Below are 55,594 nucleotides of genomic sequence, written 5' to 3'. Positions count from 1 at the left end.
CCTTCACCACCAAAGCCGCCACGGCCCTGGCCGCCACCGGCACCTGCGCCCGGGCCCTTCGGCTTGCCGTACGGACGGCCCTGGCCGCCTGCGCCCGGACCACGGGCACCCGGGCCACGTGCGCCCGGACCGGCATTGCGATGGCCGCTCGGGCCGGTGCTGACACCGTCCGGCACGTACCAGGTACGGAACGCGGCCGGATTGCCTTCCGGCAGCGAACGATCATTCTTCGGCGCGCGCTGCTTGAACGGCTTCTGCGACTGCTTGGCCGCCGCTTCACCGCTGACCGTCAGGCCGCCCTTGAAGCCGCCACCCTTGCCGCCGCGACCACGGCCGCGGTCTTCGCGGACGTTGTCGAAACGACGCAGCTCGCGGCCTTCGTCGGCGGTGTTGTGGCCGTTGACGTAGGCGTTGCCACGGCCACCTTCGCGCACGCGCACGGTGGTCTTGGCGGCGCGGCGCTGGCCGATCACCGGCTGCAGCGTCAGTGCCGACGGTGCGCCTTCTTCCAGCTTCAGCTGGGCGCGCAGGGCTTCAACCTGCGTGGTGCCCAGTTCCACCGAATGGCCACGGGCCAGTTCGCGCGGCAGGCTCACCTTGCCATAGCGGGTGCGCTTCAGGCGGCTGACCTGGCAGCCCTGCGACTCCCACAGCCGGCGCACTTCGCGGTTGCGGCCTTCCTTTACCACGACGCGGAACCAGTCGTGCGAATCGGTGCCGCCGATGCGTTCGATCTCATCGAACTTGGCCGGGCCGTCTTCCAGCGCGACGCCACGGGTGAGGCGGTCGACGATGGCGTCAGAGACCTTTTCCTCGCCTTCCGGCGCACGCACGCGCACCACGTACTCGCGCTCGACCTCGAACGACGGGTGCATCATGGCGTTGGCCAGCTCACCGTCGGTGGTGGCCAGCAGCAGGCCGGTGGTGTTGATGTCCAGGCGGCCGATGGCGATCCAGCGCGCGCCCTTCAGCGGCGGCAGCGACTCGAACACGGTCGGGCGGCCTTCCGGATCATCGCGGGTGGTCACTTCGCCTTCCGGCTTGTTGTAGACCAGCACGCGCGACGGCTCGGCCAGGGCGGTGGCGACGAAGCCGCGGCCATCCAGTTCGATCTTGTCGCCGCTCTTGACCGACATGCCGGTCTGCGCGACTTCACCGTTGACCTTGACCAGGCCTTCGGCGATGCGCTGTTCCAGCGCGCGGCGCGAGCCGAGGCCGGCCTGGGCGAGCACCTTGTGCAGGCGTTCTTCCAGCTTGAACTGTTCGGAGGTGGCTTCGCGCTTCAGCGAGAGCTTGTTACGGGGGGTGTCACTCATCAGTTTTGCTCCGGCCGACGGTTTCGAGGTCGGCCTCTGGTTCGGAATCGGCTTGGTCAACAGCCACGGTCGTCATCGCGACGGCGTTGTCTTCGCGTTCGTTCACTGGCACCGCGCGCTCGCCCGGCGCGGAATCGGGGTGCCCATCATCGAGGGGCGAAGGTGCTTGCTCATCGGTGGCCGACGCAGGGGCTGCATCGGCGGAATCGGGGGTGTCACTGCCGGCCAGGCCGGCGTCATCGTTCGCGGCAGCGCCATCGGCGCCGGCCGAGATGTCCGGACCCTCGGCACCGGCGACGGCCGGCGCATCGCGGTCCAGGGCAAGCTGCGGTTCCAGCTCGCCCAGGTCCTTCAGCTCCGACAGCGGCGGCAGTTCGTCCAGCCGCTTCAGCCCGAAGTAGTCCAGGAAGCCCTTGGTGGTGCCGAACAGCGCCGGTTTGCCGGGCACGTCGCGGTGGCCGACCACGCGGATCCACTCGCGTTCTTCCAGCGCCTGGATGATGTTGCTGCTGACCGCCACGCCGCGCACCTGTTCGATCTCGCCGCGGGTGATCGGTTGCCGGTAGGCGATCAGCGCCAGGGTTTCCAGGGTGGCACGGGTGTAGCGGGTCTTGCGTTCGGTCCACAGCCGGCTGATCCAGCCATGCACTTCGCCGGTGACCTGGTAGCGGAAGCCGGAGGCGACCTCGACCAGTTCCACGCCGCGGCCTTCGCAGGCCTCGCGCAGGCGTTCCAGCGCACGTTCGATGCTGCCCGGCGGTGCCGGTTCCTCTTCCGGGAACAGGTCCTTCAGCTGGGCCAGGGTGAGCGGCTGGCTGGAAGCCAGCAGGGCACCCTCGACAATGCGGTTGATCAGCGATTGATCCATCGGCAGTCAGCGCTCACTCGTCTGCATTGGCGTCGTCGTCGTTGTCGTCGAACTCGCTGCTGAACTGCAGCGGGGCATTGGTGTTGCCGGCCGCCAGCGACTTCACGTAGATCGGCGCCAGCGGTTCTTCCTGGACGATGTCCAGCAGCTGTTCCTTGGCCAGCTCCAGCACCGCCAGGAACGTGACCAGCACGCCCAGCTTGCCTTCTTCGGCGGTGAACAGCCCTTCAAAACGATAGAACTTGCCATCTTCCAGGCGTCCCAGCACTTCGCCCATGCGTTGCCGCACGCTCAGTGCCTCACGCTTGATGGCGTGGCCGCTGAACAGCTCGGCGCGCTTGAGCACGTCGTGCAGGGCCAGCAGCATTTCCTTCAGGTCCACCGGCGGCGGCAGCTTCACCGTGGCACGTTCGGGCATGAAGGCATGTGCCACGGTGGTATCGCGGTCCTGGCGGGGCAGGGCGTCGATGTTCTCGGCGGCCTGCTTGAAGCGTTCGTACTCCTGCAGCCGGCGCACCAGTTCGGCGCGCGGGTCGGCTTCATCGCCTTCCTCGCTGACCGGGCGCGGCAGCAGCATCCGCGACTTCACCTCGGCCAGGATCGCGGCCATCACCAGGTATTCGGCCGCCAGCTCGAAGCGCAGCTCGCGCATCACGGTGATGTACTCCACGTACTGCCGGGTGATCTCGGCAACGGGAATGTCCAGTACATCCAGGTTCTGGCGGCGGATCAGGTACAGCAGCAGGTCCAGCGGGCCTTCAAAGGCGTCCAGGATGACTTCCAGCGCGTCCGGCGGGATGTACAGGTCCTGCGGAATCTGCAGGACCGGTTGCCCATGCACCACGGCCAGCGGCATTTCCTGCTGCTGGGGGGCGGGCGGCCGGGTTGGCGGGTTCGCGTCGAGCGCGAGTTCGGAAGTCATCTAATGGAGATCAGGATTGCAACGGACCAGTCGCGGCACCGGGTTCGCCGGGCCAACGCCACGGAGCCCCAAGGCGCCAGACACGCCGGGATCGGCGCGATTCCACACATATCAAACAGCGGGACGCGCCGCGGTAAACGGCAGCGACAGAACTACGGGGAGGTCGTCTACGTGGCCCGGCCGGGTGGTCCGGTTTGAAGCAGCGGGACGGTCGTCGGGGGCTGCGTTGGCCGCAAAAACCGACGGGCCGCTGCATCCAGCCACGTGCAATGGAGTCTAGGGTAAGCCTTTGCCGCGCCAGTGTCCAGCCGGACCGGGGCGGGGGCTGCATTGGCTAGAATCTGCGGACCCGACAACGCAAGCGAGGAAATGCCGGTGTGGTATGTGATCGAAGGGTATGACGGCCAGGATGTGCTGGCGCAGCGGCTGCAGGCGCGGCCGGAACACCTGGCGCGGCTGCACGCGCTGCGCGACGAGGGACGCCTGCTGCTGGCCGGCCCGTGCCCGGCGGTGGACAGTGAAGACCCGGGCCCGGCCGGTTTCAGCGGCTCGGTGGTGATCGCGCAGTTCGAGTCGTTGCCGCAGGCCCAGGCCTGGGCCGATGCCGACCCGTACGTGGCTGCCGGCGTCTACACCCGCGTGCAGGTACGCCCGTTCCGCAAGGTCCTGCCGTGAACGCGGAACGGATCGAGCGGATCCGTGATGCGCTGCAGCAGGCGCTGGCACCCAGCGTGCTCGAGATCGAGGATGACAGCCATCGCCATGCCGGCCATGCCGGCGCGCGCGACGGGCGCGGCCATTTCAACGTCCATGTGGTGAGTGAACGCTTCGCCGGACTGGCTCCATTGGCCCGGCATCGCGCGGTCTATGCCGCGCTGGGGTCGATGATGGACACCGATATCCACGCGCTGTCCATCCGCGCACATACCCCGTCAGAACAGGGCTGAGCCCTTGTCCCGCACTGTCCTGGCGGGTCCGCAAGGGCCTGGCCACGGACAGGTTTTCATGTCCATTTCGGGACATTCGCCTAACGGACTGTTTACAAGCCCAGATGGAAACGCTTACATTCCGCGCCAATGCTGGTAGGTCCAAGCCGTGGAGGGCGGCTTCGTGAACAAGGCAGCTATCACAATCAAAGACGTCGCACGCGAAGCCCGGGTCTCCGTGGCCACGGTTTCCCGCGCGCTCAACGGGCATGAAAATGTCGCCGAACCGGTCCGCCAGCTTGTGCTGGAGGTGGCCGCACGGCTGCGTTACACCCCGCATGCCGCCGCCCGCAGCCTGAGCAGCCGCCGCACCAATACGGTGGGCGTGGTGCTGCCTGACCTGTACGGCGAATTCTTCTCCGAACTGATGCGCGGCATCGACGGCGTGGCCCGCAACCGCCGCCAGCACCTGCTGGTGTCCAGCTACCACGGCGACCAGGAACAGCAGGGCGCCGCCCTGCGTGCCATGCGGGGCCGCGTCGACGGCCTGCTGGTGCTCTCGCCCTATGCCGAGAGCCCGGGCTTCCTGACCGACAACCTGCCGCAGTCGCTGCCGACGGTGTTGATCAACACCTATCTGCCCGGGCAGGACCATCCGGTGCTGAGCATCGACGACCACGCCGGTGCGATGGCGATGACCCGCCACCTGCTGGACGCCGGCCACCGCCGCATTGCCTTCATTTCTGGCCCGGACCTCAACTTCGACGCGCGCGAGCGCCTGCGCGGCTTCCGTGACGCGCTGGTGGCGTTTGGCAGTGGCGCCGAAGGCATCGAGCTGCCCGGTGATTTCGACGAAGCTTCCGGCCATCGCGCCGGTCAGGAGTTGCTGGCAGCCGGAACGCTGCCCGATGCCGTGTTCGCCGCCAACGACATGATGGCCCTGGGCTGCCTGTACGCGTTCACGCAGGCTGGTGTCCGTGTGCCGGCCGATGTTGCCCTGGCAGGTTTCGATGACATTCCACTGGCGCGTTTCGTCCACCCGTCGCTGACCACCATGCAGGTCAGCATCGCCGAGCTCGGCGACCGGGCCATGACGCGCCTGATGCAGTTGATGGACGGCACCTCCACGGATGGGACAGGGGACAAGCAGACCCTGGTTCCCCGCTTGATAGTTCGCGATTCCACCACTCCGCCATCCGGCCATTGAAGCCAGAGGCGTTCCTTCTTTTTTTTTGACTGATCGCAGGGACCGCGCAAGCGGTTACCGCCACCCGGAGATTGAGTTGATGATGCATACCACCTTCCGCATGCCGGCGCGCCGGCTGCTGAGCACCGCACTGGTCAGCTGCCTGATGCTGGCCGCCGCCCCCAACGTCATGGCGCAGTCGGCCAACGCCAGCCTGCGCGGCCAGGTTGCCGGCGCCCAGGCAGGTACCGAAGTGACCGCCACCAACGTGGCCACCGGTACCGTCCGCCGTGGCACCATCCGCGCCGACGGCAGCTACTCGCTGATGGGCCTGGACCCGGGTACCTATGACGTGGTCGCCAACGGCCAGACCCAGAAGGTCACCGTCACCGTGGCCTCGACTGCGACGCTGAACTTTGCCGGTGCCGCCAGCAGCACCCCCGGTTCGACCGCGGCCACCAACCTGGACACCGTCAACGTCGTCGCGCCGACCCTGCTGCAGGAAGTGCGCACCTCCGAAGTCGGCAAGACCGTCAGCCTGCAGCAAATCCAGACCACCCCGCAGGTCTCGCGCAACTTCCTGGAGTTCGCCGACGCGGTGCCGGGCCTGATCTTCACCCGCGATGCCAAGGGCAACACCTCGCTGCGCGGCGGCGCCACCAATGCCGACGGCACCAACGTGTACATCGACGGCGTAGGCCAGAAGAGCTACGTCAAGGGCGGCGGCGTGGCCGGCCAGTCCGGCAGCGCCGGCAACCCGTTCCCGCAGCTGGCCATCGGCGAATACAAGGTCATCAGCGGCAACTACAAGGCCGAGTACGGCCAGGTGTCGAGCGCCGCGGTGACGGCTGCGACCAAGTCCGGCACCAATGAGTTCAAGGGCGAGGCGTTCTACCGCTACACCGATGAAGACATGCGTGCCAAGACCCCGGCAGAGCGTCAGGGTGGCAAGGAAAAGATGGTCTCGGCCGAGAAGGAATACGGCTTCGCCCTGGGCGGCCCGATCATCCAGGACAAGGCGCACTTCTTCGTGACCTACGAAGCCAAGCGCTTCGACCTGCCGGTCACCATCGCGCCGGATGGCGCGGTCACCGGCGCTGCCGGCCTGCTGCCGCCCGCCGGTGCCGCCGGCCTCGGCCCGGCCAGCCAGCCGTTCCAGCAGGATCTGATCTTCGGCAAGATCGACTTCGAGCCGACCGACAACGACCGCATCGAGCTGACCTTCCAGGACCGCGACGAAACCCAGTCGCAGTTCAGCGGCCAGACCTCGCCGGAAGCCGGCCGTGAAGTGGTCAACACCGACCGTCGTTATGCCCTGCGCTGGAACCACAGCGGTGAGCGCTACTACAACGAGTTGATGGTCACCCACGAAGATTCGTTCAACAATCCGACCCCGCTGACGCTGGCCAACGGCATCACCTACACCGCACCGGACGGCCCGGAAGACCGCACCATCGTGAAGATCGGTGGCGCCTCGGCACTGGATTCGCAGGTGAAGGGCCAGAAGGGCTGGTCGATCGAAGACAACCTGACCCTGGATGGCATCCAGTGGGCGGGCGACCACACCATCAAGATGGGCGTGAAGTACAAGCAGATCGACCTGTACGCGTCCGATGCGGCGCAGATCAACCCGACCTTCACCTACTCGCTGGGTGATCCGGACTTCCCCGATTCCATTCCGTACAAGGCGCAGTTCGTCAAGCCGGTGACCGGCGTGACCGGTGTGTCCGGCGAAGTGCGTTCGAAGTCCAAGCAGTACGGCGTGTTCATCCAGGACGACTGGCAGGTCAACGACCACCTGCAGCTGAACATCGGCCTGCGCTGGGACTACGAAAAGACCCCGTCCTACCTGGACTTCGTGACCCCGCAGCAGGTGGTCGACGCCATCTATTCGCAGGATCCGCGCGCTCCCGCCGGCCAGACCTATGCCGATTCGCTGGCACTGGGCGGCCTGGACATCAGCGACTACATCAGCAACGGTCACAACCGCAAGGCATTCAAGGATGCCTGGCAGCCGCGCCTGGGCTTCTCGTATGACATCAATGCCGACGAGCAGCACGTGATCCACGGTGGTGCCGGCCGTTCCTACGACCGTGACCTGTTCGACAACCTGCAGCTGGAAACCACCAAGCTGGCGCTGCCGCAGCCGACCATCTACTTCCGCAACCCGGCCACCGGCGCCTGCATCAACGGCCAGGCCGCCTGCTATGACTGGAACCCGAACCTGCTCAACGGCATCGGCAACCTGCAGGCACTGGTCGGCGCGACCAGCAATGCCGGCCTGGAAGTGGACCTGCTGAACAACAAGCTGAAGGCGCCGTACTCGGATCAGTTCAGCCTGGGCATGAGCAACCAGATCGGCGACTGGCTGACCGACGCCACCATCGCTCGAACCCTGAGCTACGACGGCTTCGCCTTCACCCTGGGCAACCGCTACCCGACCGGCCAGTTCTTCGATGATCCGCGCCTGTGTGGTGGCACCTCCCCGGGCCTGAGCCAGGCCTGGAGCTGCAACGTGCCGGGCTTCGGCAGCCTGATCATCGGCCAGCAGGGCATCAAGACCCGTGCCACCCAGGTCCTGCTGTCGGCACAGAAGCCGTTCACCAAGGAAAGCGGTTGGGGCACCTCGATCGCCTATACCTGGACCACCGCGCGCCACAACCGTGACATCAACGAGAAGTACGCCTTTGATCGCGGTCTGATCGGTGATTACCCGACCATCCGTTCCAACGGCGCGCCGCGCCACCGCCTGGTGGTGACCGGTTCGTACGCGGGCTTCTGGGGCATCACCTTCGGCGGCAAGATCACCCTGGCCACCCCGACCGCCGTCAACGACTGGTACCCGGTGATGCAGGCCAGCGGCTACACGCTGCCGACTCCGCAGGCGGCCGTGCCCAACGCAACCGGCAAGTTCCTGGTGGGCGGCAAGATCTTCGGCTACCGTTCGGTCGACCTGCAGGCGACAAAGACGTTCAAGATGCCGGGCAACACTGAGCTGTACGCCCGCCTGGACATCATCAACGTGTTCAACTTCGACAACTTCTCCACCTACAACTACGTCAAGACCAACGGCAAGCTGCAGGCCAGCTACAACGAGACCGGCGACATCATCGGTACTCCGCGCCAGGTCAAGGCCGAAGTGGGCTTCCGCTTCTAAGCCCGGGCGGTGATGCATGACCCGATGCCGCCGGCTCGCTGGCGGCATCGGTGAAAACGGCAATGGCCGGCCCCGTGCCGGTCCATTGCCCACGCCGCTGCCGGCCAGGGGGCAGCGGCGTGGGCAATGATCGCGGTGTCAGGCCACGTTTTTCGTGGTTTTTTAAGCACACACCTTGTAAACGATTTCAGATCATTGGACGGTATGCTTTCCCATCGATCAGACCACCGGAGGAACCGCGCCATGCAGGCACGCCATCTGTTGTCCGCCGCAGCGCTGAGCCTGGCCGTGGCCGCCTGCCAGCCGGCCCAGCAGGAACCTGCCAAACCGCGCCCGCCGGTGATCCTGATCGAGGCCGATGCACCGCCTCGGCCCATGAAGCCTGAGCTGCCGCCGCTGTTCGATGACATCGAGCGCCGCACCTTCCAGTTCTTCTGGGATACCACCAACGAGGTCAACGGGCTGACCCCGGACCGCTACCCGTCGCGGCCGTTCGCCAGCATCGCCTCGGTCGGCTTCGCGCTGACCGCCTATCCGATCGGCATCGAGAACGGCTGGGTCAGCCGCAACCAGGCGATCGACCGCACGCTGACCACGCTGAAGTTCTTCCGCGACGTGCCGATGGGCCCGCAGCGCACCGGCAAGGCCGGTTACAAGGGCTTCTACTACCACTTCCTGGACATGCAGGAAGGCCGTCGCTACGACAGCTGGGTCGAGCTGTCATCGGTGGATACCGCGCTGCTGATGATGGGCGTGCTGTTCGCGCAGTCGTACTACGACGGTGATGATCCGCGCGAGAAGGAAATCCGCCAGATCGCCGATACGTTGTACAAGAAGGTCGACTGGCCGTGGCTGCAGCAGCGTGCACCGCTGATCTCGATGGGCTGGTTCCCGGAGAGCGGTTTCATCGACCACGACTGGATGGGCTACAACGAGGCGATGATGGTGTACATCCTCGCCCTGGGCTCGCCGACGCACCCGGTCAGCCCGGACGCGTGGACGGTGTGGACGCGTACCTACGACAACGACTGGGGCGTCTACCAGGGCCAGGAATACCTGTCCTTCGGCCCGCTGTTCGGCCACCAGTACAGCCACGTCTGGATCGACTTCCGCGACATCCAGGACGCCTACATGCGCGAGCGCGGCAGCACCTATTTCCTCAACAGCCGGTCGGCCGCGCTGGCCCAGCGCGAATATGCCATCGCCAACCCGATGCAGTGGAAGGAGTATGGCGAGAACGTGTGGGGCCTGACCGCCAGCGATGGTCCGCAGAACACCACGCAGGAGTACCGCGGCGAGCAGCGCCAGTTCCGCCACTACTCCTCGCGCGGCGCCGGCCTGCGCGAGAACTTCGATGACGGCACCATCGCCCCGACCGCTGCGATCGCATCGGTGGTGTTCGCCCCCGAGCAGGTGATCCCGGCCACGCTGGAGATGCACAAGCGCTTTGGCGACTACATCTATTCCAGCTACGGCTTCCTGGATTCGTTCAACCCCAGCTTCAACTACGACATCCCGATCAAGACCGGTCGCCTGGTTCCCGATCGCGGCTGGGTCGCCAGCGACTACATCGCCATCGACCAGGGCCCGATCCTGACCATGATCGCCAACTACCGCGATGACTTCGTCTGGGAAGTGATGAAGAAGAACCCGTACATCCGCAAGGGCCTGGAGCGGGCCGGGTTCAGTGGCGGCTGGCTGGCGCCGGAAGGGTCGTTCCAGCCGCTGGAACTGCAGAAAGACGAAAAGGCCGCGGCAGCACGCGCGGTGGGTATCGCCGAATCACGCGCGGCTGCCGCGCAGGAACAGAAGAACAATGCCAACCGCACCACAGGCCAGGGCAAGTAGCCCGATGCCGAACTGGATCGACCGCCTGCGCCGCTGGGCGCTGCCTGCCCTGGCCGCGTTGGCCGTGGCCGGCTGCGCCCGTACCGAACCGGGCACCACCACCGTGCGCTTCTGGGCGATGGGCCGCGAAGCCGAGGTGGTCAGCGAGCTGATCCACGAATTCGAGGCCGAAAACCCCGGCATCAAGGTGGATGTGCAGAACATCCCGTGGACCGCCGCGCATGAGAAGCTGCTGACCGCGTTCGCCGCCGACGGCCTGCCGGACGTGTGCCAGCTTGGCAACACCTGGGTGCCGGAGTTCGCCGAACTCGACGCGCTGACCCCGCTGCAGCCGTTCGTGCAGCGCTCCACCGTGGTCGACCCGAAGGACTACTTCCAGGGCATCTGGGATACCAACGTGATCCACGGCGGGCTGGTCGGCGTGCCGTGGTACGTCGATACGCGCCTGATCTACTACCGCAAGGACCTGCTGGCCAAGGCCGGCTACGACCACCCGCCGCGTACGTGGCAGGAATGGGAAGAGCAGATGGCGGCGATCAAGCGCATGCAGGGCCCGAGCCGCTACGCGGTGCTGATGCCGATCAACGAGTTCGAGCAGCAGCTGTCGCTGGCCTTGCAGCAGCCCGACCCGCTGCTGCGTGACGACGACACCCGGGGCAATTTCTCCAGCCCGGGGTTCCGCCGCACGCTGGGCTTCTACGCCAACATGTTCGAGCAGGGCTGGGCGCCGAAGATGTCCGAGACGCAGATCTCCAATGTCTGGGACGAATTCTTCCGCGGCTTCAACGTGTTCTACATCTCCGGCCCCTGGAACATCCGCGAGTTCAAGAAGCTGCAGCCGAAGGAACTGGAAGGGCAGTGGGGCACCGCCGCGCTGCCGGGGCCGGAGGGTCCGGGCGCGGGCATCGCCGGTGGTACCAGCCTGGTGATCTTCCGCAAGTCGCAGCAGAAGGAGGCGTCCTGGAAGCTGATCGAATTCCTGTCGCGGCCGGAAATCCAGGCACGCTTCCATTCGATCATTGGCGACCTGCCGCCGCGCCGCAGTGCGTGGAACACGCCGTCGCTGGCCAATGACCCGCTGGCGGCCGCGTTCCGCGATCAGCTGGAGCGGGTTAGGCCGACGCCGAAGGTGCTCGAATGGGAGCGCATCGTGCAGGAAATGCGCATCGTCACCGAGAAGGTGGTGCGCGGTGGCCTGCCGCAGGACAAGGCCGTGGAAGAGCTGGACCAGCGCGTGGACAAGGTGCTGGCCAAGCGCCGCTGGATGCATGAACAACAACGCCTGCAGGAGCGCGCGCCGTCGCCGCAATCGAGCAGCGCCGTGGCCGCCGGGAGCGCGCAATGAAACGTACTTCGCTGGCCGGCTGGATCTTCGCCGGCCCCTCGCTGATCGTGCTGGGCGTGTTCTTCGGCCTGCCGGTCGCCTCGGCGCTTGCACTGAGCGTGACCGACTTCGACCTCTATGCACTGGCCGATAGCAGCAACCTGCGCTTCGTCGGCCTGGGCAACTACATCGACCTGCTGCAGACGCCGATGTTCTGGAAGTCGCTGTGGAACACCACCTACTTCGTGCTGATCGGCGTGCCGTTGTCGATCGGCGTGTCGCTGGGCGCGGCGATGCTGCTCAATGCACCGGCCGCGCGCTTCAAGGCCCTGTTCCGCACGGCCCTGTTCGCGCCGGTGGTGACCACGCTGGTGGCGGTGGCGGTGATCTGGCGCTACCTGTTCCATACCAGCTATGGCCTGGTGAACTACGGCCTGGGCCATCTGGGCATCAGCCCGATCGACTGGCTGGGTGATCCCAACTGGGCGATGCCGACCATCATGCTGTTCGCGGTGTGGAAGAACTTCGGCTACAACATGGTGATCTTCCTGGCCGGCCTGCAGGCGATCCCGCATGACCTGTACGAAGCGGCGCGCATCGATGGTGCCTCGCGCTGGAAGCAGTTCCTGCACATCACCCTGCCGATGCTCGGCCCGGTGCTGCTGGTGGTCGGGGTGATTACCGTGTCCGGCTACTTCCAGCTGTTCGCCGAACCCTACGTGATGACCCGCGGCGACCCACTGCAGAGCACCGTCAGCGTGCTGTATTTCATGTTCGAGGAAGGCTTCAAGTGGTGGAACCTGGGACGCGCCTCCGCCGTGGCGTTCCTGCTGTTCCTGATCATCCTGGCGGTGACCACCGTGATGCTGCGTTTCGGCCGCAAGAGGCAGTTGGTATGAGTCGTGAAATCGGCCAGTCGCGCTGGTACCCGTGGATGATCAATGGTGCGTTGCTGGTGCTGGCCCTGGTCAGCCTGGCACCGCTGCTGTGGATGGTCTCGGTCTCGTTCATGCCGCAGGGCGAGGCCAGCCATTTCCCGCCGCCGCTGCTGCCTTCGAGCATCACCACGCACAACTACCATGAACTGTTCGCGCGCACCGGCATGGGCGGCAACTTTGCCAACAGCCTGCTGGTGTCGCTGGGCATCACGATCGGCTCGCTGCTGCTCAACACCATGGCCGGTTACGCTTTCGCCAAGCTCAACTTCGTCGGCCGCGAGCGCCTGTTCCAGGTACTGATGGCGGCGCTGGTGATTCCAGCGCAGGTGGCGATGCTGCCACTGTTCCTGCTGATGAAGCAGCTGGGGCTGGTCAACAGCTTCGGCGGCGTGATCGTGCCGGCGCTGGCCAGCGTGTTCGGCATCTTCCTGGTACGCCAGTACGCACGTTCGATCCCGGACGAACTGCTGGAAGCGGCGCGCATCGACGGGGCAGGGGAGCTGCGCATCTTCTTCCAGATCGTGCTGCCGATGCTCAAGCCGGTGCTGGTGACCCTGGCGATCTTCACCTTCATGGGCGCATGGAACGATTTCATGTGGCCGCTGATCGTGTTGACCGACCAGGAGCACTACACTTTGCCGGTGGCGCTGGCCACCCTCTCGCGCGAACACATCATGGACGTGGAAATGATGATGGCTGGCGCGGTGGTCACCGTGGTTCCGGTGCTGGCGCTGTTCCTGGTGCTGCAGCGGTACTACATCCAAGGTCTGTTGCTGGGGAGCGTCAAGGGATGAAGCGAGCGATCGCCGTTGGACTGGGACTGTTGTGGACCTCCCTGGCGATCGCCGCACCACCGGCACTGCCGGCGCCGAAGGTGCTGGACGACTTCGACGATATCGGCGCCTGGAAACTGGTGCTGTCCGACCAGGTCAGTGGTTCGCTGCGGCCGGTCAGCGGCGCCGGCGGCGGCCGCGCGCTGTGCCTGGACTATGATTTCCACAAGGTCTCCGGCTACGTTGGCATCCGCCGCGCGCTGAACATCGACTACCCGGTCAACTACCGTTTCGGCTTCCAGCTGCGTGGTGATTCGCCGGCCAACGACCTGCAGTTCAAGCTGATCGATGCCAGCGGCGACAACGTCTGGTGGGTCAACCGCCCGGGCTACAGCTTCCCCAAGGCGTGGACACCGGTCGAATACCGGCGTCGCCAGATCGACAAGGCGTGGGGGCCGTCGCCCGAGAAGGAGATGGCCCGCAGCGCCGCGGTCGAGTTCACGATCTACAGCAAGGTCGGTGGCCGCGGCACGGTGTGCTTCGACAAGCTGACCCTGCAGGGCCTGCCACCGCAGGATGATTCGGCACTGGTGCCATCGGTCATCGCCGATACCGCCACCGCGCTGCAGGACCGCATGATCGATGGCAAGGGCGATACGTTCTGGATCAGCGGCGGGGTCAAGCAGCAGACCATCAGCCTGGACCTGCACAAGAGCCGCGAGATCGGCGGTGCGGTGATCGACTGGCTGCCGAACCTGGAAGCCAATCGTTACACCGTGCGGACGTCCGAAGATGGCCGGGACTGGCGCACTGTGCGCGAGGTGACCGGCGGTGCGGGTGGCCGCGACTGGCTGGCGCTGCCGGACACCGACGCACGCTACGTGCGTTTCGATCTGCTCGATGGCCCGAACTGGCGCTATGGCATCCGTGACATCACGCTCAAGCCGCTGGCGTTCGCCGCCACGCCGAACGCCTTCCTGTCCTCGGTGGCGGCCGACCTGCCGCGCGGTTCGCTGCCGCGTGCGTATGTGGGCGAACAGCCGTACTGGACCCTGCTCGGCCTCGATGGCGGCCAGGAACAGGCGCTGATCAGCGAGGACGGTGCGCTGGAGCCGGCCAAGGGCAGCTTCAGCATCGAGCCGTTCATCCGCCTCGACGGCAAGCTGCTGGACTGGTCGAAGGTGGCCACTACCCAGTCGCTGCAGGACCACTATCTTCCGATCGCCAACGTCGACTGGGTGCACGAGAAGGCCGGCCTGGCGGTGACCAGCTTCGTGCAGGGCACGCCGGAGCGCGCGCAGTTGATCGGCCGCTATCGGCTGAGCAATCCGGACAAGGTGGTGCACGAGTACACCCTGGCGCTGGCGATCCGCCCCTGGCAGGTCAACCCGCCGACCCAGTTCCTCAACACCGTCGGCGGCTTCAGCCGCATCGATGCGCTGGACGTGGGCGAACAGCTGGTACGCATCAACGGCGAGCCGCGCATCTATCCACTGCAGGTGCCCGATGCCCGTTTCGCCAGCACGTTCGATGGCAAGCTCGATGCGATGCATCTTGCGTCCGGAAAGTATCCGGCCACTACGGCAGTGAAGGACAGTACCGGCATGGCGTCCGGTGCGCTGCTGTATACGATCAAGCTGGAACCCGGGCAGAGCCGCGAAGTGGCAGTGGTGCTGCCGCAGACCGGGAGCTGGGCGCCGCAGGCGCTGGACGTGGCCAAGGCGCAGGCGCAGGTGGCCGAACAGTGGCGGCACGCGCTGGGCGTGGTCTCGCTGCAGGTGCCGGCGGCAGGCCAGGCCCTGGTCGACACCCTGCGCACCGCCGTGGCGCACATGCTGATCTCGCGGGTCGGCCCGCGCCTGCAGCCGGGCACGCGCTCGTACGCGCGCAGCTGGATCCGCGACGGCGCGATGATTTCCGAAGGCCTGCTGCGCATGGGGCGCAGCGATGCCGTGCGTGACTACATCAACTGGTATGCGCCTTACCAGTTCGAGAACGGCAAGGTGCCGTGCTGTGTCGATGCGCGCGGCAGCGACCCGGTGCCGGAGAATGACAGCCACGGTGAGCTGATCTACAGCATCGCCGAATATGGGCGCTATACCGGCGACAGCACCTTCGCCGAGCTGATGTGGCCGCACGTGCAGGGCGCCTACAGCTACATGGAGCAGCTGCGTGCCAGCGAGCGTACCGAAGAGAACCGTGCGCGCAATCCGGCGTTCTACGGGATGATGCCGGCCTCGATCAGCCACGAAGGCTATTCGGCCAAGCCGATGCATTCGTACTGGGATAATTTCTGGGCGTTGCGCGGCTACAAGGACGCGGCATCGCTGGCGGCCCAGCTGGGCAAGGTCGAAGCGATGCAGATCGCCGAGTCGCGTGACCAGTTCCGTGATGACCTGCAGGCGTCACTGCTGTCGGCGATGCAGCAGCACAACATCGACTACCTGCCGGGCTCGGCCGAGCTGGGCGATTTCGACGCGACCTCGACCACCATCGCGCTGGCGCCGGGCGGCGAGCAGGGCCGGCTGCCGCAGCAGGCGTTGGAGGCGACCTTCGAGCGCTACTGGAAGGAATTCGTGGCCCGCCGCGATGGCAAGCGCGAGTGGAAGGACTACACGCCGTACGAATGGCGCAACGTGGCCGCCTTCGTTCGCCTGGGCTGGCGCGATCGCGCCTGGCAGGCGACCGAGTTCTTCTTCAAGGACCGTGCGCCGCAGGCCTGGAACCAGTGGGCCGAAGTGGTCTCGCGCACGCCGCGCAAGCCGTTCTTCGTCGGTGACCTGCCGCATGCCTGGGTCGCCTCGGACTTCGTGCGCTCGGCCCTGGACATGTTCGCCTACAGTCGTGACATGGACGATGCGCTGGTGTTGGCCGCCGGCATCCCGACGGCCTGGCTGCAGGGCGAGGGCATCGCCGTGCAGGGCCTTCGCACGCCGCAGGGCCAGCTCAATTACCGCCTGCAGCGCAGCGACAAGCAGCTGGTGCTGGAGGTGCAGCCGGGCCTGGTGCCACCGGTCGGTGGCGTGGTGTTGCCGTGGCCGTACGCCGGTGATCCGGGCGAGGCGACCATCAACGGCGAAGCGGCCGAATGGATCAACAAGGAACTGCACGTGCACCAGCTGCCGGCACGGGTCGAGATCGATGTACCGGGCGCGGTGCGCCGCGCCGAGCGCAAGGGGCAGTAACGATGAAGCAACAAGGGGAGGGAGCGCGTGCGACGGTGCGCGCCCTGGGGCTGGCCATTGTGTTGGCATTGCCCGGGCTGACGCTGGCGGCGGTGCCGCAGGTCGCATCGCCAGTGGTGGACATCGCCAGCGCGCCAGGCATGAGCATGGTCACCTTCAACCTCCATCATGACCGCGAAGACTGGCCAAGCCGCCGCCGTACCATCCTGGCCGAACTCAAGCGCCTGCAGCCCGATGCCATCGCGCTGCAGGAGGTGATCCAGCGCCGCAACGTGCGCAACCAGGCGCAGTGGCTGGCCAGCCAGCTCGGCTACAAGTACGTATTCGTGTCCACCGATCCGGTGGGCGCGCCGAAGCGTTACGGCAATGCGTTGCTGACCCGGCGGCCGATCCTCGCCCAGGGGGACCATCTGCTGCTGCCATTGGACGACTACCGCACGGTGGCCCACCTGCGCATCGACGTCGACGGCACGCCGGTGAACGTCTACGCCACGCATCTCAACGAGCGCAACGACGAGAGTGGTCAGCGCATCCGCCGTACCCAGGTCGAGGACCTGCTGCACTTCATCACCGCTACCTCGGCCGGCGCGCCGGTGGTGATCGCGGGCGACTTCAATGCGCTGGTGGACGCAGGTGACCTGAGCGAGCTGCGCAGCCATTACGGCGACAGCTATGGCAGCGTGCACGTCAACACCGACCTGGCCGGGGTCAGCACCTTGAACCGGCACTATTACCAGGCACCTTCGCGTATCGACCACATCTTCTTCCAGCAGGACCGGATGGTCGCGCGCGAAGCGAAGCTCCTGTTCGACCAGCCCGATGACAACGGTCGCTGGGCCTCGGACCACTACGGCGTGTGGACCCGGTTGCAGTTCGCGCCGACGCGCTGATGTCCTGGTAGGTGCCAACCTTGGTTGGCACGGACGTGTCCGCGTTCGCTCGAACAACGTCGCCAACCAAGGTTGGCCTCTACCAGAGCGCTGCACGCGCCCGGCGCACAAACAGAAACGGCGGGGATCATCGATCCCCGCCGTTCTTTTTCACGCGACCAGATCGCGATCAGTTCGCCGGCGGCGTGCGCTTGGCGGCTTCTTCGTCTTCTTCGTCGGCCTTGGCTTCGGCCGCCTGGGCGGCGGCATCAGCGTGACCATCGGCGACCGGATCGATCGACGGCGTCACCACCGCATCGGCGACCGGGGCCGCAGCTTCCACCGGTGCGGCTTCAACCGCCACCGGAGCGACTGGCTGTTCGGCGACCGGTGCGGTCTCGACCACCGGCTTGGCTTCAACCGCGGGAACGGCCTCCACCACCGGGGCAGCCTCAACGGCTAGCGGCTTGGCTTCGACCACCGGGGCCGCTGCAACAACCTCCGGCTTCGATTCCACGACCGGAGCAGCCTCGACCACGACCGGCTTCACTTCGACCACCGGAGTGGCTTCAACGGCCGGGGCAGCCTCAACCACGACCGGCTTGGCTTCGACCGCCGGTGCTGCAGCCACCAGCGGCTGGGCCGGGGTCGCCGCGTCGATGGCATCGAGCATGCTGGTCTGCACCGGCGAAGATGCCGGTTCGGCCTTGGCCACGGTATTGATCGGGGCCTGTACCTCGGCCACCACCGGTGCAGCGGCATCGACCACGGTGCTGCTCACCACCGCGACCGGCGCGGCGACAACAGCGGCGGCGGCACGGACCGGCTTTCCGGATTCGGCAGCGGTCGGTTCGACTTCGTCATCGAAATCGAATTCCGGTTGCGAACGGGCCGGCTGCGCAGCGGCGACCGGAGTGGTCCCGGCGACGCTGTCGTTGCTCTGCTCGGCGACATCAGCGGCATCGGTGTCATCACTGTCGTCCGCGTCGTCCTGATCATCGCCCAGGCCATCGCTGCCGGCTGCGTTCTCGGCGCCACCACGACGGCGGCGACGGCCACCACGACGGCCACGGCGGCGGCGGGTCGCGCCTTCACCGGCCTGCTCGCCGTTGGCGTCGACAGCAGCCTCTTCACCGGTCACGGCAATCGCCTCGGCCTCGTTGCCGGCGTTGGCAGTGGTGTCGGCCGGTGCAGTGGCTTCCGCCGGAGCGGAGGCGGCCGGCGCAACCGGCGCCACCGGCGCAGTGGCTTCCTGAGCGGTCACCCCATTGGCGGCGACCGCCGTGGCGGCCACGGCGGCAGCCGCGGTCACGGCTTCGGCCGGTGCCTCGGCGGTGCTGCGCTGCGGCTTCTCGGCCGGCTTGTCACCGTCCTGCGGCTGGCGCGGCTGCTTGGGCTGCTTCAGCTTCGGCTGCTGCTGGTTCTGGTTCTGGCCCTGCTGCTCGTTGCGCGGCTTGTTCTGCTGCTGCGGCTGCTGGCCGTCCTTCTGCTGAGGCTCCTTCTGCCTGCCCTGCTGCGGCTGCTGCTGGGCATTGCCGTTGTTGCCGTTGCGGCCGTCCTTGCGCTGCTCACCGCGCTCCTTGCGGTTGCCGCCATCCTTCTGCTGCTGAGCGTTGCCGTTGCCACGGTTGTCGTCGCGGCGATCCTTGCGGTCCTTGTTGCGATCCTTGTTGCGGTCCTTGCGGCCGCCGTCCTGCTGCTGGCGGGCAACAGGAGCCGCCGGTGCCGGCGCCGGCGCCGGTTCGCCACCGAACACGCGCTTGAGCCAACCGATCACGCCGCCGCTCGGGGCCGCTGCAACCGGCGCTGCCACGACCGGGGCCGGTGTCGCTGCGGCCGGCTCCACTTCCTCGCGCACCGGGGCGGGGGAGGTGTGCTTGACCTGGGTCACCGCCGGCGGCGGGATGTTCAGCTGGCCCTTGGTCAGGGCATGCACCGGCAGCTTGCGCGGGGTGCCGCGCTGGTAACTGGGCTTGTTGCTCTCTTCACCCAGCTCGTTCTCGCGCAGGCGGGTGACGGTGTAGTGCGGGGTGTGCAGCTGCTCGTCGGCGACGATCACGATCGGCGCCTCGTGGCGCTGCTCGATCTCGCGCAGGGCACTGCGCTTTTCGTTCAGCAGGTAATTGGCGATCTCCACCGGCGCCTGGACCAGCACCTGCCCGGTGTTTTCCTTCATCGCATGCTCTTCGGCAACGCGGATGATCGACAGCGACAGCGACTCGACGCTGCGCATGCGGCCGTGGCCGTCGCAACGCGGGCAGACGATCTGGCTGGATTCACCCAGGCTCGGGCGCAGGCGCTGGCGGCTCATTTCCAGCAGGCCGAAGCGCGAGATGCGGCCAACCTGGACGCGCGCACGGTCGTACTTCAGCGCGTTGGCCAGGCGGTTCTCGACCTCGCGCTGGTGCTTGTTGGAGGCCATGTCGATGAAGTCGATCACCACCAGGCCGCCCAGGTCGCGCAGGCGCAGCTGGCGGGCCACTTCCTCGGCCGCTTCCAGGTTGGTCTGGAACGCGGTGTCCTCGATGTCGCTGCCCTTGGTGGCGCGCGAGGAATTGACGTCGACCGCGGTCAGCGCTTCGGTCTGGTCGACCACGATCGAGCCGCCCGACGGCAGGCGCACGTTGCGCTCGTAGGCGCCCTCGATCTGCGACTCGATCTGGAAGCGGTTGAACAGCGGGATGTCGTCCTTGTAATGCTTGAGCTTGCGCAGGGTCTGCGGCATCACCTGCTGCATGAACTCGCGGGCGTGCTCGTACATCTCCTCGGTGTCCACCAGGATCTCGCCGATGTCGGCGCGCAGGTAGTCACGCAGGGCGCGCACGATCAGGCGCGATTCCTGGTAGATCAGGAACGGAGCCGGCTTGCTCAGTGCGGCTTCGGCGATGGCGCGCCAGACATTGAGCAGGTAGTCCAGGTCCCACTGCAGCTCTTCCGCATCGCGGCCGACGCCGGCGGTACGGATGATCACGCCCATGTCGTCGGGAATGTTCAGCTTGTCCAGGGCGTCCTTCAGCGCGGCCCGGTCTTCGCCCTCGATGCGACGGGAAACGCCGCCGGCGCTGGGCGAGTTCGGCATCAGCACCATGTAGCGGCCGGCCAGCGAGATGAACGTGGTCAGGGCGGCGCCCTTGTTGCCACGCTCTTCCTTGTCGACCTGGACGACGATCTCCTGGCCTTCCTTCAGCAGCTCGCGGATGCCGGCCTTGTTGTGGTCGACACCGGCCTGGAAGTAGTCGCGGGAGATTTCCTTCAGCGGCAGGAAGCCATGGCGGCCACCGCCGTACTCGACGAAGGCGGCTTCCAGCGAGGGCTCGATGCGGAAGATCCGGCCCTTGTAGATGTTGGACTTCTTCTGTTCCTTCGACGGCTGTTCGATGTCGATGTCATACAACGACTGGCCATCCACGATGGCAACACGCAGCTCTTCAGCCTGCGTGGCGTTGATCAGCATTCGCTTCATTGTTGCGTTCCTCGCAAGCGGCTACCGCGCGGAACGCCATGGGGTTTCGCCTCTGGACACGGTTCGCCGCCCATTCGCGCAAGCGCGGGGAGGGCGGCTTGGGTTTCCAGCGCTACGACACCACGGCAGGCCGCGGGAGCGCTTCACTCTTATGGGTTTTGGGGTGTTACAGGCCGCAGGCAGCTGTCAGCCAGGCTGGAGCGCCACGCGGGACATGTTCAGCACGGTTGCGTGTCAGGCATCCGGCGATGGCCGGGAAGGCCGGTGAGCCGCTAACATGGCCGCCCCGCGGGCGGTGGTCGCGCACTGTGCCGGATTCGTCGGAAGCTGGGCTTCTGGCCCTGAGTAACTTCCAACGAAATCAATCCCTTATCTCGCCCCCCGAGTGTAACAGAATAAACAGCCTGATGACCGCCCAAGACCCCACCAAACCCGCTGGCGACAAGCCTTCCGTGCGCATGATCACCGTTCCCGCCGACCGCGCCGGCCAGCGCCTGGACAACTTCCTGCTCGGCCAGCTGAAGGGCGCCCCGCGCAGCCTGGTCTACAAGCTGGTGCGCAGTGGCCAGGTTCGGGTGAACGGTGGCCGCGCCAAGGCCGAACGCAAGCTCGAGGCCGGTGACGAGGTGCGCGTGCCGCCGGTCCGTCTCACTGAGGAAGGAGACAAGGCCGGTCCGCCGGAGGCGTTCATGCGCCGCCTGGAGCAGGCCATCGTCTTCGAGGACGCCCGCCTGCTGGCCCTGAACAAGCCGACCGGCGTGGCCAGCCACGGCGGCAGCGGCATCAGCTTCGGCGCCATCGAGACCCTGCGCGCGCTGCGCCCGGGGCAGACCCTGGAGCTGGTCCACCGGTTGGATCGCGACACCTCGGGCCTGCTGATCGTGGCCAAGAAGCGCTCGGCGCTGAGCGAACTGCAGGCCTTGCTGCGTGAAGACCACGGCGCCGGCATCCGCAAGCGCTACCTGACGCTGCTGGCCGGGCGCATGCCCGACGGCGTGATGACGGTCGACGCACCGCTGCACGTGGGCCTGCGCCAGGGCGGCGAGCGCCATGTGCAGGTCAATGCGATCGGCAAGGAATCGATCAGCCACTTCCGGGTGCTGGAACGCCGCGGTGGCCATTCGTACTGCGAAGTCCGCATCGAGACCGGCCGTACCCACCAGATCCGCGTGCACGCCCAGCATCTGGGGCATCCAGTGGCCGGTGACGACAAATACGGCGATCCAGCGGTCAACAAGCGGCTTCGTGAGCAGATCGGGCTGAAGCGCCTGTTCCTGCATGCGGCCTCGCTGGAGTTCGCGCTGGATGACGGCAAGAGCCCATACGTATTGAACGCGCCGCTGGCGGATGAGCTGGTCGAGGCGCTGGACCGGCTGAAGTAGGGATCTCCTGTAGCGTCGAGCCACGCTCGACTGCGCCTCGGTCGGGCCACGCGGAAAGCCAGTCGAGCATGGCTGGACTCTACAGGGCGAGCCGGGAACCCCTCACCACTTGAACAGCACCAGGCTGATCGCCAGCGTGCCCATGCCGGCCACCAGTCCATAAACCGTCTCGTGGCCCTTGGCATAGCGCTTGGCCGCCGGCAGCAGCTCATCCAGCGCCAGGAACACCATCACGCCGGCGATCAGGCCGAACACCCACCCGAACGTGGCGTGCGACAGCGATCCTGACAGCAGCCAGTAGCCAAGCGCCGCGCCCACGGGCTCGGCCAGGCCGGACAGCAGGCTGGCACTGAACGCGTAGAACTTGTTCTGGGTGGCGAAGTACACCGGCACCGCGATCGCGATGCCCTCTGGAATGTTGTGGATGGCGATGGCGAAGGCCAGTGGCATGCCCACCGATGGGCTTTCCAGCGTGGCAAAGAAGGTCGCCAGCCCTTCCGGGAAATTGTGTGCGGTGATCGCAACCGAGGTCAGCAGCGCGACCCGCTTCAGGTACTCGCGGCTGTTCTCGCGGAACGCAGGGTCCTGTTTGTCCAGGCTGTCATGCGGATTGGGAATGAAGTGGTCGATCAGTACGATCACGATCACGCCCAGCAGGAAGGCCAGGGTGCCGTAGGTGAAGCCGGTGCGCTCGCCATACGCCAGTGCAAACGACGCAATGGACTTGTTGAGGATCTCCGACAGCGACACATAGACCATCGCGCCACCGGCAAAGGCCAGGCCGAACGCCAGCAGGCGCGGGCTGGGGCGGCGCGAGAACAGCACCAGCAGGCTGCCGATCGCGGTGGCCAGGCCTGCGGCAAGCGTGACCGCCAGTGCGATCCAGATGTTTTCAGGGGGAATCTGCAGCATCAACCCACGCGATCCTGGTCAACAGACAGCCGCCCCGGGCAGGGCCGGGGCGGCGAGGGCGAGGCGGGCGTCGGCAGGCCCCGTCGGGGTGCGCGCGATCAGCCGCCGCGGCGCAGGCGTTCTTCGATGGCGAAGCACTGGTCCGGCTTCGGCTGTGGCGGGTTGAAGCTGACAGGAACCTGGATGGTGGCCGGCACCGGTTGGCCGTTACGGGTGGCGGCCTTGAACTGCCAGCCCTGCACAGCGGTCTTGGCCAGTTCGTCCAGCTGCGGGTTGCCGGCCCCGGTCAACAGCGCAACCTCGCTCGGCTTGCCGTCGGTGCCGATGGTCACCTTGAAGGTGCTGGTGCCACCCACGCCCATGCAGGCCAGTTCCAGCGGGTACTGCGGCGGCGGCGTCTTCACCGCGGCCACTTCGGTCGGCGGCGGCGGTGGCGGTGACGGCGGTTCGGACGCGCCACAGCCGGCCAGGCCGGTCGCAGCGATCAGGGACAGGCTCAGCAAACGTACGTTCATGGCAGTTGCTCCGTCAGGGCCGAAGTCTTGGCCGCGCAGATGAAGTCGTTCTCGCTCAGCCCGCCCACATCGTGGGTGGAGAAGCGCACGACCGCGCGGTCGTAGTGCACGCCCAGGTCCGGGTGGTGGTCCTCGCGGTGGGCGATCCAGGCCAGTGCGTTCACGAAGGCCATGGTGGCGTAGTAATCCTTGAAGCGGAAGGTACGCGACAGGGCCTGGTCACCCTCGCTCAGCTCCCAGCCGGGAACCTGCGGCAGCAGTTCGGCCAGGCGGGCCTCGCCGAGCTTGTGGTCGCTGCCTTTGCGCGGCACGCAACGGGCCTGGGCCAGTGGAATCAGGTCGGCCATGGGAATCTCCACCTCGTGTTGACTGAACAATGCGCCGGACGGTGTATAAACCGAATGAGCGGCTGACGCTTACTTGGCTAGAATAGCCTGATGATCCAGATCTCCGACACTGCCCAGACCCATTTCCGCAAGTTGATCGAACGCGAGGGCGTGCCCGGCATGGGCGTGCGCCTGAGCGCGGTCGACCCCGGTACGCCGCGCGCCGACGCCCGGCTGGAATTCGCCGAACCGACCGACCTGCTCGGTGACGAGTGGGCGGTGGACTGCGATGGTTTCACCCTCTATGTCGACGCCGGCAGCGTTGGCTGGCTCGATGGCGCCGAGATCGACATCGTCGCCGGCACCGCCGGTGCCCAGCAGCTGACCATCAAGGCGCCGCGCATCAAGGGCGAAGCGCCGGGTGATGCGGCCTCGCTGGTCGAACGCGTGCACTGGGTGGTGGAGAACGAAGTCAATCCGCAGCTGGCCTCGCATGGCGGCAAGGTGGCCGTGCAGGAAGTCTCGTCCGACGGCGTGGTGCTGCTGCGCTTCGGTGGTGGCTGCCAGGGCTGCGGCATGGCCGATGTGACGCTCAAGCAGGGCATCGAAAAGACCCTGATGGGCCGCGTGCCGGGCGTGACCGCCGTGCGTGACGCGACCGATCATGACAGCGGCCACGCGCCTTACATTCCGCGCGGCAACGTCGCCTGATCGCTGACGCGTGCCTCTGACCCGGGCCGAGCAACTCATTGATCTGCTGCTGGCGCGCCAGCAGCCCCGCGCCGTCCTCGAGAAGTCCACGCGCCTGCCCTATGGCTGGGCGCTGTGGCTGCGCTCGCTGGGGCCACTGCCGCGGCCGTTCCATGCCCGCGAGGTGATCGCAGTTTTCCTGCCGCGCCCGCTGCCGGGCCCGCCAGGCCAGTCGCCGCGGCTGTCGCCGTGGCAGGCGCTGCGCCGATTGTTCTGGCAAGACTGGGACGCCGCGCCGCGCGACCAGCGCTGGATGCGCTGGACCTCGGCACTGGTCAGTGCACTGCTGCACCTGCTGTTCTTCGTGCTGTTGCTGTGGGTGGCGGTGATCCGTACCAGCGCGCCGGACGAAGAGGGCACCGAGGGCGAGCGCGTGCAGGTGGAGTTCGTCGGCCGCGCGTCGCAGGAAGGCGGTGGCGATCAGCCGGGCGCCGAAGCGGCTGCGGCTGCGGCGGCAGGTCGGGTTGCGCCGGGCCAGGAGGCGGGCGCTGCCTCGGCCCCTGCGCCGCGTCCGGTGGCTGCCGAAACCACCGCCTCATCCCCGGCATCCGCGCCGACCGCCAGCGTTCCACCACCGCCGGCCGACGCCGAGCCGGCGCCGGTAGCCGCGCCGCCGCCTTCGCCCGTCCAGGCCACCGAAGTGGCGCAGGCCAGCACGGATTTCGTGGTGCCGCCGGTCAGTGTGCCGCGCACCGAAGTCAGCGTCGTGCCGCGTGACAGCACACCCGCCGTGCGCGAGCGCAGCGTGCAGCCGGTGCAGGCGCCGCCGACACCAAGCCCGGTGCGTACCCCGGAACTGGCCGTGCGCACGCCGCAGGTGCGTGACATCCAGGTGCGCGAACGCGAAGTCAGTACGGTCGACGCGCCGGTCGCTCCCCAGCCGCTGCGCAGCGCGGAAGTGCAGGTGCGCGTGCCGCAGCAGGACGTGCAGGTGCGCGAACGTGAAGTGCAGGCCGTGGCCGATCCGCAGGTGCGGATGGCGGCGGTGGCCGGGCGTGAGCCCGCCGTACGCGCGCCCACTGGCCGCGACGTGCAGGTGCGGGAACGTGAAGTGGCCTCGGCACCGGTGGCAGCGCCGGCATCCTCCAGTGGCAGTGCCACGGCGACGCCCGCGACTGCGGCCCAGGGCAGCGCGACGCAGGCGAGCAGCAGCGCGCGTCCGTCAGCATCCAGCAGCACACCCGCAAACGCGGGAGCGCGCCCGGCGCCTGATCCAGGCAACTGGGCGACGCCTGCCAAGGGCGATGACTGGGGGTCTTCCAGCCGCAACCGCGACGGCAGCAGCAACGGTACCCGCCAGGCCAGTACCGCCGGCAAGGGCAGCGGCCTGTTCAATGCCGATGGCAGCGTGCGCGTGCCTGGCCAGGAGGGCGATGGCCATGCCGCGCGCGGTGCGCCCGGCGGTGCCAACGACGGCTGGAGCAAGGAGCGCATTGCGCAGTCCGGCACTTGGCTGAAGCGCCCGCCGTACGACTACACGCCGACCTCGTTCGACAAATACTGGGTGCCGCAGGAATCGCTGCTGGCCGAATGGGTGCGCAAGGGCGTCAAGGCGATGGAGATTCCATTGCCGGGCACCAACACAAGGATCTCCTGCGTCATTTCGATCCTGCAGGCCGGTGGCGGCTGTGGCCTGACCAACCCCAACATGCAGGACCAGCCGGCCGTGGCACGACCGCCGCCGGACATCCCGTTCAAGAAGGAACTGCAGGAAGACAACGGGAGCCGCTAAAGCTTCGGCCGCGCCCGATGCGCTGGCCGGCCCGCGCTTTGGTAGATGCCGACCTTGGTTGGCACAGAAGCGCCGACCAAGATCGGCCTCTGCCAAGGCGTCAGTGCATGCCGGCCAAGGCAGTGACCTTACGCGCTCTGCGACAGGAACACCCAGAACGGTACGTCGCGGCCGACCCAGTCACGGCTGGTCTCGTCCATCACGTCCAGCAGGGTGTCGAAGTCCTTCTGCGGACCGGCGCGCAGCGCGTCCACGTCGGCCAGGAACAGCGCGTAGCCATTGGCCGGCAGCCATTGCAGGTCGCGCAGGTTGTCCGACAGCGCATCCCAGTTGCCGCCGAAACCGGCCGGGAAATCCAGCTGTGCGGCCAAACGGGCGAGCAGGGTGCGCTTGTCCGCGACGCCCTCCAGATCGATGCGGATCACTTTCAGGCCGGCATCGCGCATCGCCGCGGCCAGTGCGCCGATGTCGTCGCTGTCGATGGCGTAGACGCCGGCGTTGTTGATGTCATGCAGGCCAAGGCCGAAATCATCGTGGCTCATCACTGCGCTCCCTGGGCCGGTACGGTGAAGCTGCGGAATGACGCGTAATGGTCGTCGGTGTAGTACCACGCTTCCGGCGGATCGCCGCCGGTGACGATGCGACGCGTGCCACGCGTACGCGCGCCAGGGGTGTCGACGGTGTATTCGCGGTAGTAGCCGCGCGCGCGCTGCGGCAGCTGCTGCTCGCGGTTGCTGAAGGTACTGCCGTCCTGGCGGTGCGGGAATGGACCGCCACGCTGGATCAGGGCGATGGTCGCGCGCGCTTCGGCGGGCAGGAACGCGGGAAGTCCGCTGTCCTTGCCGGGCGAGGCGGTGGCCGGCGCGCGCGCGACAGGCGTGCCCTGCAGGTCGGGCGCGAACTGCGGCGCTGGCGGCCTTTGCAGGAAATGGTTGGCGACCAGGCCGAGCAGCAGCAGGGCGATGGCGGTGATCAGCAGCCGGGGGTTGCGCATGGGCAGGGGCGGGCGAGGGTAGTACACGCACTGTAGCGCCTGTGCGCTGCACGGTGCATGAGGAGCGCGCTGCGTCACTGCTGCGTAACAATTGCCGTCGTGCTCACTGGCAGGACGCAATTTCCTTTACATCCCCCTTGGTAATCTGGCGGTCTGTCCCCATCATTCACCGCGCACCGCCCGACATCGTCGGGTGCCCTCGCAATCAGGAGATGCATCATGGCCTACACCCTGCCCAAGCTGTCCTACGCCTACGACGCGCTGGAACCGCATATCGATGCGGCGACGATGGAAATCCATCACACCAAGCATCACCAGACCTACATCAACAACGTCAACGCGGCGCTGGAAGGCACCGAGTACGCTGACCTGCCGGTCGAAGAGCTGGTGAAGAAGCTCAAGTCGCTGCCGGAGAACCTGCAGGGCCCGGTGCGCAACAACGGTGGTGGCCATGCCAACCACTCGCTGTTCTGGACCGTGATGGCCCCCAATGCCGGCGGCAACCCGGTGGGCGACGTGGCCAAGGCCATCGACAAGGACCTGGGCGGTTTCGACAAGTTCAAGGATGCCTTCACCAAGGCCGCGCTGACCCGTTTCGGCAGTGGCTGGGCGTGGCTGAGCGTGACCCCGGACAAGAAGGTCGTGGTCGAGAGCACCGGCAACCAGGACAGCCCGCTGATGGAAGGCAACACCCCCATCCTCGGCCTGGACGTGTGGGAACACGCGTACTACCTGAAGTACCAGAACCGCCGCCCGGAATACATCGGCGCGTTCTTCAACGTCATCGACTGGAACGAAGTCGAGCGCCGTTACCAGGAAGCGATCGCCTGATCGCGTGACAGGATGACATGAGAAGGCCGGGGGAGACCCCGGCCTTTTCTGTTGCAGCAGTCGTTCGATAGTGCCGGCCGCTGGCCGGCAACCGTGCAGTACCGGGGGAGCCGGCCAGCGGCCCGCACTACTTATTCCGCGGTGGCCGTATCGCCCTGCAGGCGCAGGGTCGCCATCACACCCAGACGCAGGCCGGGCAGGTCGCCGTCGGCCGGCAGCAGGATCGGCTGCTGGCGGATGCCGCCAAAGTGCTTGACCTGGAACAGCACATCCAGGCCGTGGCCGCTGCTGCCGCCCCCACTGGCCGCCGGCGCCTCGGCACGGCCGCCGGGATTGCGCCGGGCCGGCTGGAACCCCGGCGTGCTGCGCACCAGTTCCACCGTGCTGGCCGAGAAATCGCCGGCAATCAGGCTCGGCATGCCTTCGGCGGTGGCGCCGATCCAGGTCATCAGGTCGCTGGTCTGGTGCTGGCGGGCGCTGGCCTCGTCCGGGTCCGGGCGCAGCCGCGCCACATAGATGTTGACCAGCGCCTCGCCCAGCCTCAGCCGCATCATGCCGGCCGCGCTGAAGGTGCCGGGAGGATGCAGCAGGGTCACGCCGTCCTCGCTGACCGGCAGCCGGGTCAGCATGGCGTTGCCATGCCGCAGCGGCTGGCTGGGCGGATCGGCGGTAACGAAGTCGCAGCTGTAGCGCAGCCGGCTGGCCAGCCAGCAGGCCGGGTTGCGGCCCTGCTGCTGCAGCACCTGCTGCACCGAGATCACGTCCGGCTGCAGCTCGGTCAGCAGCTGTGCGACCTGCTCGCGGCGCTGCTTCCATTGCGCGTCATCGCGGCTGGGCAGCTCCAGCGCGGCGACCGTCAGCTGCCTGGGGTCGCTCTCGCTGGCAACGGCGGCCGGCGCCTGTGGTCGTGCCTGCGCCTGCAACGCCAGCGACAGCGCAAGGCAGCTGAGCAGGAGGCGGGCGTGGGCGAGGGGGCGCATAACGATAAGTTTACGCTTTTGTCGTGCAGGTGCCGTGACTTCCGGCAGGGCCTGCACTGCCTGCCATGGATTGGCACCGTTGTCATGCAGCCCTGCAGCGTGCTTCGCAAGCCCCGGTTCCGGTAACCTTGCGCCTTTCGCTTTGCAGGAATGCCTTACAGGATGAGCCACGACGCAGTCGCCCCAATCGCCGGCCAGGGAAAGATGCCGCGCCAGATTCCGTACATCATCGGCAATGAGGCCTGCGAGCGGTTCAGTTTCTACGGGATGCGCAACATCCTGGTGCAGTTCCTGATCACCTCGCTGCTGCTGCAGGAAATCACTGCCGAAGGCCGTGCCGGTGAAGCCAAGGACATCATGCACAGCTTCATGATCGGCGTGTATTTCTTCCCGCTGCTCGGTGGCTGGCTGGCCGACAGGTTCTTCGGCAAGTACCACACCATCCTCTGGTTCAGCCTGGTCTACTGCGCCGGCCACCTGTGCCTGGCGCTGTTCGAGAACAGCCGCGAGGGCTTCTTCCTCGGCCTGGGCCTGATCGCGCTCGGTGCCGGCGGCATCAAGCCGCTGGTGGCCTCGTTCATGGGCGACCAGTTCGACCAGAGCAACAAGCACCTGGCCAAGATCGTCTTCGACGCCTTCTACTGGATCATCAACTTCGGCTCGCTGTTCGCCTCGCTGCTGATCCCGCTGGTGCTGAAGAACTGGGGCCCGCAGTGGGCGTTCGGCATCCCGGGCATCCTGATGTTCATCGCTACCTTCGTGTTCTGGCTGGGCCGCAGGCGCTACGTGCTGGTGCCGCTGCCGCCGAAGGACCCGCATTCGTTCGCCAACGTGGTGCGTACCGCGCTGACCACGCGCGTGGCTGGCCAGGGCCGTCCGGGCCTGGTGATCGCCGTGCTTGGCCTGGCGCTGGCGGTGGCCTCGTTCGGCCTGGTCGGTTCGCTGGGCATCGTGATCTGCCTGTGCCTGGCGCTGGTGGCCATCCTTGCCGGCATCGGTGGCGGCACCTGGCTGCAGCTGGACCGCGCCCGTGGCCAGCATCCGGCCGAAGCCGTGGAAGGCGTGCGCTCGGTACTGCGCGTGCTGGTGATCTTCGCGCTGACCACGCCGTTCTTCTCGCTGTTCGACCAGAAGGCCTCGACCTGGGTCCTGCAGGGCCAGCAGATGCAGATGCCAAGCTGGTTCACCGCTTCGCAGATGCAGGCGCTGAACCCGCTGCTGGTGATGATCCTGATTCCGTTCAACAACCTGGTGCTGTATCCGGCCCTGCGCCGCTTCGGCTTCGAACCGACCGCGCTGCGCCGCATGACCGCCGGCATCGCCTTCAGTGGCCTGGCCTGGATCGTGGTGGGTGGCATCCAGGTGGTGATGGACGGCGGCAACGCCATGTCGATCTTCTGGCAGATGCTGCCGTACGCGCTGCTGACCTTCGGTGAGGTGCTGGTCTCGGCCACCGGCCTGGAGTTCGCCTACAGCCAGGCACCGCAGGCGATGAAGGGCGTGGTGATGAGCTTCTGGAACCTGACCACCACCATCGGCAACCTGTGGGTGCTGCTGTCCAACGCAGCGGTGCGCAACGATACGGTCACCCACCAGATCGCGGGCACGGGCCTGAGCGAGGCGGCGTTCCTGATGTTCTTCTTCGCCGGCTTCGCCTTCGTCGCGGCGTTGGCCTTCGGTTGGTACGCGAAACGCTATCGTATGGTCGACAACTACCGTACCGCCTGAGCCTGACATGACCCCCGTCAATCTGCTGTTGATCGCCATCACTGCCATCCTGTCGTGGATGGCGTTCAACAACCGCAAGCTGGCCGACCGCCTGATCCTGTGGCCGCCGGCCATCGACCGTCACCGCCAGTACGACCGGCTGGTGACCTATGGCTTCATCCACGCCGACTGGTCGCACCTGATCTTCAACATGATCACCCTGTTCTTCTTCGGGGGATTCATCGAGAGCGTGATGGTGCAGCTGACCGGCAGCTACCTGACCTACCCGGCGTTCTACATCGGCGCGCTGCTGGTCTCGATCCTGCCCAGCTACCTGAAGAACCAGAAGAACCCGAACTACCTCAGCCTCGGGGCGTCCGGGGCGGTATCGGCGGTGCTGTTCGCCTTCATCCTGATCAAGCCGTGGTCGATCATCCTGGTGTTCTTCATCCCGGCACCGGCGATCATCTATGCCGCGTTCTACGTCGGCTACAGCATCTGGATGGACAGGCGCGGTGGCGACCGCATCAACCACAGCGCGCACCTGGCAGGTGCGGCGTTTGGCGTGATCTTCATGCTGGCCATGCAGCCGAGCATCTTCACCCACTTCCTGCGCGAACTCTCCAACCCGACCTTCCGCCTCGGCGGCGGTTGATGCGGGTAGCGGGGCGGATCGGGTCCGATCCGCCCCGGCCGGGTCAGGCTGCGGTCTGCTGACCGTAGGTATCCAGCAGGCGGGCGAACACTTCCTCGCCGATGCGCTGGAAATCCTGATCCTCGGTCTGCCCTTCCACCGCCAGTTGCAGCAGGCCCTCCAGCAGGGCGCGGTCGGTATCGGAATGGGAATTGCTGGCGTGCATGGGAGCCTCCACGGTGGTGCGCATGGTCAACGGTCGCAAGGGTCGTGCCAGCCTGGCCGTACCCCTCCATAGGCGATAGCGGCCGGCCCGCCTCCAGCTTGAGGGCGAAAACTGACGTGAATGGACTGGACTTGCCCCTGTTCAGGCTTCACGCGATCATGGCGCCCGGCTGCGCACCATCCACGCAGTCGCCGCAGGAGACAGTTCCATGGCTTCGGTCACGCCCCCCGGTCTGGCCTATGAGGTCGAGCACGACCTGGCCAACCACCGCTTCACCGCACGTGTGCGCGGACAGCTGGCGGTGCTCGATTACCAGATCAAGCGCAGGCGCATGGTCATCACCCATACCGAGGTGCCCGAGCCGATCGCCGGCCGTGGCATCGCCGGTGAGCTGACCCGCGTGGCACTGCGTTTCGCCCGCGAGCAGAAATACAAGGTGGTGCCGGCATGTTCCTACGCCGAAGCCTTCCTGCAGCGCCACGAGGAGTACCACGACCTGCTCGTTGGCTGAACGCCAGCGGGTCACGCTTCAGCCATGGCAGGCGATGATGTACAAACATGAACAGGGGATCCCGATGAAGATTGGAAACAACCGGCCACTGCGCGGCAGCGTGCTGGCCGGCGTGGTGGGCGTGCTGTTGCTGGCCGGTTGCCAGCGTGAAAGCGAGCCGGCACCGGCGACCGACGCGGCGCCCGCCGCCGAAGCCACTGCCGCAGGCGAAACGCCGGCCACGGAAGCGCCGCTGGACCTGCGCGACGTGATCGAGAACAACGAGCGCGAAGTGGTAGGCATCAGCTACCCGGCCGGTATCGACCGTTATCCGGGCCTGGCCCGCGCGCTGCAGAGCTATGCGACGAGTGCGCGCAGCGACCTGCAGCAGGCGCTGGACGGGCTGGGCAACGACAAGCCGACCATGCCCTACGAGCTGTCGCTGAGCTTCGAGAAGCTGCTTGAAACCCCGCAGCTGGTGGTGGTCAGTGCCGACGGCAGCCGCTACACGGGTGGCGCCCACGGCGAGCCGCTGGTGGCGCGCTTCGTGTGGCTGCCGCAGCAGCAGCAGATGCTCAGTGCCGACAAGCTGGTGGCCGATGCCAAGGGCTGGAAGGCGATCAGTGATTTCGTCGCCGACCAGCTGCGCGAACGCGTGGCCACCCGCCTCAGTGGCGAGGACATGGACCCGGCCCAGCTGCAGGAATCGCTGCGCAACGCATCGCGCATGATCGCCGACGGAACCGGCCCGCAGGCCGACAATTTCAGCCAGTTCCAGCCACTGACCGACGACAAGGGGCAGATCACCGCGCTGCGCTTTGTTTTCCCGCCGTACCAGGTGGGTCCATACTCGGACGGCACCCAGACCGCCGATGTACCGGCGGCGGTGCTGTTGCCTCACGTGGCCAAGGACTACGTGGAGCTGTTCGCACGCGGTTGACCGCAGTCGAGGAGGTGGCGTGGATACAGGGTTGCAGGAGCGGGTCGCCGGCCTGCTCCACGAAGCCGGGGTCCGCATCGGCGGCACCCAGCCACAGGACATCCAGGTGCATGACCCGCGTTTTTTCGCGCGGGTCATGGGCCACGGCTCGCTCGGCCTGGGCGAGAGCTACATGGAGGGGTGGTGGGATGCCAATGTCCTGGATGAATTCCTCGTCCACCTGATGCAGGCGCACCTGGATGAACGGGTGCACGGCTGGCGCGAAGTGGCAGACGCGCTGAAGGCGCGCCTGTTCAACCTGCAGGCGGGGCAGGGCAGTTACGAAGTCGGTCGCCGCCATTACGACCTCGGCAATGATCTCTACCAGGCCATGCTCGGCCAGCGCCTGGTCTACAGCTGTGGCTATTGGCGCAACGCCGACGACCTCGACGCCGCACAGGAGGCCAAGCTCGACCTGGTCTGCCGCAAGCTGGGCCTGCGCCCGGGCCAGCGCGTGCTGGACATTGGCTGCGGTTGGGGCGAAGCCCTGAAGTTCGCCGCCGAGCGCTACGGTGTCAGCGGCGTCGGCGTGACCATATCGCAGGAGCAGGCCGAGTTCGCGCGGCAGTTGTGCGCTGGCCTGCCGATCGAGATCCGCCTGCAGGATTACCGTGAACTGGACGAACCGTTCGATGCGATCTTCTCGATCGGCATGTTCGAGCACGTCGGTGACAAGAACTACGCCAGTTTCTTCGAAGTGGCCAAGCGCTGCCTGTCGCCGCGCGGGTTGCTGCTGTTGCATACCATCGGCACCAACGTCTCACGGCATCGCACCGATCCATGGATTGCACGCTACATCTTCCCCAACTCGATGCTGCCGTCGGCGGTGCAGATCACCAAGGCGTTCGAAGGCCGTTTCGTGCTGGAGGACTGGCACAACTTCGGCACCGACTACGACCTGACCCTGCAGGCATGGCGGCGCAACGTGGAAGCAGCGTGGCCGCGGCTGGATGCGCACTACGACGAGCACTTCCGGCGCATGTGGCGCTTCTACCTGGCCGGGTCGATGGCCACCTTCCGCTGCCGGCACGCGCAGCTGTGGCAGCTGGTGCTGTCGCCGGAAGGCGTGCCGGGTGGGTACGTGGCGCCGCGTTGATGGCGTGGCTGGGGTCGGAGCCCTTTCCGTCGGAAAGGGATCCGACCCCGGGGTCAGATCCCTTTTCGCAGAAGAGGGCTCTGACCCCGACCACAACAAAAAACCGCCCGGTCTCCCGGGCGGTTTTCGTTTCAGGCGACTGCGCTGGCGATCAGTTGCCGGCGCCGGTCAGGCCACGCTTTTCCAGCAGCGGTTCGATCTGCGGCTCGTGGCCGGCGAAATCGCGGAACAGCTGCATCGCGTCGACGCTGCCGCCCTTGGACAGCAGGGTGGCGCGGAAGTGGTCGCCGTTCTTGCGGCTCAGGCCGCCGTTGTCCTTGAACCACTTCTGGGTGTTGGCGTCGAGCACTTCCGACCAGATGTAGGCGTAGTAGCCGGCCGAGTAGCCGCCCATGATGTGGCTGAAGTACGGGGTCTTGTAGCGCGGCGGAACCGGCGCGTAGTAGATGCCGTCCTTCTCCAGCGCGGCGCGCTCGAACGCCATCACGTCCTTGGCCGCCGGCACCTGGTCCGGGCCGATCTGGTGCCAGTTCTGGTCCAGCATCGCCGCCCCCAGGTATTCGGTGGTGGCAAAGCCCTGGTTGAACTTCGATGCGGCAATCACCTTGTCCAGCAGGGCCTGCGGCATCGCCGAACCATTCTGGTAGTGCTTGGCGTAGTTCTTCAGGATGACCGGGTTGTCGGCCCACATCTCGTTGACCTGCGAGGGGAACTCGACGAAGTCGCGCGGCACCGAGGTGCCCGAGAAGTAGGGGTACTTCACGTTGGAGAACATGCCGTGCAGGGCGTGGCCGAACTCGTGGAAGGTGGTGTTCACCTCATCCCAGGTCAGCAGGGTCGGCTGGCCGGCCGGCGGCTTCGGGATGTTCAGGTGGTTGGCGACCACCGGCTTGAAGCCGGTCAGCTTGGACTGCGAGACGTAGGAGTTCATCCACGCACCGCCACGCTTGGAGGCGCGTGCATACGGATCGAAGATGAAGATCGCCAGCTGGCTGCCATCGGCGTCGAACACGTCGTAGACGGTGACGTCATCGTGGTAGACCGGCAGGTCGGTGCGCTGCTTGAAGGTCAGGCCGAATTCCTGGCCGGCGGCGTAGAAGACGCCGTTCTCCAGCACGTTCTTCAGTTCGAAGTATGGCTTCAGCTGCGACTCGTCGAAGTTGTACTTGGCCTGGCGCACCTTCTCGCTGTAGAAGGCCCAGTCCCACGGTTCCAGCTGGAAGGTCGGCTTGCGCGCGGCCTTCTGCTCCTTGTCGATCATCGCCTGCAGGTCGGCGGCTTCGCGCTTGGCATTGGCCACCGCGGCCGGAGCCAGCTTGCCGAGCATCGCGTTGACCGCTTCGGGGGTCTTGGCGGTCTGGTTGGTCAGGTTGTAGGCGGCGAAGTTCGGGAAGCCCATCAGCTTGGCCTTGTCGGCACGCAACTGCATGATGCGCGAGACCAGCGCGGTGTTGTCGAACTCACCGCCGCGGCTGCCGCGGGTGGTCGAGGCTTCGTAGATCTTCTGGCGCAGGGCGCGGTTGGCCAGGTTGGTCAGCGGCGGCTGGCCGGTGGTGTTGAGCAGGGTGATCACGTACTTGCCTTCCAGGCCACGGGCCTTGGCGGCTTCGGCGGCGGCGGCGATCTGCTCCTTGGACAGGCCAGCCAGCTCCTTGACGTCGTCGACAGTGATTGCCGAAGCGTTCACTTCCGACTGCACGTTCTGGCTGAACTTGGTGCCCAGATTGGCCAGTTCGGCATTCATGTCCTTCAGCGTGGCCTTGTCGGCCTCGGACAGCTTGGCGCCGGCGCGCACGTAATTGTCGTAGTACTTCTCGACCAGGCGCACGCCTTCGGCGTCCAGGCCCAGCTGGCTGCGGGTGTCGTACAGCGCCTGGATGCGGGCGAACAGCTTGCCGTTCAGCGCGATCGCATCGCTGTGCGCGGCAAACTTCGCCGAGTAGTCGGCCTGCAGCTTCTTGCGGGTGTCGTTGGTATCGGCGCCGACCAGGCTGAAGAACACGGTGGTCGCACGGTCGAGGATGTCACCGCTCTTTTCCAGCGCGATGATGGTGTTGTCGAAGGTCGGCTTGGCCTTGTTGTTGGCGATCGCCTCCACTTCCTTCAGCTGCTGCGCCATGCCGGCGTCGAAGGCCGGGGCGAAGTCGCTGTCCTTGATCTTGTCGAACTGCGGGAAGTGCAGCGGCAGCGGGCTTTCGGCGAAGAACGGGTTGGCCTGCTGGGCATTGGTGCTGGCAGCCGGGGTGGCGGCGCCGGCCGAGAAGGCGGGCAGGGCAAGGCCGAGGGACATGGCCACGGCAAGGGCAAGTCGAGTGGTCAAGGTAGAAGCTCCGGTAAGGCAAACAAGGGCCCGAGGGTAACCCGGCCGGCGGCGACTGCACTTGTGTCAAAAGGCATGTTGCCGGGGCCGGGCGCGGGTACCATGCGTTCACCGCCCACGGCCCGCTGCCATGACCACTGCCTACGATTTCAGCTTCCGTGACCTCGACGGCCAGCCGCAGGCGCTGGCCCGGTACCAGGGCCACCCGTTGCTGCTGGTGAACGTCGCCAGCCGCTGTGGCTTCACCCCGCAGTACACCGGGCTGGAGCAGCTGTGGCAGGACTACCGCGAGCGCGGCCTGGTGGTGATCGGCTTCCCGTGCAACCAGTTTGGCGCGCAGGAGCCCGGTGATGCCGCGCAGATCCGCCAGTTCTGTTCGCTGGACTATCCGGTCAGCTTCCCGCTGTCGGAAAAGATCGAGGTCAACGGCGAGGGGGCCGACCCGCTCTGGAGGTGGCTCGCGCGGGAGAAGCGCGGCGTGCTCGGCAGTGCCCGCATCAAGTGGAATTTCAGCAAGTTCCTGGTCGATCGCCAGGGGCGGGTGGTGTCGCGGCATGCGCCCACCACCCGGCCGGAGCAGCTGCGCGGCGAGATCGAAGCGCTGCTGTGAGGTCGTGCCGGCCGCTGGCCGGCAACCCCGTGGGCCAGGAAGAGCCGGCCAGCGGCCGGCACTACCGTTGCAGCATCATTTCTCGACGAACGCGCGCTCGAACACGTAGTGGCCCGGCTGGCCGATGCGCGGCGAAACCTGGAAACCACGGGCATCGAGCACAGCACGCAGGTCGGCCAGCATCTGCGGGCTGCCGCAGATCATCGCGCGGTCGTTTTCCGGGCTCAGCTCCGGCAGGCCGAGGGTGCGCTGCATCTGGCCGCTTTCCATCAGCGAGGTCAGGCGGCCCTGGTTGGCGAACGGCTCGCGGGTGACGGCCGGGTAGTACAGCAGCTTGTCGCCGATCATCTCGCCCAGGAACTCGTGCTCACGCAGCTCCCTCTCGAAGTAATCGCGGTAGGCCAGATCCTTTTCGTAGCGCACGCCGTGGCAGAGGATCACCTTCTCGAAGCGCTCGTAGGTCTCCGGGTCCTTGATGACCGACAGCCACGGCGCCATGCCGGTGCCCGTGCCCAGCAGGTACAGGTTCTTGCCCGGGTGCAGGTCGCTGATCAGCAGGGTGCCGGTGGGCTTCTTGCCGACCAGCACCTTGTCGCCTGGCTTGATGTGCTGCAGGCGCGAGGTCAGCGGGCCGTCCTGCACCTTGATGCTGAAGAACTCCAGATGCTCTTCCCAGTTGGCGCTGGCGATGGAGTACGCACGCAGCAGCGGCCGTGCCTCGGTTTCCAGGCCGATCATCACGAACTGGCCGTTCTCGAAGCGGAAGCCGCTGTCGCGGGTGGTGGTGAAACTGAAGTAGGCGTCGGTCCAGTGACGGACCTCAAGCACCGTTTCGGCGCCAAAAGCGGAGGACATGGGCGTATCTGTCAAAAGTCGTCGGGGGAATTCTATCTCAAATGAGACGGGTTCTCATTGGGCGGAACGAGAGGCGTTCTCAGCGGTAACCCGCCGCCTGCAGCTCGAACAGCTCGGCATAGCGGCCGCCCTGTGCCATCAGCTGGGCGTGGGTGCCACTGGCCTCGATCCGGCCATCGGCCAGCACCAGGATGCGATCGGCCATGCGGACCGAGGAAAAACGGTGGGAAATCAATACGGCGGTGCGATTATCCGCCAGTTCCCTGAACCGCTGGAACACCTCGAACTCACTGCGCGCATCCAGTGCTGCCGTTGGCTCATCCAGGATCATCACCTGCGCATTGCGCATCCATGCGCGGGCAATGGCGATCTTCTGCCACTGGCCACCGGACAGGTCCACGCCCTGCTTGAAACGGCGGCCGATCAGCTGGTCGTAGCCACCGGGCAGCTCCTCGATCACTTCCTCGGCCATGCCGCGGCGCGCGGCGTCGGCGATGCGCGCCCGGTCGTCCATGGCCTCGACCTGGCCGACGCCGATGTTCTCGCCGGCGCTGAGGTTGTAGCGCACGAAGTCCTGGAAGATCACCCCGAGGTTGGCGCGCAGGTCGTCCAGGTCGTAGTCGCGCAGGTCGCGGCCATCGAGCAGGATACGGCCCTCGTCCGGTTCGTACAGGCGTGCCAGCAGCTTCACCAGGGTGGTCTTGCCGGCGCCGTTCTCGCCGACCAGGGCCAGCACTTCGCCGGCCTGCAGCTGGAAATCAAGGTGGCGCACCGCCCACTGTTCGGCATCGGGATAGCGGAAGCCGACGTTCTCGAACACGAAGCCCTGGCGGATCGGCTGCGGCACGCGTATGGCGCCTTCGCGCGAGTGGATTTCCGGCTCGATCTGGAAGAACGAGAACAGGTCGTCCAGGTACAGCGCCTGGCTGGCCACCTGCGAGAAGCCGATCAGCAGGCCTTCCAGCAGTTGGCGCAGGCGCAGGAAGCTGCCGGCAAGGAAGGTCAGGTCGCCGATCGAGAAATCGCCGCGCACCGTGCGCCAGGCGATGTAGGCGTAGGCGGTGTAATAGCCCAGCGTACCCAGCGCAGCCAGCAGCGTGCCCCAGAACGCGCGGCGCCGTGCCAGGGCGCGGTTGGCCTGGAACAGCGCCACCGACAGGCGCCGATAGCGCTCGACCAGGAAGCGGTGCAGGTTGTAGATCTTCACTTCCTTGGCCGTTTCCACGCTGGCACCGAGCTGGCGCAGGTAGTCGAGCTGGCGGCGCTCGGGCGTCCATTGGAAGTTGAGGCTGTAACCGGCCGCGTTGAAGTGCGATTCGCCGATGAAGGCCGGCACCAGTGCCAGCGCAAGCAGCAGGATCAGCCACGGCGCGTAGACCAGCAGGCCGACGGCGAGGCTGGCCACGGTGATCGCGTCCTGCACCTGGCCGAACAGCTGGCTCATCAGGTTCATCCGGCCCATGGTCTGGCGCCGCGCACGGTCCAGCTTGTCCTGCAGGTCCGGGTCCTCGAAGTCCTCCAGATCCAGCGTCGCCGCGTGTTCCATCAGCCGGATGCTGGTGACGTTGGCGAACAGCTCGGAGAGCAGGGCATCGGCGTAGCTGACCAGCCGGCCGAGCAGGTCCGAGGCGATGGCCAGGCCGAATTCCAGCGCCAACAGGCCCAGCAGCGGATTGAGCATGCCGCTGGACAGCGCCTCGCCCAGCGGCGGGAAACCGGCGTCGTGCTGGCTCAGGTGCAGGGCGCTGTCGATGATCAGCTTGCCGACGTACAGCATCGCCACCGGCAGCAGCGCACGGATCAGGCGCAGCCCCAGGCTGGCCAGGGTGAGCGCGGGGCTGGTCTGCCAGACCATGCGCAGGAACGGCGGCAGGTTGCGCATCGCCTTGAAGCGCTGGCGCAGGCTGGGTTTCTTCGCGGCGGCAGCGCCAACGGGGGGGATGGCAGGCATGCGCGTATTGTGCGCGCGTGATACGTGCAGGGGGAGTCAGTGCAGCCGTGTTGCCGGCACCGGGGTCAGATCCCTTCGCGAAGCGAAGGGATCTGACCCTCCTGCATCCACGCATTGCGTGGACCCACCCCGCCAACTCACAGTAGTGCCGGTTTTTGATGTTGCTCTGGTTGTTGCCTCTGCGGGTGCCGGGCGGCAGCCCGGCCAGCCCCCTTTACGGCAGCGGCGGCAGCAACCCCGCACCGAGGCGGTTCCAGGCATTGATCACCGCGATGCCCATGCTCAGGTCACTGATGCCCTTCTCATCGAAGTGCGGTGCCAGGGCATCGAACGCGGCCTGCGACGGCGCGCCGTCGGTCAGCCGGGTCAGCGCCTCGGCCCAGCCCAGTGCCGCGCGCTCGCGTTCGTCGAAGAAGCGGCTCTCGTGCCATGCCGGCAGCGTGTCCAGCTTGCGCGGCTCGATGCCGCCCTTGCGCAGCGCGGTGCCGTGCATGTCCATGCAGTAGCCGCAGCCGTTGAGCTGCGACACGCGCAGGAACACCAGTTCCATCAGGGTCGGATCGATCGAGCTGTCATGCACGGCCTGGCTGGTGGCCAGCAGGCCCTTGAAGGCCTCGGCGGCCAGGCGGGTGTAGGGGACGCGGGGAGAGGCGTGGTCGGACATTTTCGGCTCCACGGCGGCCACGGTGGCCGCCTTTCACTACCAGGACGCCGTACCGTCATCGCGCGTGACAACACCCGGCAGCTTTTCCGGATTCAACACGCTGTACACGTTGGCGATGCGGCCATCGACCACCTCGATGGTGGTGACCGAGTGCAAGCGATCACCGACAAAGCGCAGGATCGCCGGCTCGCCGTTGACGTAGCCCAGCTGGGCGGGATGCACCGCGCCGCGGCGGGCGATGGCCCAGAACAGGCGGCCGATGCGTTCGGCGCCCAGCAGCGGCCGCACCGCCGCAGTGACCACGCCACCGCCGTCGGAAACCAGTACCGCGTTGGCGTGCAGCAGGGCCTGGATCGCTTCGCTGTCGCCGCGCTGCGAGGCCTCCATGAAGCGCGCCAGCAGCTGCCGGTGCTGGCTGGCATCGGCATTGAAGCGCGGTCGTCCGGCCTGCAGGCGTTGCCGGGCACGGTGCACCAGCTGCCGGCAGTTGGCCTCGCTGTGGCCGATCAGCTCGGCGATCTGACGGTAGTCGTGGTCGAACGCCTCCTTCAGCAGGAAGGCGGCGCGTTCCTCCGGGCCGAGCTGTTCGAGCAGGGTCAGGAAAGCGACCGAGACGTCGTCGGCCAGCGCATGCAGCTGGGCCGGACCGGGCGCCGGGTCCGGCTCCAGGGTGACCGCCAGCGGTTCGGCCAGCCATGGGCCGACGTAGTGGACGCGCTCGCGCTTGGCCGCACGCAGCCGGTCCAGGCCGAGCCGGGTGGTGGTGGTGACCAGCCAGGCCTCGGCATCGCGGACGGCCGCAGGATCGGCGCCGGACCAGCGCAGCCAGGCGTCCTGGACCACGTCTTCGGCGTCGGTGCGGCTGCCGAGCAGGCGGTAGGCCAGCGCCATCAGGCGCGGGCGGAGGGTCTGGAAAGCGGTTTCGGCGTTCATGTGGGCAAGGACGCCGCAGTGGCGCGTGGCGTGACAGAGGAGGCGGGGTCAGATCCCTTTCCCAGGGAAAGGGATCTGACCCCTGACTCTACCTGCGGCCGGGGGAGGGGGTAAAATGGGCGGATTACCCCCGCCAGCCTCGAGCAAGCGAGCAAGACGTGACATCGATCAAGCAGGAAGACCTCATCCAGTCCATCGCCGACGCGCTGCAGTACATCTCGTACTACCACCCGGTCGACTACATCAAGAACCTTGCCGCCGCCTACGAGCGCGAGGAGTCGCCGGCCGCGAAGGAAGCGATGGCGCAGATCCTGATCAATTCGCGCATGTGCGCCGAGGGCCACCGCCCGATCTGCCAGGACACCGGCATCGTCACCGTTTTCCTGGAAATCGGCATGGACGTGCGTTGGGATGACGCCACCATGGGCGTGGAAGACATGGCCAATGAAGGCGTGCGCCGCGCCTACATGCACCCGGACAACAAGCTGCGCGCCTCGGTGCTGGCCGATCCGGCAGGCAAGCGCATCAACACCAGGGACAACACCCCGGGCGTGGTCAACGTCAAGGTGGTGCCGGGCAACAAAGTCGACGTGATCGTCGCCGCCAAGGGCGGTGGTTCGGAAGCGAAGACCAAGTTCGCCATGCTCAATCCGTCCGACTCGATTGTCGACTGGGTGCTGAAGACCGTGCCGACCATGGGCGCCGGCTGGTGCCCGCCGGGCATGCTGGGCATCGGCATCGGTGGCACCGCCGAGAAGGCGATGCTGCTGGCCAAGGAAGCGCTGATGGAGCCGATCGACATCACCGAGCTGCAGGCCCGTGGTGCGTCCAACCGCATCGAGGAGCTGCGCCTGGAGCTGTACGAGAAGGTCAACGCGCTGGGCATCGGTGCGCAGGGCCTGGGTGGCCTGACCACCGTGCTCGACATCAAGATCAACGACTACCCAACCCACGCGGCCAACCTGCCGGTGGCGATGATCCCGAACTGCGCGGCCACCCGCCATGCGCACTTCACCCTGGATGGCAGCGGCCCGGTGATGCTGGACCCGCCGTCGCTGGAAGACTGGCCGAAGCTGACCTACGACGCATCCAAGGGCACCCGGGTGGACCTGGATACGATCACCCCGGAAGACGTGGCCAGCTGGAAGCCGGGCCAGACCCTGCTGCTCAACGGCAAGCTGCTCACCGGCCGCGACGCCGCGCACAAGCGCATGGTCGACATGCTCAACAAGGGCGAGCAGCTGCCGGTCGATCTGAAGGGCCGCTTCATCTACTACGTCGGCCCGGTCGATCCGGTGCGTGACGAAGTGGTGGGCCCGGCCGGCCCGACCACGGCGACCCGCATGGACAAGTTCACCGAGCAGGTGCTGGCACAGACCGGCCTGCTGGGCATGGTCGGCAAGGCCGAGCGCGGCCCGGCCGCGATCGAGGCGATCAAGAAGCACAAGTCGGCCTACCTGATGGCCGTCGGTGGCTCGGCCTACCTGGTGTCCAAGGCGATCAAGGCGGCCAAGGTGGTCGGTTTCGCTGACCTGGGCATGGAGGCGATCTACGAGTTCACCGTGCAGGACATGCCAGTGACCGTGGCCGTCGACTCCGCCGGCGAATCGGTGCACAAGACCGGCCCGCGCGAGTGGCAGGCCCGCATCGGCAAGATTCCGGTGGTGGTGGAGTAATTCCCGCACGCTTCGGTCCGGACAACGGCGCCCCTGTGGCGCCGTTGCTGTATCTGGAGGCAGGATTAACACGCCTGTAGCCCTGGCTCTGCTACGGTCGGCACACCCTCGCACAGGACGTGTCCATGGCCCTGCATCGCTTCATCGTGGCCGGCGTGCTGCTGGCCCTGGCCGGCTGCAGCACCCCGGCGTCGTACGAAGGCGCGGATTTCCCTGCATCGGCGCAATGCCGCATGCAGTGCCAGGCCGGCTATCGCAGCTGCATGGCGCAGAATGACTCTCTCGGCAGCCGCCAGAGCAATTGCGAGCAGCGGATGGTGCCGGCGCCGGACAAGCGCTGCAAGGACGTGGACAACCCGGACCTGCGCCGTGCCTGCGAACTGAAGACGCATGACTGCACGCTGCGCGCGCCGATGATGTCCTGTGGCGAGCGCCGCGATACCTGCATGAGCAGCTGCGGCTGAGCGACGGCTCCCGCACGGGCGCATAATCGGCCGGCCCACCTGCACAGGATCCGCCGCATGAGCACCACGCTGTATGGTTCGACAAGCACCGCCGCGCTGGTGGTGCACTGGCTGCTGATCGAGCTCGGCATCGAGCACGAGTTGGTGCTGCTGGATTTCGACGCGCGCGAGCACAAGTCGGCGGAGTACCTGGCACTGAATCCGGCCGGCGTGGTGCCGACGCTGCTGATCGATGGCCTGGTACTGACTGAAGCGGCGGCGATCGCCCTGTACCTGGCCGACCGCCATCCGGACGCCGGTTTGTTGCCGGCACTGGGCACGCCGCAGCGCGCCGATGCCTACCGCTGGATGTTCTGGTGTGCCAATACGTTGCAGCCGGCCTATCGCGCCTGGTTCTATCCGCACGAGGTGGCGGGCGAGGCAAACGTGGAGGCCAGTCGCGAGATGGCGCGACAGCGCCTGGAAGCGGCCTGGCAGCATGTGGCCACGCACCTGCTGGCGCATGGGCCCTACCTGCTGGGCGCCACGCCCTGCGTGGCCGACTACATGCTGGTGATGCTGATGCGCTGGTCGCGCAACATGCCCAGGCCCAGTGACACCTGGCCGTCGCTCAAGGCACATGCCACCTCGATGAAGGCGCGCCCGGCGTTCGCCGAGGCCTACCGCCGCGAAGGCATCACCGACTGGCGCTAACCAGAAAAGGGGACGGAGGGGATTAAGTCGTTTGTGCACAAACGACTTAATCCCCTCCGTCCCCTTTTCCGTTACAGGATCTCCAGCACCGTTTCCGGCGGGCGGCACAGCCGTGTGCCCTTGGGCGTGCGCACCACGGGGCGGTTGATCAGGCGCGGGTGTTCGGCCATCGCAGCCAGCAGGGTGGCATCGTCGGCATCTTCCAGCCCGAGTTCGGCGAACTGGGTCTCCTTGCTGCGCACCAGGTCGCGCGCGCTCAGGGCCGACTCGGCCAGCACCTGGCGCAGCGTGGGCGCGTCGGGTGGGGTGCCCAGGTACTCGATCACCACCGGGTCGAAGCCCGCATCGCGGATCAGCTTCAGTGCGCCGCGCGAGTTGCTGCAGGCCGGGTTGTGCCAGATCGTCACGTCCATCAGAACCACTCCAGCAGCGACACGCCCACGCCCACATAGGTGGCCTTGTGGTTGTAGTCGATCATGCTCTCGCCATAGCCGTCGAAGACCTGCACATGGCCACGCAGCAGATTGCTGATCGGAAAGCCGTAATCCAGCTGCAGTGCACCGTGGGAGCGGCTGCCGGTGCGCAGCGAATGACGCGCCATCAGCGCGACTTCATGCCCGTTGCGGTTCCAGATCAGGGTCGCGTCACCCCGGCCCATGTAATCCTCGATGTCCGGATTATTGTCTTCGCTGCGGCTTTCCGGGATGCGGTACCACGGGCGCAGCACCAGCGCCCAGTTCTCGCGATCCAGGCCGATGTTGAGCATGACCCGGTTCCAGCTTCGCGAGAGCGGATCGGCCCGTCCGTTGGACTGGTGGTTGAGGCTGATACCGGTCATGCGCCCGCGCCAGCCACCGATCGAGTAGCCGTTGCGGAACACCATCATCACTTCGGGTTCGTAGTTGGTTTCGCGGAACGGGCGCGAATCCTCGCTGTTGTAGGCCTGCCAGCGCGAACTCTGGGTGTAGCCAGCCCAGATGTCGCCGTTGTCGCCGAACAGGTTCTCGGCGATCTTGGTCTTGAAGCTGATCTGGAACTTCAGCTCGGTACTGTCGAGTACCTGCGGGGTCGTCACGCTGTTGGCCGGGTTCGGCGAATGCGGCGTGGTGTTGCGGTCGCTGGTCCAGAACGCCGGCAGCAGGTACACCGGCTTGTAGGCACGCAGCTGGAAGGGCCCCAGCTTGGAGTCCTCGGCCAGCTCCCAGCGGCTATCCAGCAGCGAACCGCGGCCAGCATTGGCCAGCGCGCTGTCCGGTGCCGCCGGACGGAACAGGTCGCTGACCCGCTCGCGCAGCTTTTCCTCGCCCTGGCTCACGCGCGCGGTCTGTCGTTCCTCGCGGCGCGCCTGCGCAGCCGATTCGGCGGCGGCATCGGCGGCGGCGGTGGCCTCCGGGGTATGCCCGAAGAGGCGGTCATAGCAGGCCAGGCGGGCCGCGTCGGTGGTGATCGCCGCGCAGGCGGCCGGCGAGGTGTCGGCGCTGGGCGCGAACTCCTGCGCAGCCAACGGTGCACTGGCCAGGGCAAGCGCCAGCGGTGCCAGACGGGGAAACAGCGTGGGGAGGGTCATTGCAGCAGGCCCTTCGATGGATACGGGAATCGCACAGTGTGGCGGCTGCACCGGATCGCGGCCAGCCCCACCGTTTATGCACGGCCACGGCGTGCGCGTGGCGTGAAGGCTAGGTGGCTCAGAAGAACCAGGCGAACGCGAACAGGCCCAGCATCGCGATCACCACCGCCAGTTTCAGTGCCAGGCCGAGCAGGATGCCGAGCCAGGTCGCCAGGCCCACCTTGGTCGAGCGGCCGAGTTCGCGGGTGTGCCAGTACTCGCCGAGCAGGGCGCCGATCAGCGGTCCGGCAAACAGGCCGATGGGCATGAAGAACAGGCCGACGATGCTGCCGACGAAGGTGCCCCACAGGGCCTTGCGGCTGGCGCCGACGCGCTGCGCGCCAACTACGGTGGCGAGCACGTCCACCAACAGTGAAAGCAGGGTCAGCACGCCCAGCGCGACCAGGGTGGGCCAGCCGACGTGGGCGAAGCCGTCGGCCCAGGCCGCCAGCAGCAGCCCGATGAACACCAGCGGGATGCCCGGGAGGGCCGGCAGGATGATGCCAGCGATGCCGATCAGGACAAAAATGACCGCTAGCAGATATAAGATGAATGAGAGTCCCATGCTGTCCCGTATGGTGGCCGTTTTGGGGTTGACAGTGAAAGATTTTGCCAGTTGCTTTTTCGTTTTGGGCGGGTTAAGTTGCAGTCGCTGAGCTTGGCAAGGTCACCGTGGATCGTGGCCTGATGAAGCAAGATCTTTCCGATCCGCTGCATCGATGCACCTCGCTTCCCCCTTGCTTGTCAGCCGCCCACCGGGCGTTTCCAACAACAAGAGAGAGTCAAAGGGAGTTAGTGAGATGGCTGAGCGCGAGACCGGTACCGTAAAGTGGTTCAATGATGCGAAGGGCTTCGGCTTCATCAGCCGGCAGAATGGCGAGGACGTGTTCGTGCACTTCCGCGCCATCGAGACCCAGGGCTTCAAGAGCCTCAAGGAAGGCCAGACTGTGAGCTTCGAAGTCGTGCAGGGCCAGAAGGGCCTGCAGGCTGACAAGGTGCAGCCGGTGTAATACCCGCCGCCCGTCGGCATGAAAAAGGCCCGCGCAAGCGGGCCTTTTTCTTTGCCGTTGGCCCGGTGCAGGTCAGCGCAGGATGACCTTGCCATTGACGACGCGCACGTAGGTGTTCTCGCGGATGCCGCCGAGATCGCGCTGGTTGACCACGATGGTGCGGCCATCATCCATGCGCACGCTGATGTCATAGGTATCGCTGGTGACGTTCTTCTGGATCTGGTTGCCGGCCAGGGCACCACCGACCGCGCCTGCGGCGGCGGCGATGTTCTTGTTGCCACGGCTGCCACCGGTGTGGTCGGAGATTTCATGGCCGGCCACGGCGCCGACGATGCCGCCGAGGATCGCGCCGGTCGCGCTGGGCGCGGTGCGGCCCGAGGGCACGGTGTTGATGCGGGTGACGATGCCACAGTCAGCGCAACGGCCCTGGTTGTAGCCGCCATTGTTGCCGTAGCCGCCGTTGTTGTAGCCGTTGTTGTAACCACCGCCGCTGTAACCGGGCGAGGTGGCACAGCCAGCCAGCGCGAGGGTAGCGATGGCGCTGGCGGCGATGAGCTGGATCTTCATGGGGCGTCTCCTGGCCGTGAAGGCGGGTGGGTTGGGTGGTACTGCGTCGTGCAGCAGGGTGGACGAATCCTCTCCTTTCGAACGTGAACAACGCGCCAACCGTGTGCGTGCTGCCCGGCTGCAGGATGAATGCGGCTCAGCGGAAATCCTGGTGGCAGGCGCGGCAGTCCGCCTGCAGTGTTTCCACCAGCTGGGCGAGGGCCCTGCAGTCGCCGGGGGGTGAGGCCAGCGCCGTGTTGAGGTTGCCGCGCAGCTGGCTGGCGTGCTGCTGGAACTGCGCACTGTCCTTCAGCCCGGGAAACGCCTGGTCCAGGTCATTGGACAGCAGGCGCAGCACCTGCAGCCGCGGCACGCTGTCAGCCAGGCTGCAGCGGTTCTGCAGCTGGGCCTGCTGCAGCAGCTGTGACTGCCGCTGCATCACCTGCATCAGGCTGCCCGGGAACGGATCGCGACGCGCCTGCAGGGCGCGGCCGACCATTACCGTGGCGATCAGGCCGATCAGCAGGCCCAGGCAGAGCACGAACAGGTAGCGATGGGCGCTGGACAGGCGGCGGGGCGGGCTGGCATTCATGCGGGCACTCCGGGCGTGCAACGGTGGGTTCGACGCCGGCGTACTGCGGGCGCCAGCACCTGCACGTTAAAATAGCCCGATGAACGAACAGGTCAAACAGCGCTTCGCCGGCATCGAACGGCTGTACGGCGTGGGTGCACTCGAGCGCCTGCAGGGCAGCCGCGTGGCGGTGGTCGGCATGGGCGGCGTCGGCTCGTGGGTGGTGGAGGCGCTGGCCCGTTCGGCCGTCGGCCACCTGACCCTGATCGATGCCGACGATATCTGCGTGTCCAACACCAACCGGCAGCTGCCGGCGATGGAAGGCAACTACGGCCGCAACAAGGCCGAGGCGATGGCCGAGCGTTGCCGTGCGATCAATCCGGACATCGGGGTCGACGCGGTGCAGGCATTCCTGACCGTGTCCAACATGGCCGAGCTGCTGGACCGGGGGTTCGATCTGGTGATCGATGCCTGCGACAGCTTCCGGGTCAAGGTCGAGACGATCGCATGGTGCCGCCGCCGCAAGCTGCCGTTGCTGACCGTCGGTGCCGCCGGTGGCCGTACCGACCCGACCCTGGTGCGCATCCGCGATGTCTCTCGCACCGAGCACGACGCCATGCTGGCGCTGATCCGCAAGAAGCTGCGCAGCGAATTCAACTTCCCGAAGAACGCCAAGCGCTATTTCGGCGTACCGGCGGTGTATTCGCTGGAGAATGTGAAGTACCCGCAGGCCGATGGCAGCGTCTGCGGCATCCGTCCGAACCTGGGCGCCGATGCGGCGTTGAAGCTGGACTGTGGTGCCGGCCTGGGCGCGGCAACCCACATCACCGGCGCGTTCGCCTTCGCGGCGGTTGGCAAGGCGCTGGAGATGCTGCTGGAGCCGAAGAAGGTGAAGGTGGATGCGGTAGAGGCCAGCGAGGTGTGATGGATCGTGCCGGCCAGCGGCCGGCACCTGCCCGTTACATTGCCGGCAGCGCGAACAATCGCCGCGCATTCTCCGTCGTGGCCTGGGCCACGGCTTCCAGCTCCATCCCGCGCAGTGCGGCCACGTGCCGGGCAATGGTCGCCAGCCGCGCTGGCTCGTTGCGCTGGCCGCGGATGCCGGCGTCGGGCTGGTCGGGCGCGTCGGTTTCCAGCAGCAACTGTTCCAGCGGCATCTCGCGCACCAGCCGCTGCAGCCGTTGCGCGCGATCGTAGGTCAGTGGGCCACCGAGGCCGAGCAGGAAGCCCTGCCTGTGCAGTTGCGCGGCCTGTTCCGGGCTGCCGGAAAAGCTGTGCACCACGCCGCGCAGGCCGCCGACGCGGCGGATGGCGGCGATCACCGCATCCACCGCGCGTCGCGCGTGCACGATCACCGGCAACTCGAATTCGCGGGCCAGTTCCAGCTGGCCGATGAAATACGCCTGCTGGGCGTCGGCGTCCAGCCCTTCGACAAAGAAGTCCAGGCCGCATTCGCCGATCGCGCAGGGGCGTTCGCGCTCGATCCACTCGCGCAGCAGTGGCAGGTGCCCGGGCTGGTGATCGGCCAGGAACATCGGATGCAGGCCGTAGGCCGGGTACAGCCCCGGCGCCTGCTGGCAGACCTCACGCAGCTTCGGCCAGCTGGCCGCGGTCACCGCCGGTACCACCTGCTGGCGCACCCCCGCGGCCTGCGCACGTTCGATCACCGCAGCGCGGTCACGGTCGAACCCGCTGGCATCCAGATGGCAGTGGCTGTCAACCAGGATGCTCAACGCTGTTCCAGCGGCGGAGGTGTTGCGGCGTTGCGGCTCTTCCAGTTGGCCAGCAGCAGCGTGCCGAAGCCCAGCACCAGCTCATCGACGAACGGGATCGGGTCCGGGATGAACAAGGTCAGCACGAACAGGCCGGCGGTGAGCTTGAACAGGGTGGGGTAGCGCAGCCGGCGGGCCCATTGCAGTACCGGCAGCAGCATCGGGTTGGCCATGGCGGGGAGCCTCGTGGGGAATATGCAAACGCTACCACGGGCCCAGCATTTCCCGATGCTGAATGGGTTATCGGAATGAGCAGGAAATGTGGAGATTCCGTTCAGGCAGCGCATGCTGCAATCTGCGCCGAGAACGTTGCGGATGGTCCGCAAGGAGCAGGTCATGAAAAGCACAACTACAACTGTCCTGGTCGCAGCGGGCGCGCTGCTGGTCGGTGGCATCGCCACCGCCGCCTTCATGAAGAGTGGTGACAAGTCGCCCGATTCCATCAGCGCCGGAACCCCCAATGGTGAATCGCGCCTCGTTGAAGGTAACGCTTCTGACGACGGCGCACGTGGTGACAAGCTGGACCCGTCCGCGCCGCGCGGGCTTGAATATGCCGATGTGCTGAAGGTTGACCCGATCACCGAGAAGCAGAAGGCCTACGCCACCGTGATCGGCACCGATGCGGTGCGCGAAACGTCCACGACCCAGACTCCTCATGAAGTCTGCCAGGACGTGACGGTGCAGGAGCGCCTGCCGGAACGTGATGGCAACGTTGGCGGTACCGTGGTTGGCGCGGTGGTGGGTGGCCTGCTCGGCAACCAGGTCGGCGGTGGCAACGGCAAGAAGGCCGCGACCGCCGCCGGTGCCGTGGCCGGTGGCTTCATCGGCAACCAGATCGACAAGCGCCACGTGGGTGGCCGCGTGGTCAACCGCACCGAGCGCCAGTGCCACACCGAGACCGCCACTTCCGAGTCGAGCCGTGTTACCGGCTACAACGTGACCTACCGCAATGAGGACGGCACCACCGGCACCATGCGCATGGCCAGCAAGCCGGGCAACCGCATTGCCATGGGTACCAACGACGTGGTGAAGGGTTACAACGTGACCTACCGCTATGACGGCGCGGAGAAGACCGTGCGCATGGACAACAAGCCGGCCAGCGATCGCCTGCCGGTGGTCGATGGCCAGCTGGTCACGCAGACCGCTGCCGCCGGTGCCACTGCCGCAGCCACGCGCCAGTAATCCCGGCGCAGCATGCAGTACCTGACGGGCCGGCTCATGCCGGCCCGTTTCATTGCGACCGGCGATATTCATCCGCGCAGGGCAGCCATCCTCCATCATGGGTGCCCCCTTCGACATGGAGCCGGCATGAGCATCTTCGACCTGCGCATCGAAACCGAGCGGCTGATCCTGCGCCCGCTGCTTCGCGAGGACTACGAGCCGTACCTGGCGTTCTGCGCCGACGAGGCCACGATGCGTACCCTGGGCGGCGTGCAGCCACCCTCGGTGGCCTGGCGCGGTTTCTGCAGCCTGGCCGGCGCCTGGCAGCTGTTCGGCTTCTCGATGTTCAGCGTGATCGAGAAATCCAGCGGCGACTGGATCGGGCGGATGGGACCGTGGCAGCCGCAGGACTGGCCGGGTACCGAGGTCGGTTGGGGCATCCGCCATGCCAGCTGGGGCCGGGGCTATGCGCCGGAGGCGGCGGTCGCGGCGATCGACTGGGCGTTCGATACGCTGGGCTGGGCTGAGGTGATCCATACCATCGCCGAGAACAACGACAACTCGCGGGCCGTGGCACGCAAGCTCGGCAGCACCCTGCTGCGCATGGGGGAGTTGCCGGCGCCATACAACGACAAGCCCATGCAGATCTGGGGCCAGTCGCGTGAACAGTGGCGGCAACGCGCGCGCTGAGCGTGGCTTGGTAGTGCCGGCCGCTGGCCGGCAATCGCTTGGATCCAGCTGCATCGAGGATGCCGGCCAGCGGCCGGCACTACCGTGTAGTCATGCTGCACCCGCGCTTGGCATTCACTGGCGTGCTTGCCAGACTGCACGCAGCCGGCCGCCGGCCGGATCCGAGGGAGCAGGCAATGGTGGAAGAGCGCGTCCCGTTGACGGTGCACGGCATGTCGGTGTCAGGCAATTGCCACAAGGTCCGCCTGCTGCTGGAGCAGCTCGGCAGCCGCTACCGCTGGGTGGAAGTGGACAGTGCCCACGGCCAGACCCACACCCCTGAGTTCCTCGCGCTCAATCCCAATGCCAAGGTGCCGTTGATCGTCCGCGACGATGGCCGCGTGCTGACCGAGTCCAATGCGATCCTTTTCTGGCTGGCCGAAGGCACGCCCTACCTGCCCAACGATGGCTGGGAGCGCGCGCAGGCACTGAGCTGGATGTTCTTCGAGCAGTACACGCACGAGCCGTGCGTGGCGGTCGCGCGCTTCATCCGCGGCTGGACCCCGCCTGGGTCGCCGCGCCGCGCCGAACTGCCACGCCTGCACGAGCGCGCTGCCGCTGCACTGGCGGTGATGGAGCAGCACCTGCGTGATGCGCAATGGTTCACCGGCAGTGGGTACGGCATCGCCGACATCGCGCTGTTCGCCTACACCGACGTCGCAGGCGAGGGTGGAATCAGCCTGCAGTCGTTCCCGGAAGTTCGCGCCTGGTTGCAGCGCGTGCGCGGGCAGCCGCGCTTCCTGCCGATGCCGGCGGTGACCGCCGAGGTGCGCGCCCGCTTCGAGGCCGCATGACTCTCACCAAGGTGATCCCCACAGGGTAGCGCCTGGCCAACCCCGGGCGGAATGCAACAACGACACGGAGGGTGTTCGATGTTCGCTGTGGTTCCAGATCCGATTCCCGCACGCATGCGCGTGCTCAACCGCGCCGACGTGTGCGACGCCAATTTCCTCGACGCGGTGCGTGGCTGGCGCGGTACCCCGCGCCCGCGCCCGGCGCCGGATGCGCCGATCCTGCCGGGCAGCACGCTTACCGCCGCCGCGTTTGGCGAGCTGTTCGATTCGCAGCTGGCCAGCCGCCAGCTGGACCTGATGGCGCGCGTGCTGCGCGTGCAGAACAAGGTCTTCTACACCATCGGTTCATCCGGCCACGAAGGCAATGCGCTGCTGGCGCGGGCCTGCCGGCATACGGATCCTGCATTCCTGCACTATCGCTCCGGTGCCTTCATGGCCGAGCGCTCACGCCAGGTGCCGGGGATCGACCCGCTGCGCGATGCCGCGCTGTCCTTTGCTGCCAGCGCCGATGACCCGGCCAGCGGGGGGCGGCACAAGGTGTGGGGCAGCAAACCGTTGTGGGTGCTGCCGCAGACCTCGACCATCGCCTCGCATCTTCCGAAAGCGCTGGGCACCGCGCTGGCCCTCGAAAGCGGCAAGCGGCTGGGCCACGAACTGCCCATTCCGGCCGACAGCATCGTACTGTGCTCGTTCGGCGACGCCTCGGCCAACCATGCCACCGCGCAGACCGCGTTCAACACCGCGATGTGGTCGGCCTACCAGAAGCTGCCGGCACCGGTCCTGTTCGTCTGCGAGGACAATGGCCTGGGCATCTCGGTGAAAACGCCTGAAGGCTGGATCGCCGAACGCTTCAGCGGTCAGCCCGGGCTGGACTATTTCTACGCCGATGGCCTCGACCTGGCCACCGGCCATGCGCAGGTGCAGGCGGCGGTGGAGCACTGCCGGCGTACGCGGCGGCCGACCTTCCTGCATCTGCGCACCACGCGCCTGATGGGGCACGCCGGCACCGACTTCGAGGTGGAATGGCGCGCGTTGCCGGAGCTGTGCGCGGCCGAGGCGCAGGATCCGCTGCTGCGCTCGGCACAGATCGCGATGGAATCGGGCTGGATGGATGCGGCCGCCATCGAGGTGGCCTACGAGACGATGCGCGCGCGCTGCATGGCCGCCGCCGCCGATGCCGAAGGACGGCCGAAGCTGCAGTCGCTGCGGGAAGTGATGGAGCCGCTTGCGCCCTATACGCCGGCTGCGGTGCAGGCCGAAGCACGGCGCGAGGTGCCCGCCGGAGCGCGTCAAGCCCTGTATGGCGGTGTGGAGGCGTTGCCCGAACGGCAGGCGCCACGCCACCTCGCGATCCAGATCAACCATGCCCTGCAGGAACTGCTGGCGAAGTATCCGCAGAGCCTGCTGTTCGGTGAGGACGTCGCACAGAAGGGCGGTGTCTACACCGTCACCAAGGATCTGCTGCGCCGCTTCGGCCCACGCCGGGTGTTCAACACCCTGCTGGACGAGACCATGATCCTGGGCATGGCTCAGGGCCTGGCCAACCTGGGCATGCTGCCGATTCCGGAGATCCAGTACCTGGCCTATCTGCACAACGCCATCGACCAGGTGCGCGGCGAAGCGTGTTCGCTGCAGTTCTTCTCCAACGACCAGTACCGCAACCCGATGCTGGTGCGGGTGGCCGGGCTGGGGTACCAGAAGGGCTTCGGTGGCCACTTCCACAACGACAACTCGATCACCGCGTTGCGCGACATCCCGGGGCTGGTGGTGGGCTGCCCGTCGCGCGGCGACGATGCGGTGATGATGCTGCGCACGCTGGCCGCACTGGCGCGGGTGGATGGGCGGGTGGCAGTGTTCCTGGAGCCGATCGCGTTGTACATGAGCAAGGACCTGCACGAAGCCGGCGATGGCCAGTGGCTGTTCGACTTCCCCGCACAGGGCCAGTCGCTGGTGCCGGGGGAGGGCCGGGTCTATGCGCCGGAGGCCGGCGATCTGGTGATCTATACCTATGGCAACGGCGTGCCGATGGCATTGCGCGCATCGCGGGCGATCGAGCAGCAGCTGGGCTGGCAGGTGCGGGTGGTCGACCTGCGCTGGCTGGTACCGCTGGACGCCGGCTTCATCACTGCCCAGGCCGCCAGCGCACGGCGGGTGCTGGTGCTGGATGAAGGCCGCCACAGCGGCGGGGTGGGCGAGGGCGTGGTCACCGCGCTGGTCGAGGCCGGGTTCGGCCATCTGCCGTTGCGCCGGGTCTGTGGTGCCGACACCTACACGCCACTGGCGGGGGCAGCAATGTTCGGGCTTCCAAGCGACAATGCGGTGATTGGCGCCGCCCTCGACCTGGCGCAGGAACCCTGATGCATGTGTGGATTGGCGGGAATGTTGTTGCCGGCGCCGCTGGCGTCGGCCGAGGCGCTGCAGGCGCAGGCCCTGGCCATGGGCCAGGCGCTGCACCACCGCGGGCCCGATGATGGCGGCAGCTGGGTCGATGCCGAGGCGGGCATCGCGCTGGCGCATCGCCGCCTGAGCATCCTCGACCTGTCCCCGCTGGGCCACCAGCCGATGGCCTCGGCCGACGGCCGCTACGTGATGGCCTACAACGGCGAGGTCTACAACTTCGCCGCCCTGCGCGAGGAACTGGAGCCGCTGGGGCATGCCTTCCGCGGCCATTCCGATACCGAAGTACTGCTGGCGGCGATCCTGCAATGGGGCGTGGAAGACACCCTGCAGCGCTGCAACGGCATGTTCGCCATCGCGCTGTGGGACCGCCAGGAGCGCTGCCTGTGGCTGGCCCGCGACCGCGTCGGCAAGAAGCCGCTGTATTACGGCTGGGCCGGCGACACGCTGGTGTTCGGTTCGGAACTGAAGGCGCTCTGGCAGCACCCGGCGTTCGACAATGACATCGACCGC

53 protein-coding genes (2 of these 53 only partly in view) are annotated in these 55,594 nt (G+C 66.8%); 30 read left to right on the top strand and 23 right to left on the bottom strand.

Translation table 11 applies throughout. From position 1 onward, the window contains the following. The 3 genes in view from AC5QAB_RS00745 to AC5QAB_RS00735 are tightly spaced (at most 13 nt apart) and all read right to left on the bottom strand, a layout consistent with a single transcriptional unit that may run on beyond the window. On the bottom strand, positions 1-1,316 hold the 5' portion of the coding sequence (locus tag AC5QAB_RS00745) for a pseudouridine synthase (RefSeq protein WP_197561847.1). It extends 322 nt beyond the left edge of the window; only the first 1,316 of its 1,638 coding nucleotides appear in the window; the start codon lies at positions 1,314-1,316; the stop codon falls past the left edge of the window. Next, positions 1,309-2,184 (bottom strand): SMC-Scp complex subunit ScpB, encoded by an 876-nt coding sequence (scpB, locus tag AC5QAB_RS00740; RefSeq protein WP_049406013.1) that lies wholly within the window; start codon positions 2,182-2,184, stop codon positions 1,309-1,311. The genes AC5QAB_RS00745 and scpB overlap by 8 nt, the downstream gene beginning before the upstream one ends. Positions 2,185-2,197: 13 nt before the next feature. Further along, positions 2,198-3,106, bottom strand: a complete 909-nt coding sequence (locus AC5QAB_RS00735) for a segregation and condensation protein A (protein ID WP_014647754.1) — start codon at positions 3,104-3,106, stop codon at positions 2,198-2,200. 375 nt (positions 3,107-3,481) lie between these two features. On the opposite strand from AC5QAB_RS00735, the gene AC5QAB_RS00730 reads away from it, so the two are divergent. The 10 genes from AC5QAB_RS00730 (at position 3,482) to AC5QAB_RS00685 (ending at position 17,333) form a co-directional block, all read left to right on the top strand. Further along, complete coding sequence (locus AC5QAB_RS00730; protein WP_014037825.1) at positions 3,482-3,781, top strand: YciI family protein; 300 nt, start codon at positions 3,482-3,484, stop codon at positions 3,779-3,781. Then, positions 3,778-4,053 (top strand): BolA family protein, encoded by a 276-nt coding sequence (locus AC5QAB_RS00725; RefSeq protein ID WP_014647753.1) that lies wholly within the window; start codon positions 3,778-3,780, stop codon positions 4,051-4,053. The genes AC5QAB_RS00730 and AC5QAB_RS00725 overlap by 4 nt, the downstream gene beginning before the upstream one ends. 148 nt (positions 4,054-4,201) lie before the next feature. Then, positions 4,202-5,239 (top strand): LacI family DNA-binding transcriptional regulator, encoded by a 1,038-nt coding sequence (locus AC5QAB_RS00720; RefSeq protein WP_495233102.1) that lies wholly within the window; start codon positions 4,202-4,204, stop codon positions 5,237-5,239. Positions 5,240-5,318: 79 nt separating this feature from the next. Next, on the top strand, positions 5,319-8,375 hold the full coding sequence (locus AC5QAB_RS00715) for a TonB-dependent receptor (RefSeq protein ID WP_032960107.1): 3,057 nt from the start codon (positions 5,319-5,321) through the stop codon (positions 8,373-8,375). 243 nt (positions 8,376-8,618) lie between these two features. After that, positions 8,619-10,223, top strand: a complete 1,605-nt coding sequence (locus tag AC5QAB_RS00710; RefSeq protein ID WP_014647750.1) for a glucoamylase family protein — start codon at positions 8,619-8,621, stop codon at positions 10,221-10,223. Positions 10,224-10,227: 4 nt separating this feature from the next. Then, positions 10,228-11,568: a sugar ABC transporter substrate-binding protein gene (locus tag AC5QAB_RS00705; protein WP_495233101.1), complete on the top strand. Its 1,341-nt coding sequence runs from the start codon at positions 10,228-10,230 to the stop codon at positions 11,566-11,568. Beyond that, positions 11,565-12,446, top strand: a complete 882-nt coding sequence (locus tag AC5QAB_RS00700) for a carbohydrate ABC transporter permease (RefSeq protein ID WP_005410323.1) — start codon at positions 11,565-11,567, stop codon at positions 12,444-12,446. Before AC5QAB_RS00705 ends, AC5QAB_RS00700 begins: the two co-directional genes overlap by 4 nt. Next, entirely contained in the window at positions 12,443-13,279 is an 837-nt protein-coding gene (locus AC5QAB_RS00695) for a carbohydrate ABC transporter permease (RefSeq protein ID WP_006456347.1), read from the top strand. Before AC5QAB_RS00700 ends, AC5QAB_RS00695 begins: the two co-directional genes overlap by 4 nt. Next, positions 13,276-16,443, top strand: a complete 3,168-nt coding sequence (locus tag AC5QAB_RS00690; protein ID WP_495233100.1) for a discoidin domain-containing protein — start codon at positions 13,276-13,278, stop codon at positions 16,441-16,443. Before AC5QAB_RS00695 ends, AC5QAB_RS00690 begins: the two co-directional genes overlap by 4 nt. Positions 16,444-16,445: 2 nt before the next feature. After that, positions 16,446-17,333: an endonuclease/exonuclease/phosphatase family protein gene (locus AC5QAB_RS00685; RefSeq protein WP_049406018.1), complete on the top strand. Its 888-nt coding sequence runs from the start codon at positions 16,446-16,448 to the stop codon at positions 17,331-17,333. A 169-nt stretch (positions 17,334-17,502) separates the two neighbouring features. Here the strand turns inward: AC5QAB_RS00685 and rne are convergent, their stop codons facing one another. Further along, positions 17,503-20,775, bottom strand: coding sequence for a ribonuclease E (gene rne, locus AC5QAB_RS00680; RefSeq protein ID WP_495233099.1), 3,273 nt, complete (start codon positions 20,773-20,775; stop codon positions 17,503-17,505). Positions 20,776-21,182: 407 nt separating this feature from the next. On the opposite strand from rne, the gene AC5QAB_RS00675 reads away from it, so the two are divergent. After that, positions 21,183-22,157 carry an RluA family pseudouridine synthase gene (locus AC5QAB_RS00675; RefSeq protein WP_049403782.1) on the top strand — a complete coding sequence of 325 codons (975 nt, stop codon included), beginning with the start codon at positions 21,183-21,185 and terminating at the stop codon, positions 22,155-22,157. 102 nt (positions 22,158-22,259) lie between these two features. Here the strand turns inward: AC5QAB_RS00675 and zupT are convergent, their stop codons facing one another. The 3 genes from zupT to AC5QAB_RS00660 all read right to left on the bottom strand — a co-directional run bounded on the left by zupT (position 22,260) and on the right by AC5QAB_RS00660 (position 23,931). After that, the gene (gene zupT / locus AC5QAB_RS00670) at positions 22,260-23,069 is read right to left on the bottom strand and encodes a zinc transporter ZupT (RefSeq protein WP_014647743.1); all 810 of its coding nucleotides are present in this window, start codon (positions 23,067-23,069) and stop codon (positions 22,260-22,262) included. Positions 23,070-23,167: 98 nt separating this feature from the next. Further along, the gene (locus AC5QAB_RS00665; protein WP_014647742.1) at positions 23,168-23,584 is read right to left on the bottom strand and encodes an energy transducer TonB; all 417 of its coding nucleotides are present in this window, start codon (positions 23,582-23,584) and stop codon (positions 23,168-23,170) included. Then, positions 23,581-23,931: a 4a-hydroxytetrahydrobiopterin dehydratase gene (locus tag AC5QAB_RS00660; protein ID WP_014647741.1), complete on the bottom strand. Its 351-nt coding sequence runs from the start codon at positions 23,929-23,931 to the stop codon at positions 23,581-23,583. The genes AC5QAB_RS00665 and AC5QAB_RS00660 overlap by 4 nt, the downstream gene beginning before the upstream one ends. Before the next feature lie 90 nt (positions 23,932-24,021). On the opposite strand from AC5QAB_RS00660, the gene AC5QAB_RS00655 reads away from it, so the two are divergent. Continuing rightward, positions 24,022-24,621, top strand: a complete 600-nt coding sequence (locus tag AC5QAB_RS00655) for an NfuA family Fe-S biogenesis protein (protein ID WP_014037813.1) — start codon at positions 24,022-24,024, stop codon at positions 24,619-24,621. A gap of 10 nt (positions 24,622-24,631) precedes the next feature. Next, complete coding sequence (locus tag AC5QAB_RS00650; protein ID WP_053495369.1) at positions 24,632-26,392, top strand: hypothetical protein; 1,761 nt, start codon at positions 24,632-24,634, stop codon at positions 26,390-26,392. 128 nt (positions 26,393-26,520) lie between these two features. On the opposite strand, the gene AC5QAB_RS00645 is transcribed toward AC5QAB_RS00650, so the two are convergent. Together AC5QAB_RS00645 and AC5QAB_RS00640 are read right to left on the bottom strand one after the other, a co-directional pair. Next, positions 26,521-26,934: a barstar family protein gene (locus AC5QAB_RS00645; protein WP_014647739.1), complete on the bottom strand. Its 414-nt coding sequence runs from the start codon at positions 26,932-26,934 to the stop codon at positions 26,521-26,523. Continuing rightward, a complete protein-coding gene (locus AC5QAB_RS00640) occupies positions 26,934-27,386 on the bottom strand; it encodes a guanyl-specific ribonuclease (protein ID WP_032958882.1) in 453 nt (150 codons plus the stop codon). The genes AC5QAB_RS00645 and AC5QAB_RS00640 overlap by 1 nt, the downstream gene beginning before the upstream one ends. Before the next feature lie 219 nt (positions 27,387-27,605). Here AC5QAB_RS00640 and AC5QAB_RS00635 point away from each other — a divergent pair, with 219 nt between their 5' ends. Further along, positions 27,606-28,217, top strand: coding sequence for a superoxide dismutase (locus tag AC5QAB_RS00635; RefSeq protein WP_005410310.1), 612 nt, complete (start codon positions 27,606-27,608; stop codon positions 28,215-28,217). A gap of 131 nt (positions 28,218-28,348) precedes the next feature. On the opposite strand, the gene AC5QAB_RS00630 is transcribed toward AC5QAB_RS00635, so the two are convergent. Beyond that, on the bottom strand, positions 28,349-29,197 hold the full coding sequence (locus tag AC5QAB_RS00630; protein ID WP_164109477.1) for an endonuclease/exonuclease/phosphatase family protein: 849 nt from the start codon (positions 29,195-29,197) through the stop codon (positions 28,349-28,351). A gap of 162 nt (positions 29,198-29,359) precedes the next feature. Here AC5QAB_RS00630 and AC5QAB_RS00625 point away from each other — a divergent pair, with 162 nt between their 5' ends. Then, positions 29,360-30,925: a POT-type proton-dependent oligopeptide transporter gene (locus AC5QAB_RS00625; RefSeq protein WP_134809087.1), complete on the top strand. Its 1,566-nt coding sequence runs from the start codon at positions 29,360-29,362 to the stop codon at positions 30,923-30,925. Between the two features lie 7 nt (positions 30,926-30,932). After that, entirely contained in the window at positions 30,933-31,559 is a 627-nt protein-coding gene (locus AC5QAB_RS00620; RefSeq protein ID WP_014647735.1) for a rhomboid family intramembrane serine protease, read from the top strand. A 43-nt stretch (positions 31,560-31,602) separates the two neighbouring features. On the opposite strand, the gene AC5QAB_RS00615 is transcribed toward AC5QAB_RS00620, so the two are convergent. After that, the gene (locus AC5QAB_RS00615; RefSeq protein ID WP_014037806.1) at positions 31,603-31,764 is read right to left on the bottom strand and encodes a hypothetical protein; all 162 of its coding nucleotides are present in this window, start codon (positions 31,762-31,764) and stop codon (positions 31,603-31,605) included. Between the two features lie 208 nt (positions 31,765-31,972). Here AC5QAB_RS00615 and AC5QAB_RS00610 point away from each other — a divergent pair, with 208 nt between their 5' ends. The 3 genes from AC5QAB_RS00610 to cfa are packed head-to-tail and all read left to right on the top strand — an operon-like array spanning position 31,973 to position 34,329. Beyond that, the gene (locus AC5QAB_RS00610; protein WP_006455911.1) at positions 31,973-32,275 is read left to right on the top strand and encodes a GNAT family N-acetyltransferase; all 303 of its coding nucleotides are present in this window, start codon (positions 31,973-31,975) and stop codon (positions 32,273-32,275) included. A 37-nt stretch (positions 32,276-32,312) separates the two neighbouring features. Beyond that, positions 32,313-33,194, top strand: a complete 882-nt coding sequence (locus AC5QAB_RS00605; RefSeq protein ID WP_050483531.1) for a DUF3298 and DUF4163 domain-containing protein — start codon at positions 32,313-32,315, stop codon at positions 33,192-33,194. A 19-nt stretch (positions 33,195-33,213) separates the two neighbouring features. Beyond that, entirely contained in the window at positions 33,214-34,329 is a 1,116-nt protein-coding gene (gene cfa, locus AC5QAB_RS00600) for a cyclopropane fatty acyl phospholipid synthase (protein ID WP_049405890.1), read from the top strand. A gap of 151 nt (positions 34,330-34,480) precedes the next feature. Here cfa and AC5QAB_RS00595 read toward each other — a convergent pair whose 3' ends face one another. Continuing rightward, positions 34,481-36,649 carry a M3 family metallopeptidase gene (locus tag AC5QAB_RS00595; RefSeq protein ID WP_014647732.1) on the bottom strand — a complete coding sequence of 723 codons (2,169 nt, stop codon included), beginning with the start codon at positions 36,647-36,649 and terminating at the stop codon, positions 34,481-34,483. Between the two features lie 130 nt (positions 36,650-36,779). On the opposite strand from AC5QAB_RS00595, the gene AC5QAB_RS00590 reads away from it, so the two are divergent. Beyond that, positions 36,780-37,259: a glutathione peroxidase gene (locus AC5QAB_RS00590; RefSeq protein WP_014647731.1), complete on the top strand. Its 480-nt coding sequence runs from the start codon at positions 36,780-36,782 to the stop codon at positions 37,257-37,259. A gap of 75 nt (positions 37,260-37,334) precedes the next feature. Here AC5QAB_RS00590 and AC5QAB_RS00585 read toward each other — a convergent pair whose 3' ends face one another. From AC5QAB_RS00585 to AC5QAB_RS00570, 4 genes are all read right to left on the bottom strand, one after another. Then, positions 37,335-38,114 (bottom strand): ferredoxin--NADP reductase, encoded by a 780-nt coding sequence (locus AC5QAB_RS00585; RefSeq protein ID WP_014647730.1) that lies wholly within the window; start codon positions 38,112-38,114, stop codon positions 37,335-37,337. 79 nt (positions 38,115-38,193) lie between these two features. Then, the gene (locus AC5QAB_RS00580) at positions 38,194-40,065 is read right to left on the bottom strand and encodes an ABC transporter ATP-binding protein (protein ID WP_075076679.1); all 1,872 of its coding nucleotides are present in this window, start codon (positions 40,063-40,065) and stop codon (positions 38,194-38,196) included. A 214-nt stretch (positions 40,066-40,279) separates the two neighbouring features. After that, a complete protein-coding gene (locus tag AC5QAB_RS00575; RefSeq protein ID WP_032958889.1) occupies positions 40,280-40,729 on the bottom strand; it encodes a carboxymuconolactone decarboxylase family protein in 450 nt (149 codons plus the stop codon). Positions 40,730-40,765: 36 nt separating this feature from the next. Next, complete coding sequence (locus tag AC5QAB_RS00570) at positions 40,766-41,662, bottom strand: RNA polymerase sigma-70 factor (protein WP_197562176.1); 897 nt, start codon at positions 41,660-41,662, stop codon at positions 40,766-40,768. Positions 41,663-41,820: 158 nt separating this feature from the next. Here AC5QAB_RS00570 and AC5QAB_RS00565 point away from each other — a divergent pair, with 158 nt between their 5' ends. From AC5QAB_RS00565 to AC5QAB_RS00555, 3 genes are all read left to right on the top strand, one after another. Then, complete coding sequence (locus AC5QAB_RS00565) at positions 41,821-43,338, top strand: fumarate hydratase (protein WP_014647726.1); 1,518 nt, start codon at positions 41,821-41,823, stop codon at positions 43,336-43,338. 125 nt (positions 43,339-43,463) lie between these two features. Beyond that, positions 43,464-43,802, top strand: a complete 339-nt coding sequence (locus tag AC5QAB_RS00560; protein WP_046431623.1) for a hypothetical protein — start codon at positions 43,464-43,466, stop codon at positions 43,800-43,802. Between the two features lie 57 nt (positions 43,803-43,859). Beyond that, positions 43,860-44,495, top strand: a complete 636-nt coding sequence (locus AC5QAB_RS00555) for a glutathione S-transferase N-terminal domain-containing protein (protein WP_197562175.1) — start codon at positions 43,860-43,862, stop codon at positions 44,493-44,495. A 71-nt stretch (positions 44,496-44,566) separates the two neighbouring features. On the opposite strand, the gene arsC is transcribed toward AC5QAB_RS00555, so the two are convergent. From arsC to AC5QAB_RS00540, 3 genes are all read right to left on the bottom strand, one after another. Beyond that, a complete protein-coding gene (gene arsC / locus AC5QAB_RS00550) occupies positions 44,567-44,908 on the bottom strand; it encodes an arsenate reductase (glutaredoxin) (protein WP_197562118.1) in 342 nt (113 codons plus the stop codon). Beyond that, entirely contained in the window at positions 44,908-46,062 is a 1,155-nt protein-coding gene (locus AC5QAB_RS00545) for a phospholipase A (RefSeq protein WP_197562119.1), read from the bottom strand. Before AC5QAB_RS00545 ends, arsC begins: the two co-directional genes overlap by 1 nt. 118 nt (positions 46,063-46,180) lie before the next feature. Further along, complete coding sequence (locus AC5QAB_RS00540) at positions 46,181-46,666, bottom strand: DUF456 domain-containing protein (protein WP_075076676.1); 486 nt, start codon at positions 46,664-46,666, stop codon at positions 46,181-46,183. Positions 46,667-46,901: 235 nt separating this feature from the next. Between AC5QAB_RS00540 and AC5QAB_RS00535 the strand changes: the two genes are divergently transcribed. Beyond that, a complete protein-coding gene (locus tag AC5QAB_RS00535) occupies positions 46,902-47,111 on the top strand; it encodes a cold-shock protein (protein ID WP_014647720.1) in 210 nt (69 codons plus the stop codon). A gap of 72 nt (positions 47,112-47,183) precedes the next feature. Here AC5QAB_RS00535 and AC5QAB_RS00530 read toward each other — a convergent pair whose 3' ends face one another. Beyond that, positions 47,184-47,678 carry a glycine zipper 2TM domain-containing protein gene (locus AC5QAB_RS00530; protein WP_005417545.1) on the bottom strand — a complete coding sequence of 165 codons (495 nt, stop codon included), beginning with the start codon at positions 47,676-47,678 and terminating at the stop codon, positions 47,184-47,186. A gap of 136 nt (positions 47,679-47,814) precedes the next feature. Further along, the gene (locus AC5QAB_RS00525; RefSeq protein WP_014647719.1) at positions 47,815-48,249 is read right to left on the bottom strand and encodes a cytochrome c; all 435 of its coding nucleotides are present in this window, start codon (positions 48,247-48,249) and stop codon (positions 47,815-47,817) included. 79 nt (positions 48,250-48,328) lie between these two features. Here AC5QAB_RS00525 and AC5QAB_RS00520 point away from each other — a divergent pair, with 79 nt between their 5' ends. Further along, on the top strand, positions 48,329-49,153 hold the full coding sequence (locus AC5QAB_RS00520) for a tRNA threonylcarbamoyladenosine dehydratase (protein WP_046431617.1): 825 nt from the start codon (positions 48,329-48,331) through the stop codon (positions 49,151-49,153). 34 nt (positions 49,154-49,187) lie between these two features. On the opposite strand, the gene AC5QAB_RS00515 is transcribed toward AC5QAB_RS00520, so the two are convergent. Together AC5QAB_RS00515 and AC5QAB_RS00510 are read right to left on the bottom strand one after the other, a co-directional pair. Next, positions 49,188-49,961, bottom strand: a complete 774-nt coding sequence (locus tag AC5QAB_RS00515) for a TatD family hydrolase (RefSeq protein WP_046431615.1) — start codon at positions 49,959-49,961, stop codon at positions 49,188-49,190. Next, on the bottom strand, positions 49,958-50,173 hold the full coding sequence (locus AC5QAB_RS00510; protein ID WP_014647716.1) for a DUF6116 family protein: 216 nt from the start codon (positions 50,171-50,173) through the stop codon (positions 49,958-49,960). Before AC5QAB_RS00510 ends, AC5QAB_RS00515 begins: the two co-directional genes overlap by 4 nt. 163 nt (positions 50,174-50,336) lie before the next feature. On the opposite strand from AC5QAB_RS00510, the gene AC5QAB_RS00505 reads away from it, so the two are divergent. The 5 genes from AC5QAB_RS00505 to asnB all read left to right on the top strand — a co-directional run. Next, positions 50,337-51,182, top strand: coding sequence for a glycine zipper 2TM domain-containing protein (locus AC5QAB_RS00505; RefSeq protein WP_032958908.1), 846 nt, complete (start codon positions 50,337-50,339; stop codon positions 51,180-51,182). A 126-nt stretch (positions 51,183-51,308) separates the two neighbouring features. Further along, on the top strand, positions 51,309-51,851 hold the full coding sequence (locus AC5QAB_RS00500) for a GNAT family N-acetyltransferase (protein ID WP_032958898.1): 543 nt from the start codon (positions 51,309-51,311) through the stop codon (positions 51,849-51,851). A gap of 176 nt (positions 51,852-52,027) precedes the next feature. Further along, on the top strand, positions 52,028-52,684 hold the full coding sequence (locus AC5QAB_RS00495) for a glutathione S-transferase N-terminal domain-containing protein (protein ID WP_197562035.1): 657 nt from the start codon (positions 52,028-52,030) through the stop codon (positions 52,682-52,684). A 78-nt stretch (positions 52,685-52,762) separates the two neighbouring features. Beyond that, the gene (locus AC5QAB_RS00490) at positions 52,763-55,042 is read left to right on the top strand and encodes a thiamine pyrophosphate-dependent enzyme (protein ID WP_164165761.1); all 2,280 of its coding nucleotides are present in this window, start codon (positions 52,763-52,765) and stop codon (positions 55,040-55,042) included. Positions 55,043-55,045: 3 nt separating this feature from the next. Beyond that, positions 55,046-55,594, top strand: partial view of an asparagine synthase (glutamine-hydrolyzing) gene (gene asnB, locus AC5QAB_RS00485; protein WP_046431608.1) — the beginning only. Its footprint extends 1,395 nt past the window's final position; the window shows 549 of its 1,944 coding nt (coding positions 1-549); the start codon lies at positions 55,046-55,048; its stop codon lies beyond the right edge, outside the window.

This window comes from Stenotrophomonas sp. YJH_SMC_127, assembly GCF_059372445.1.
Note: the sequence above shows the minus strand (reverse complement) of the source record. Positions and strands in the feature narration are given on the sequence as shown.

What these genes read in the sequence shown, in the direction of transcription:
- scpB (WP_049406013.1), bottom strand. Translation starts at nt 2,184, where the DNA reads ATGGATCAATCGCTGATCAACCGCATTGTCGAGGGTGCCCTGCTGGCT.
- AC5QAB_RS00735 (WP_014647754.1), bottom strand. Translation starts at nt 3,106, where the DNA reads ATGACTTCCGAACTCGCGCTCGACGCGAACCCGCCAACCCGGCCGCCC.
- AC5QAB_RS00715 (WP_032960107.1), top strand. Translation starts at nt 5,319, where the DNA reads ATGATGCATACCACCTTCCGCATGCCGGCGCGCCGGCTGCTGAGCACC.
- AC5QAB_RS00710 (WP_014647750.1), top strand. Translation starts at nt 8,619, where the DNA reads ATGCAGGCACGCCATCTGTTGTCCGCCGCAGCGCTGAGCCTGGCCGTG.
- AC5QAB_RS00705 (WP_495233101.1), top strand. Translation starts at nt 10,228, where the DNA reads ATGCCGAACTGGATCGACCGCCTGCGCCGCTGGGCGCTGCCTGCCCTG.
- AC5QAB_RS00700 (WP_005410323.1), top strand. Translation starts at nt 11,565, where the DNA reads ATGAAACGTACTTCGCTGGCCGGCTGGATCTTCGCCGGCCCCTCGCTG.
- AC5QAB_RS00695 (WP_006456347.1), top strand. Translation starts at nt 12,443, where the DNA reads ATGAGTCGTGAAATCGGCCAGTCGCGCTGGTACCCGTGGATGATCAAT.
- AC5QAB_RS00690 (WP_495233100.1), top strand. Translation starts at nt 13,276, where the DNA reads ATGAAGCGAGCGATCGCCGTTGGACTGGGACTGTTGTGGACCTCCCTG.
- AC5QAB_RS00685 (WP_049406018.1), top strand. Translation starts at nt 16,446, where the DNA reads ATGAAGCAACAAGGGGAGGGAGCGCGTGCGACGGTGCGCGCCCTGGGG.
- rne (WP_495233099.1), bottom strand. Translation starts at nt 20,775, where the DNA reads ATGAAGCGAATGCTGATCAACGCCACGCAGGCTGAAGAGCTGCGTGTT.
- AC5QAB_RS00675 (WP_049403782.1), top strand. Translation starts at nt 21,183, where the DNA reads ATGACCGCCCAAGACCCCACCAAACCCGCTGGCGACAAGCCTTCCGTG.
- zupT (WP_014647743.1), bottom strand. Translation starts at nt 23,069, where the DNA reads ATGCTGCAGATTCCCCCTGAAAACATCTGGATCGCACTGGCGGTCACG.
- AC5QAB_RS00665 (WP_014647742.1), bottom strand. Translation starts at nt 23,584, where the DNA reads ATGAACGTACGTTTGCTGAGCCTGTCCCTGATCGCTGCGACCGGCCTG.
- AC5QAB_RS00660 (WP_014647741.1), bottom strand. Translation starts at nt 23,931, where the DNA reads ATGGCCGACCTGATTCCACTGGCCCAGGCCCGTTGCGTGCCGCGCAAA.
- AC5QAB_RS00655 (WP_014037813.1), top strand. Translation starts at nt 24,022, where the DNA reads ATGATCCAGATCTCCGACACTGCCCAGACCCATTTCCGCAAGTTGATC.
- AC5QAB_RS00645 (WP_014647739.1), bottom strand. Translation starts at nt 26,934, where the DNA reads ATGAGCCACGATGATTTCGGCCTTGGCCTGCATGACATCAACAACGCC.
- AC5QAB_RS00640 (WP_032958882.1), bottom strand. Translation starts at nt 27,386, where the DNA reads ATGCGCAACCCCCGGCTGCTGATCACCGCCATCGCCCTGCTGCTGCTC.
- AC5QAB_RS00635 (WP_005410310.1), top strand. Translation starts at nt 27,606, where the DNA reads ATGGCCTACACCCTGCCCAAGCTGTCCTACGCCTACGACGCGCTGGAA.
- AC5QAB_RS00630 (WP_164109477.1), bottom strand. Translation starts at nt 29,197, where the DNA reads ATGCGCCCCCTCGCCCACGCCCGCCTCCTGCTCAGCTGCCTTGCGCTG.
- AC5QAB_RS00625 (WP_134809087.1), top strand. Translation starts at nt 29,360, where the DNA reads ATGAGCCACGACGCAGTCGCCCCAATCGCCGGCCAGGGAAAGATGCCG.
- AC5QAB_RS00620 (WP_014647735.1), top strand. Translation starts at nt 30,933, where the DNA reads ATGACCCCCGTCAATCTGCTGTTGATCGCCATCACTGCCATCCTGTCG.
- AC5QAB_RS00615 (WP_014037806.1), bottom strand. Translation starts at nt 31,764, where the DNA reads ATGCACGCCAGCAATTCCCATTCCGATACCGACCGCGCCCTGCTGGAG.
- AC5QAB_RS00610 (WP_006455911.1), top strand. Translation starts at nt 31,973, where the DNA reads ATGGCTTCGGTCACGCCCCCCGGTCTGGCCTATGAGGTCGAGCACGAC.
- AC5QAB_RS00605 (WP_050483531.1), top strand. Translation starts at nt 32,313, where the DNA reads ATGTACAAACATGAACAGGGGATCCCGATGAAGATTGGAAACAACCGG.
- AC5QAB_RS00590 (WP_014647731.1), top strand. Translation starts at nt 36,780, where the DNA reads ATGACCACTGCCTACGATTTCAGCTTCCGTGACCTCGACGGCCAGCCG.
- AC5QAB_RS00585 (WP_014647730.1), bottom strand. Translation starts at nt 38,114, where the DNA reads ATGTCCTCCGCTTTTGGCGCCGAAACGGTGCTTGAGGTCCGTCACTGG.
- AC5QAB_RS00580 (WP_075076679.1), bottom strand. Translation starts at nt 40,065, where the DNA reads ATGCCTGCCATCCCCCCCGTTGGCGCTGCCGCCGCGAAGAAACCCAGC.
- AC5QAB_RS00575 (WP_032958889.1), bottom strand. Translation starts at nt 40,729, where the DNA reads ATGTCCGACCACGCCTCTCCCCGCGTCCCCTACACCCGCCTGGCCGCC.
- AC5QAB_RS00570 (WP_197562176.1), bottom strand. Translation starts at nt 41,662, where the DNA reads ATGAACGCCGAAACCGCTTTCCAGACCCTCCGCCCGCGCCTGATGGCG.
- AC5QAB_RS00560 (WP_046431623.1), top strand. Translation starts at nt 43,464, where the DNA reads ATGGCCCTGCATCGCTTCATCGTGGCCGGCGTGCTGCTGGCCCTGGCC.
- AC5QAB_RS00555 (WP_197562175.1), top strand. Translation starts at nt 43,860, where the DNA reads ATGAGCACCACGCTGTATGGTTCGACAAGCACCGCCGCGCTGGTGGTG.
- arsC (WP_197562118.1), bottom strand. Translation starts at nt 44,908, where the DNA reads ATGGACGTGACGATCTGGCACAACCCGGCCTGCAGCAACTCGCGCGGC.
- AC5QAB_RS00545 (WP_197562119.1), bottom strand. Translation starts at nt 46,062, where the DNA reads ATGACCCTCCCCACGCTGTTTCCCCGTCTGGCACCGCTGGCGCTTGCC.
- AC5QAB_RS00540 (WP_075076676.1), bottom strand. Translation starts at nt 46,666, where the DNA reads ATGGGACTCTCATTCATCTTATATCTGCTAGCGGTCATTTTTGTCCTG.
- AC5QAB_RS00535 (WP_014647720.1), top strand. Translation starts at nt 46,902, where the DNA reads ATGGCTGAGCGCGAGACCGGTACCGTAAAGTGGTTCAATGATGCGAAG.
- AC5QAB_RS00530 (WP_005417545.1), bottom strand. Translation starts at nt 47,678, where the DNA reads ATGAAGATCCAGCTCATCGCCGCCAGCGCCATCGCTACCCTCGCGCTG.
- AC5QAB_RS00525 (WP_014647719.1), bottom strand. Translation starts at nt 48,249, where the DNA reads ATGAATGCCAGCCCGCCCCGCCGCCTGTCCAGCGCCCATCGCTACCTG.
- AC5QAB_RS00520 (WP_046431617.1), top strand. Translation starts at nt 48,329, where the DNA reads ATGAACGAACAGGTCAAACAGCGCTTCGCCGGCATCGAACGGCTGTAC.
- AC5QAB_RS00510 (WP_014647716.1), bottom strand. Translation starts at nt 50,173, where the DNA reads ATGGCCAACCCGATGCTGCTGCCGGTACTGCAATGGGCCCGCCGGCTG.
- AC5QAB_RS00505 (WP_032958908.1), top strand. Translation starts at nt 50,337, where the DNA reads ATGAAAAGCACAACTACAACTGTCCTGGTCGCAGCGGGCGCGCTGCTG.
- AC5QAB_RS00500 (WP_032958898.1), top strand. Translation starts at nt 51,309, where the DNA reads ATGAGCATCTTCGACCTGCGCATCGAAACCGAGCGGCTGATCCTGCGC.
- AC5QAB_RS00495 (WP_197562035.1), top strand. Translation starts at nt 52,028, where the DNA reads ATGGTGGAAGAGCGCGTCCCGTTGACGGTGCACGGCATGTCGGTGTCA.
- AC5QAB_RS00490 (WP_164165761.1), top strand. Translation starts at nt 52,763, where the DNA reads ATGTTCGCTGTGGTTCCAGATCCGATTCCCGCACGCATGCGCGTGCTC.